Source organism: Thiohalorhabdus denitrificans (genome assembly GCF_001399755.1).
GTDB classification, from domain to species: domain Bacteria; phylum Pseudomonadota; class Gammaproteobacteria; order Thiohalorhabdales; family Thiohalorhabdaceae; genus Thiohalorhabdus; species Thiohalorhabdus denitrificans.
In genome coordinates this window covers 227,047-283,614 of sequence record NZ_LJCP01000011.1, presented here as the reverse complement: position 1 = coordinate 283,614, position 56,568 = coordinate 227,047, and the positions used below count along the sequence as shown (strand labels likewise).

Annotated in this window: 52 protein-coding genes (1 of these 52 only partly in view); 32 read left to right on the top strand and 20 right to left on the bottom strand. The window is 69.4% G+C overall.

Annotated elements, in window-relative coordinates; genetic code table 11:
- Positions 1-348, top strand: partial view of a hypothetical protein gene (locus AN478_RS10775; RefSeq protein WP_054966612.1) — the 3' portion only. The gene continues 267 nt to the left of window position 1, outside the view; 348 of the gene's 615 nt are visible here — the last part of the coding sequence; its start codon lies off the left edge, out of view; the stop codon is at positions 346-348.
- 98 nt (positions 349-446) lie between these two features.
- Positions 447-3,947 (top strand): hypothetical protein, encoded by a 3,501-nt coding sequence (locus AN478_RS10770; protein ID WP_054966611.1) that lies wholly within the window; start codon positions 447-449, stop codon positions 3,945-3,947.
- On the opposite strand, the gene AN478_RS10765 is transcribed toward AN478_RS10770, so the two are convergent.
- Positions 3,944-4,459 carry a hypothetical protein gene (locus tag AN478_RS10765; RefSeq protein ID WP_143004065.1) on the bottom strand — a complete coding sequence of 172 codons (516 nt, stop codon included), beginning with the start codon at positions 4,457-4,459 and terminating at the stop codon, positions 3,944-3,946. The two genes, AN478_RS10770 and AN478_RS10765, sit on opposite strands and share 4 nt — an antisense overlap.
- 170 nt (positions 4,460-4,629) lie before the next feature.
- Between AN478_RS10765 and AN478_RS10760 the strand changes: the two genes are divergently transcribed.
- The 3 genes from AN478_RS10760 to AN478_RS10750 are packed head-to-tail and all read left to right on the top strand — an operon-like array spanning position 4,630 to position 7,417.
- The gene (locus AN478_RS10760; protein ID WP_054966609.1) at positions 4,630-5,763 is read left to right on the top strand and encodes an NAD(P) transhydrogenase subunit alpha; all 1,134 of its coding nucleotides are present in this window, start codon (positions 4,630-4,632) and stop codon (positions 5,761-5,763) included.
- Positions 5,760-6,053: an NAD(P) transhydrogenase subunit alpha gene (locus tag AN478_RS10755; RefSeq protein ID WP_054966608.1), complete on the top strand. Its 294-nt coding sequence runs from the start codon at positions 5,760-5,762 to the stop codon at positions 6,051-6,053. Before AN478_RS10760 ends, AN478_RS10755 begins: the two co-directional genes overlap by 4 nt.
- Positions 6,050-7,417 carry an NAD(P)(+) transhydrogenase (Re/Si-specific) subunit beta gene (locus AN478_RS10750; protein ID WP_054966607.1) on the top strand — a complete coding sequence of 456 codons (1,368 nt, stop codon included), beginning with the start codon at positions 6,050-6,052 and terminating at the stop codon, positions 7,415-7,417. Before AN478_RS10755 ends, AN478_RS10750 begins: the two co-directional genes overlap by 4 nt.
- Positions 7,418-7,603: 186 nt before the next feature.
- Here AN478_RS10750 and AN478_RS10745 read toward each other — a convergent pair whose 3' ends face one another.
- The gene (locus AN478_RS10745) at positions 7,604-8,890 is read right to left on the bottom strand and encodes an aminopeptidase P N-terminal domain-containing protein (RefSeq protein WP_054966606.1); all 1,287 of its coding nucleotides are present in this window, start codon (positions 8,888-8,890) and stop codon (positions 7,604-7,606) included.
- A 91-nt stretch (positions 8,891-8,981) separates the two neighbouring features.
- Here AN478_RS10745 and AN478_RS14145 point away from each other — a divergent pair, with 91 nt between their 5' ends.
- The gene (locus AN478_RS14145) at positions 8,982-9,125 is read left to right on the top strand and encodes a DUF3096 domain-containing protein (RefSeq protein WP_176758723.1); all 144 of its coding nucleotides are present in this window, start codon (positions 8,982-8,984) and stop codon (positions 9,123-9,125) included.
- 30 nt (positions 9,126-9,155) lie between these two features.
- Here the strand turns inward: AN478_RS14145 and AN478_RS10740 are convergent, their stop codons facing one another.
- Genes AN478_RS10740 through AN478_RS10730 form a run of 3 tightly spaced genes read right to left on the bottom strand, consistent with a single transcriptional unit; the run spans position 9,156 to position 11,550 of the window.
- Positions 9,156-9,866, bottom strand: a complete 711-nt coding sequence (locus AN478_RS10740; RefSeq protein WP_054966605.1) for a hypothetical protein — start codon at positions 9,864-9,866, stop codon at positions 9,156-9,158.
- A gap of 59 nt (positions 9,867-9,925) precedes the next feature.
- Positions 9,926-10,786, bottom strand: coding sequence for a patatin-like phospholipase family protein (locus AN478_RS10735; RefSeq protein ID WP_054966604.1), 861 nt, complete (start codon positions 10,784-10,786; stop codon positions 9,926-9,928).
- A gap of 35 nt (positions 10,787-10,821) precedes the next feature.
- Positions 10,822-11,550, bottom strand: coding sequence for a TIGR04219 family outer membrane beta-barrel protein (locus AN478_RS10730; protein ID WP_054966603.1), 729 nt, complete (start codon positions 11,548-11,550; stop codon positions 10,822-10,824).
- A 131-nt stretch (positions 11,551-11,681) separates the two neighbouring features.
- On the opposite strand from AN478_RS10730, the gene AN478_RS10725 reads away from it, so the two are divergent.
- Complete coding sequence (locus AN478_RS10725; protein ID WP_054966602.1) at positions 11,682-12,344, top strand: class I SAM-dependent methyltransferase; 663 nt, start codon at positions 11,682-11,684, stop codon at positions 12,342-12,344.
- Positions 12,345-12,395: 51 nt separating this feature from the next.
- On the opposite strand, the gene rimI is transcribed toward AN478_RS10725, so the two are convergent.
- Together rimI and AN478_RS10715 are read right to left on the bottom strand one after the other, a co-directional pair.
- Positions 12,396-12,887 (bottom strand): ribosomal protein S18-alanine N-acetyltransferase, encoded by a 492-nt coding sequence (gene rimI, locus AN478_RS10720; RefSeq protein WP_054966601.1) that lies wholly within the window; start codon positions 12,885-12,887, stop codon positions 12,396-12,398.
- 22 nt (positions 12,888-12,909) lie between these two features.
- Positions 12,910-13,269, bottom strand: a complete 360-nt coding sequence (locus AN478_RS10715; protein ID WP_054966600.1) for a DUF488 domain-containing protein — start codon at positions 13,267-13,269, stop codon at positions 12,910-12,912.
- A 103-nt stretch (positions 13,270-13,372) separates the two neighbouring features.
- On the opposite strand from AN478_RS10715, the gene dinB reads away from it, so the two are divergent.
- The 4 genes from dinB to AN478_RS10695 all read left to right on the top strand — a co-directional run bounded on the left by dinB (position 13,373) and on the right by AN478_RS10695 (position 16,616).
- Positions 13,373-14,461, top strand: coding sequence for a DNA polymerase IV (gene dinB, locus AN478_RS10710; RefSeq protein ID WP_054966599.1), 1,089 nt, complete (start codon positions 13,373-13,375; stop codon positions 14,459-14,461).
- 47 nt (positions 14,462-14,508) lie between these two features.
- Positions 14,509-15,102, top strand: a complete 594-nt coding sequence (locus AN478_RS10705; RefSeq protein ID WP_054966598.1) for an NAD(P)H-dependent oxidoreductase — start codon at positions 14,509-14,511, stop codon at positions 15,100-15,102.
- Positions 15,103-15,419: 317 nt separating this feature from the next.
- Positions 15,420-15,896 (top strand): GNAT family N-acetyltransferase, encoded by a 477-nt coding sequence (locus tag AN478_RS10700; protein ID WP_054966597.1) that lies wholly within the window; start codon positions 15,420-15,422, stop codon positions 15,894-15,896.
- 36 nt (positions 15,897-15,932) lie between these two features.
- Positions 15,933-16,616: a hypothetical protein gene (locus AN478_RS10695; RefSeq protein ID WP_054966596.1), complete on the top strand. Its 684-nt coding sequence runs from the start codon at positions 15,933-15,935 to the stop codon at positions 16,614-16,616.
- A gap of 119 nt (positions 16,617-16,735) precedes the next feature.
- Here AN478_RS10695 and AN478_RS10690 read toward each other — a convergent pair whose 3' ends face one another.
- Positions 16,736-18,112, bottom strand: coding sequence for a glutamate--cysteine ligase (locus tag AN478_RS10690; RefSeq protein WP_231627396.1), 1,377 nt, complete (start codon positions 18,110-18,112; stop codon positions 16,736-16,738).
- Between the two features lie 97 nt (positions 18,113-18,209).
- The gene (locus tag AN478_RS10685) at positions 18,210-18,797 is read right to left on the bottom strand and encodes a DUF1054 family protein (protein WP_054966595.1); all 588 of its coding nucleotides are present in this window, start codon (positions 18,795-18,797) and stop codon (positions 18,210-18,212) included.
- Positions 18,798-18,870: 73 nt separating this feature from the next.
- Between AN478_RS10685 and AN478_RS10680 the strand changes: the two genes are divergently transcribed.
- The 7 genes from AN478_RS10680 (at position 18,871) to AN478_RS10650 (ending at position 27,933) form a co-directional block, all read left to right on the top strand.
- On the top strand, positions 18,871-21,117 hold the full coding sequence (locus AN478_RS10680; RefSeq protein ID WP_082433038.1) for a primosomal protein N': 2,247 nt from the start codon (positions 18,871-18,873) through the stop codon (positions 21,115-21,117).
- A 28-nt stretch (positions 21,118-21,145) separates the two neighbouring features.
- On the top strand, positions 21,146-22,096 hold the full coding sequence (locus tag AN478_RS10675) for a prenyltransferase (RefSeq protein ID WP_231627395.1): 951 nt from the start codon (positions 21,146-21,148) through the stop codon (positions 22,094-22,096).
- A 219-nt stretch (positions 22,097-22,315) separates the two neighbouring features.
- Positions 22,316-23,194, top strand: a complete 879-nt coding sequence (locus tag AN478_RS10670) for a glycine--tRNA ligase subunit alpha (RefSeq protein ID WP_054966594.1) — start codon at positions 22,316-22,318, stop codon at positions 23,192-23,194.
- Positions 23,191-25,377 carry a glycine--tRNA ligase subunit beta gene (glyS, locus tag AN478_RS10665; protein ID WP_054966593.1) on the top strand — a complete coding sequence of 729 codons (2,187 nt, stop codon included), beginning with the start codon at positions 23,191-23,193 and terminating at the stop codon, positions 25,375-25,377. Before AN478_RS10670 ends, glyS begins: the two co-directional genes overlap by 4 nt.
- A gap of 5 nt (positions 25,378-25,382) precedes the next feature.
- Positions 25,383-25,952 carry a D-glycero-beta-D-manno-heptose 1,7-bisphosphate 7-phosphatase gene (gene gmhB / locus AN478_RS10660; RefSeq protein ID WP_399354339.1) on the top strand — a complete coding sequence of 190 codons (570 nt, stop codon included), beginning with the start codon at positions 25,383-25,385 and terminating at the stop codon, positions 25,950-25,952.
- A complete protein-coding gene (locus AN478_RS10655) occupies positions 25,946-26,692 on the top strand; it encodes a lysophospholipid acyltransferase family protein (RefSeq protein ID WP_231627394.1) in 747 nt (248 codons plus the stop codon). Before gmhB ends, AN478_RS10655 begins: the two co-directional genes overlap by 7 nt.
- A 74-nt stretch (positions 26,693-26,766) precedes the next feature.
- On the top strand, positions 26,767-27,933 hold the full coding sequence (locus tag AN478_RS10650; RefSeq protein WP_054966592.1) for a GNAT family N-acetyltransferase: 1,167 nt from the start codon (positions 26,767-26,769) through the stop codon (positions 27,931-27,933).
- 195 nt (positions 27,934-28,128) lie between these two features.
- Here the strand turns inward: AN478_RS10650 and AN478_RS10645 are convergent, their stop codons facing one another.
- From AN478_RS10645 to AN478_RS10610, 8 genes are all read right to left on the bottom strand, one after another.
- Positions 28,129-29,361: a TraB/GumN family protein gene (locus tag AN478_RS10645; protein WP_082433036.1), complete on the bottom strand. Its 1,233-nt coding sequence runs from the start codon at positions 29,359-29,361 to the stop codon at positions 28,129-28,131.
- 137 nt (positions 29,362-29,498) lie between these two features.
- Positions 29,499-29,978: a peroxiredoxin gene (locus AN478_RS10640; protein WP_054966591.1), complete on the bottom strand. Its 480-nt coding sequence runs from the start codon at positions 29,976-29,978 to the stop codon at positions 29,499-29,501.
- 79 nt (positions 29,979-30,057) lie between these two features.
- Positions 30,058-31,581 carry a conjugal transfer protein TraF gene (traF, locus tag AN478_RS10635; protein ID WP_054966590.1) on the bottom strand — a complete coding sequence of 508 codons (1,524 nt, stop codon included), beginning with the start codon at positions 31,579-31,581 and terminating at the stop codon, positions 30,058-30,060.
- Positions 31,582-31,730: 149 nt separating this feature from the next.
- A complete protein-coding gene (locus AN478_RS10630; RefSeq protein ID WP_054966589.1) occupies positions 31,731-32,231 on the bottom strand; it encodes a Crp/Fnr family transcriptional regulator in 501 nt (166 codons plus the stop codon).
- 206 nt (positions 32,232-32,437) lie between these two features.
- Positions 32,438-35,113 carry an FAD-dependent oxidoreductase gene (locus AN478_RS10625; protein ID WP_054966588.1) on the bottom strand — a complete coding sequence of 892 codons (2,676 nt, stop codon included), beginning with the start codon at positions 35,111-35,113 and terminating at the stop codon, positions 32,438-32,440.
- A gap of 2 nt (positions 35,114-35,115) precedes the next feature.
- Positions 35,116-36,093, bottom strand: a complete 978-nt coding sequence (locus AN478_RS10620) for an alpha-ketoacid dehydrogenase subunit beta (protein ID WP_054966587.1) — start codon at positions 36,091-36,093, stop codon at positions 35,116-35,118.
- Between the two features lie 3 nt (positions 36,094-36,096).
- Complete coding sequence (pdhA, locus tag AN478_RS10615) at positions 36,097-37,104, bottom strand: pyruvate dehydrogenase (acetyl-transferring) E1 component subunit alpha (RefSeq protein WP_054966586.1); 1,008 nt, start codon at positions 37,102-37,104, stop codon at positions 36,097-36,099.
- Between the two features lie 192 nt (positions 37,105-37,296).
- Positions 37,297-37,914, bottom strand: a complete 618-nt coding sequence (locus AN478_RS10610) for a superoxide dismutase (RefSeq protein WP_054966585.1) — start codon at positions 37,912-37,914, stop codon at positions 37,297-37,299.
- 205 nt (positions 37,915-38,119) lie between these two features.
- Here AN478_RS10610 and AN478_RS10605 point away from each other — a divergent pair, with 205 nt between their 5' ends.
- Entirely contained in the window at positions 38,120-39,286 is a 1,167-nt protein-coding gene (locus tag AN478_RS10605; RefSeq protein WP_054966584.1) for an aspartate aminotransferase family protein, read from the top strand.
- Positions 39,283-40,185, top strand: coding sequence for an ornithine carbamoyltransferase (gene argF, locus AN478_RS10600; RefSeq protein WP_054966583.1), 903 nt, complete (start codon positions 39,283-39,285; stop codon positions 40,183-40,185). The genes AN478_RS10605 and argF overlap by 4 nt, the downstream gene beginning before the upstream one ends.
- An 81-nt stretch (positions 40,186-40,266) precedes the next feature.
- On the opposite strand, the gene mrtJ is transcribed toward argF, so the two are convergent.
- The 3 genes from mrtJ to msrB all read right to left on the bottom strand — a co-directional run bounded on the left by mrtJ (position 40,267) and on the right by msrB (position 41,633).
- On the bottom strand, positions 40,267-40,722 hold the full coding sequence (gene mrtJ / locus AN478_RS10595; RefSeq protein ID WP_054966582.1) for a JDVT-CTERM system glutamic-type intramembrane protease MrtJ: 456 nt from the start codon (positions 40,720-40,722) through the stop codon (positions 40,267-40,269).
- Between the two features lie 101 nt (positions 40,723-40,823).
- Positions 40,824-41,138 carry a BolA family protein gene (locus tag AN478_RS10590; protein ID WP_054966581.1) on the bottom strand — a complete coding sequence of 105 codons (315 nt, stop codon included), beginning with the start codon at positions 41,136-41,138 and terminating at the stop codon, positions 40,824-40,826.
- A 96-nt stretch (positions 41,139-41,234) separates the two neighbouring features.
- Positions 41,235-41,633, bottom strand: a complete 399-nt coding sequence (msrB, locus tag AN478_RS10585; RefSeq protein WP_054966580.1) for a peptide-methionine (R)-S-oxide reductase MsrB — start codon at positions 41,631-41,633, stop codon at positions 41,235-41,237.
- A gap of 153 nt (positions 41,634-41,786) precedes the next feature.
- Between msrB and AN478_RS10580 the strand changes: the two genes are divergently transcribed.
- The 12 genes from AN478_RS10580 (at position 41,787) to AN478_RS13645 (ending at position 56,297) form a co-directional block, all read left to right on the top strand.
- Positions 41,787-42,998 carry an argininosuccinate synthase gene (locus AN478_RS10580; protein WP_054966579.1) on the top strand — a complete coding sequence of 404 codons (1,212 nt, stop codon included), beginning with the start codon at positions 41,787-41,789 and terminating at the stop codon, positions 42,996-42,998.
- 299 nt (positions 42,999-43,297) lie between these two features.
- Positions 43,298-44,767: a capsule assembly Wzi family protein gene (locus AN478_RS10575; protein ID WP_054966578.1), complete on the top strand. Its 1,470-nt coding sequence runs from the start codon at positions 43,298-43,300 to the stop codon at positions 44,765-44,767.
- A gap of 7 nt (positions 44,768-44,774) precedes the next feature.
- Positions 44,775-45,224 (top strand): low molecular weight protein-tyrosine-phosphatase, encoded by a 450-nt coding sequence (locus tag AN478_RS10570; protein WP_054966577.1) that lies wholly within the window; start codon positions 44,775-44,777, stop codon positions 45,222-45,224.
- Between the two features lie 29 nt (positions 45,225-45,253).
- Positions 45,254-46,465, top strand: a complete 1,212-nt coding sequence (locus AN478_RS10565; protein ID WP_054966576.1) for a polysaccharide biosynthesis/export family protein — start codon at positions 45,254-45,256, stop codon at positions 46,463-46,465.
- Positions 46,458-48,662, top strand: coding sequence for a polysaccharide biosynthesis tyrosine autokinase (locus AN478_RS10560; protein WP_082433033.1), 2,205 nt, complete (start codon positions 46,458-46,460; stop codon positions 48,660-48,662). Before AN478_RS10565 ends, AN478_RS10560 begins: the two co-directional genes overlap by 8 nt.
- Positions 48,663-48,673: 11 nt before the next feature.
- Positions 48,674-49,975 carry a Vi polysaccharide biosynthesis UDP-N-acetylglucosamine C-6 dehydrogenase TviB gene (gene tviB, locus AN478_RS10555; RefSeq protein WP_054966574.1) on the top strand — a complete coding sequence of 434 codons (1,302 nt, stop codon included), beginning with the start codon at positions 48,674-48,676 and terminating at the stop codon, positions 49,973-49,975.
- A gap of 18 nt (positions 49,976-49,993) precedes the next feature.
- A complete protein-coding gene (locus AN478_RS10550; protein ID WP_054966573.1) occupies positions 49,994-51,022 on the top strand; it encodes an NAD-dependent epimerase in 1,029 nt (342 codons plus the stop codon).
- The gene (rfbB, locus tag AN478_RS10545) at positions 51,019-52,095 is read left to right on the top strand and encodes a dTDP-glucose 4,6-dehydratase (protein WP_054966572.1); all 1,077 of its coding nucleotides are present in this window, start codon (positions 51,019-51,021) and stop codon (positions 52,093-52,095) included. Before AN478_RS10550 ends, rfbB begins: the two co-directional genes overlap by 4 nt.
- On the top strand, positions 52,092-53,003 hold the full coding sequence (gene rfbD / locus AN478_RS10540) for a dTDP-4-dehydrorhamnose reductase (RefSeq protein ID WP_054966571.1): 912 nt from the start codon (positions 52,092-52,094) through the stop codon (positions 53,001-53,003). The genes rfbB and rfbD overlap by 4 nt, the downstream gene beginning before the upstream one ends.
- Positions 53,004-53,010: 7 nt before the next feature.
- The gene (gene rfbA / locus AN478_RS10535; protein WP_054966570.1) at positions 53,011-53,892 is read left to right on the top strand and encodes a glucose-1-phosphate thymidylyltransferase RfbA; all 882 of its coding nucleotides are present in this window, start codon (positions 53,011-53,013) and stop codon (positions 53,890-53,892) included.
- 3 nt (positions 53,893-53,895) lie between these two features.
- Positions 53,896-54,438: a dTDP-4-dehydrorhamnose 3,5-epimerase gene (gene rfbC / locus AN478_RS10530; RefSeq protein ID WP_054966569.1), complete on the top strand. Its 543-nt coding sequence runs from the start codon at positions 53,896-53,898 to the stop codon at positions 54,436-54,438.
- 416 nt (positions 54,439-54,854) lie between these two features.
- On the top strand, positions 54,855-56,297 hold the full coding sequence (locus AN478_RS13645) for a flippase (RefSeq protein ID WP_074471257.1): 1,443 nt from the start codon (positions 54,855-54,857) through the stop codon (positions 56,295-56,297).
- Positions 56,298-56,568: the final 271 nt, after the last annotated feature.

Genomic DNA, 56,568 nt, shown 5'->3' with positions numbered 1-56,568 from the left:
GCGGTTACCGGGTACCTGCGTCGGGTGCTCCTGCGTGTGAGCCTGGCGGCGGAGCGGGTGCCCTGGGAGCTGCGGTTGGTGCCGCGTCACCGGGCCGTCGGTGAGGCCCGTTTGGTAATCCCCGGCGAATCGCCCCTGCCGGTAGGTCTGTTGGATCATTCCGCCCTGGGCTACGGTCTGGAATGCCCGGGCCCCGTAGCCTCCGGCCGCGTGGGGCGCCTGGAGCTCCCCGCGCCGGGCTCCGGGCCGCCGCAGGTCTACGGCTGCCTGCCGGTTTACTGCCGGGAGGAGCCCGGGGGCGGCTGCCGGGTGGGCGTGGAGCTTATCGACCGCTCCGCGCTCCCCTGAGCCGGCCCCGGGCTAGCCCGGTCCGGGGCTCCCCTTCCCTGTCCCGCCATCCTGACCCAAAGTGGGAGACCTATCCCCAGCATCCGGGTAGGGCTTCCATGACCGAAGATCCCATCCGCTTCGACGGCCTCTCCTACGCCGACCTGCGCGACCCCGCCGGCCTTCGGCGCCTCGACGAGCGCTTCCGCCTCCACCTGGAGGAGCGCGACCCCGGCCTGGTGCGACGGCTGTTGGATTTCCGCGAGGCGGAAGACCTTCCCCCGGCCCAAGAGTACAGCCGGCTGCTCCTGGACCTTGCCCCCCATGTGGAGACCTTCGTCGCGGGGCTGTTCGGCATCGAGGAGGCCACCCGCCATAGGGGAGCCGCCGCCGCGGCCCATAACCCCGTCTTCGCTTTCCAGCAGGAGATCCTGCAGAAACGGGCCCGTCGCCTGTGGGGCCGGGTGGGCGAGGACTTCGCGGCGCTGGATGCCTGGCTGGACGAGCGGCTCGCGGCCCACGGCATCGACGCCACCGACCGCGAGCGGGCCGTGGGCGAGCTCACCGCGGCCCTGCTGGCGGATCGCCGGGCCAACCAGGAGGCCCTCGACCGCCTGGCGGCCTGGGCGGTGCGCGCCCGGGAGACCGAGGCGGGGCGGGCGGCCACCGCCGGCTGGGTGGGCTTCCGCACCCCGGAGCGCGTGGACCCCGACCACCTGGTGCCCGTGCAGCGGGCCGCGGACGGCTCCCCCGGCGCCATGGAGGCCCCGGGACGCTTCCGGGCCCGCGACGGCTTCGCCCTCACCGATCCGCGCATGTCCGCCCGCGAGGTCCAGGGCGAGGCCAGCTACTGCATCTACTGCCACGACCACGACGGCGACTTCTGCTCCAAGGGCTTCCCGGAGAAGAAGGGCCAGCCGGAGCTGGGCTTCAAGGTTAGCGCCCTGGAGAACACCCTCCACGGGTGCCCGCTGGACGAGAAGATCTCCGAGATGAACCTGCTCAAGCGGGAGGGCTACACCATCGCCCCGCTGGCCGCCGCCATGGTGGACAACCCCATGGTCCCCGCTACCGGCCACCGCATCTGCAACGACTGCATGAAGTCGTGCATCTACCAGAAGCAGGAGCCCGTGGACATCCCGCAGATCGAGACGCGGGTGCTCACCGACGTGCTGGACCTGCCCTGGGGGGTGGAGGTCTACGACCTGCTTACCCGCTGGAACCCGCTGCGCCACGAGCAGTACGTGGCCAAACCCTACAACGGTCGCAAGGTGCTGGTGACCGGGATGGGGCCGGCGGGCTTCACCGTGGCCCACCACCTGACCATGGAGGGCTGCGCGGTGGTGGGGGTGGACGGCCTGAAGATCGAGCCGTTGCCCGAGGCGCTCCGGAAGGGGCCCATCCGCGATTACGGCGAGCTGGAGGAGTCCCTGGACGAGCGGGTCAACTACGGCTTCGGCGGTGTGGCCGAGTACGGCATCACCGTGCGCTGGGACAAGAACTTCCTCAAGCTCATCTACCTGACCCTGGCGCGGCGGCCCACCTTCCAGGTGTTCGGCGGGGTGCGCCTGGGCGGCACCCTGACCCTGGAGGACGCCTGGGCCCTGGGCTTCCACCACGTCTGCAACGCCAGCGGCGCCGGCCTGCCGCGGGTCATCCCCATGGGAAACAGCCTGGCCCGCGGCATGCGCCAAGCCAACGACTTCCTCATGGCCCTGCAGCTCACCGGGGCGGCCAAGCAGGAGAGCCTGGCCAACCTCCAGGTGCGCCTGCCGGCGGTGGTGATCGGCGGCGGGCTCACCGCCATCGACACCGCCACCGAGCTGCAGGCCTACTACGTCCGGCAGGTGGAGAAGGCCCTGGACCGCCACGAGCGTCTCGTCGCCGTGCACGGCGAGGCGGCCCTGTGGGAGAAGCTGGACGCCGAGAACGCCGCCATCCTGGAGGAGTTTTTGGCCCACGGCCGCGCGGTGCGGGCCGAGCGCGAGCGGGCGGAGCGGGAGGGCCGCAAGCCCGACTTCCTGCCGCTGCTGCGGGAGTGGGGCGGGGTGACGGTGGCCTACCGGCGGCCCATGAACGAGTCCCCCGCCTATCGACGCAACCACGAGGAGGTGGGCAAGGCCCTGGAGGAGGGCATCTACTACGAGGAGCGCCTGGAGCCCATCCACGCCGTCCTCGACGACCACGGCCACGTGAAGTCCCTGGAATGCCGCCGGCGCCGCGACGCCGACGGCAAGCCGCTGTCGGTGCCGGAGGACCTCGAGCTGCCCGCCCGGGGCATCTTCGTGGCCGCCGGCACCGTGCCCAACACCATCTACGAGCGGGAGCACCCCGGCACCGCCGAGCTGGAGGACAACCACTACCGGCCCCACGTCCACCACCGCCGCGAGCTGCAGGCGGTGGATACCCCGGAGCACTGCAAGGAGGAGGAGTTCGGCCCCTTCACCTCCTACGCGGCGGACGGCCGCTTCATGACCTTCCTGGGGGATACCCACCCCGGCTTCGCCGGCAGCGTGGTCAAGGCGGTGGCCTCCGGGCTGCGCACCTATCCCCACGTCATGGCGGCCCTCGAGGACCAGGGCCCGGCGGAGGCGGACCGGCGGTCCCTCCAAGCCTTCCAGGAGCGCATGGCGTACCTCCTGGCCCCGGAGGTGGCCGCGGTGGACGACAGCCATCCGGCGGTGGTGGAGCTGCGGGTGCGCGCCCCCATGGCCGCTCGCAATTTCCGGCCGGGCCAGTTCTTCCGCATGCAGACCTACGAGCGCCACGCCCCGAGGGTGGCCGACACCCGCCTCCAGGTGCCCCTGCAGACGGTGAGCGGGGCCGGCGTGGAGGGGGACCTGATGCGGCTGTTCGTCCTGAAGGGTGGCGTCGGCGGGCGCCTATCGGCCCGCCTGGTGCCTGGGGACCCCCTGGTCCTCATGGGGCCCACCGGGGCGCCCACGGAGATGGGAAGCGGCAAGACCGTGATGGTGGTGGCGGGCCGCTGGGGGGCGGCGGTGATGCTGGCCCTGGGACCCGCGCTGCGCGCGGCGGGCAACCGCGTGCTGTATTTCGGCGCCTTCCGGCACCGGGACGAGCCCTACCACCGCGAGCAGCTGGAGGCGGCCACCGACCAGATCGTCTGGGCCGCCGCCGGGGGCGAGCCCATTGCGGCCGGCCGGCCCCAGGACCTCAGCGTGGCCACCGGCGACGCCGTGGACCTGATCCGGCGCTACGGCGACGGCGAATTCGGTGGGGCGGCCGCGCCCCACATGCCGCTGGGCGAGGTGGACGAGGTGCTGGTGATGGGCTCCACGGGCCTGCTTTACGGCATGCAGCAGGCCCTTTCCGCCGGCGGGACCCTGGCCCGGTACTTCCCCGAGGACGTGGAGGTGCAGGGCACTGCCGGCAGCCCCATGCAGTGCATGCTCAAGGGGGTGTGCTCCCAGTGCCTGCAGTGGCAGGTGGATCCGGAGACGGGGCGCCGCACCCAGACCGTGTTCTCCTGCGCCGAGCAGGACCAGCCCCTGCTGGCCCTGGACCTGGAGAACCTGTGGGCGCGCCAGACCCAGAACCGCCTGCCCGACCTCATGGCCGACCTGTGGCTGGCCTACCTGCTGGAGTCGGAAACGGCCTAGCGCGGGAGGTGCCGGCAGGGCGTCTCGGTGCGGGCGTTCCCGGGCCCCACGCGGGAGTGGACGGCCATGGGCACGGGCACGGGATCCCCGGAGTCGGAGACCCAATCGAACACCGCCAGCAGGGGCCGCTCGGCGTTCTCCACGAAGCGGGGGATCAGGTCGGCGTCCCCCAGCTCCTGGGTGCGGATGCGCACCGCCTGGCGGGGTCCGAGCACCCCGAACTCCACGTGGGTCGCGGCGGGCGGGGGCTCGCTGTTGCGGGAGTCGTACAGCCGCTCGCCGCCCGCGCTGTACAGGCGCATCCGCTCCAGGGTCAGGGCCCGGGAGGGGCTGAGGTTGTGGATGGTCCACACCGAGGAGGTGCCCGGGGAGCTGTAGTCCCCGCCGCAGGCCAGGCTCCCCGCCCCGGCGGTCCCCCGCCCCTGGGCCGGGCTGGGGGTGGCGGCCGGGAGGGCCGCGCCCGCCAGGGCCGCGGCAAGGAGGGCCTTCCGGAGGCTGGGGCTCTGAAACATGGTGCGCTCCACACGAGGGCCGGACCTCTTCCCTGTATATCCCGGCCGGGCGGGGCCTGGCCAGCGCGGCCTAGTGCGGCGGCGGACAGTTGCCCGCGCGGTTTGACCGGACAGGGGCATTGGTGTCCTAGTTGAGGAGAGGGACATCACTACCGAGCAGGGGAGACCAGATGGCGGTGAAGCTGGGAGTGCCCAAGGAGACCGCCGCGGGGGAGTGCCGCGTGGCGCTGGTGCCCGCGGTGGCGGCGCAGCTCATGGCCAAGGGCCTGGAGGTCCGCATGCAGCCGGGCGCCGGGGCGGGGGCCTTCTTCGCCGACGGGGACTATCACGACGTGCGCATGGTGGAGGAGCCGGCCGACCTGTACCGCGAGGCGGACGTGCTGCTGCGGGTGCAGCCGCCCACGCCGGAGGAGATCGACCTGCTGGGTCCGGAGACCGCCGTGCTCGGCTTCCTGGATCCCCTGGGCGATCCGGACCGGGTGGCCCGCCTGCGGGACCGCGGGGTCACCGCCTTCGCCATGGAGCTGGTGCCCCGCATCGCCCGGGCCCAGTCCATGGATGCCCTCTCCTCGCAGGCCAGCATCGCCGGCTACAAGGCGGCGCTGCTGGCCGCCGATCTGGCCCCCCGTTTCTTCCCCATGCTCACCACCGCCGCCGGCACCGTGCGCCCGGCCAAGGTGCTGGTCCTCGGCGCCGGGGTGGCGGGACTCCAGGCCATCGCCACCGCCCACCGCTTGGGGGCCTCGGTGTTCGCCTACGACGTTCGCCCCGAAACCCGCGAGCAGGCGGCCTCCCTGGGCGCCACCTTCCTGGACCTGGACGTGAGCGGCTCCGCCGAGGGGGGCTACGCCCGCGAGCTCACCGATGAGGAGAAGCGCAAGGAGCAGGAGCTGCTCGGCGAGCAGATCGCCGGCATGGACGTGGTCATCACCACCGCGGCGGTACCGGGCCGGCCCGCGCCGGTGCTGGTGCGCGAGGCGGAGGTGACCGCCATGCGCCCCGGCTCGGTGATCGTGGACCTCGCCGCCGAGACCGGCGGCAACTGCGAGTGCACCGTGCTCGACGAGACGGTGCGCCACGAGGGGGTGATGATCCACGGCCCCCGCAACGTGCCGGGCAAGCTGCCCGTGCACGCAAGCGAGATGTACGCCCGCAACCTGGCCAATTTCCTGGACCTGCTGGTGGACGGGGGGCACTGGGGGCCGGACTGGGAGGATGAGGTGGTGGCCAAGACCGTCCTCACCCGGAACGGTGAAATCGTGCCCGACGCCGTCCGCGAGCGGGTGGAAGGAGGCGCCTCGTGATCGAAGGCTTCGTCGCCCTCTACATCTTCATCCTCGCCGCCTTCACCGGCTACGAGATCATCAGCCGGGTCCCCGAGACCCTGCACACCCCCCTCATGTCCGGGGCCAACTTCGCCCACGGCATCGTCGTGGTGGGGGCCATGGTGGCCCTGAGCCACGCCCATACCCCCGCCGAGCAGGCGCTGGGCTTCGTGGCCGTGCTGCTTGCCGCCATGAACGCCGTGGGCGGCTACGTGGTCACCGAGCGCATGCTGCGCATGTTCAAGAGCAGCCAGGGGGGCGGCGAATGAGCTTTGTCCTGGAGACCGGCTACCTGGTGGCGGCGGTGCTGCTAATCCTCGGCCTGCGCGGCATGAGCTCGCCGCGCACCGCCCACCGGGGTCTCACCTGGGTGGGTATCGGGATGGTGGTGGCGGTGCTGGTCACCTTCATCCGCACCGGCGCCGGCAACATCGGCCTCATGCTCACCGCCCTGGTGATCGGCGGCGTGCTGGCGGCGGTCTACGGCCGTCAGGTGCCCATGACCGCCATGCCGCAGGGGGTGGCCCTGTTCAACGGCATGGGCGGCGGCGCGGCGGGAGCCATCGCCGCCGTGGAGCTGGTGGGCGGCGCGACGGTGGGCGGGGCGCCCCTGGTGCTGGGCGTGCTGGGGGCGCTCATCGGCACGGTGTCCTTCGCCGGCAGCGGCGTGGCCTTCACCAAGCTCCAGGGCTGGATGCGGCGGCCGGTGCGCTTCCCCGCCATGCCCATGGTGAACGGCGCGGTGGCGCTGGTGGCCGTGGCGCTGGGTATCGCGGTGATCGCCGGGGCGCAGATGGACCCGGTGCTCGGCGCCTACTTCGCCGCCGCGGTGGCCCTGGGGATCCTTGTGACCCTGCCCATCGGCGGGGCCGACATGCCGGTGGTGATCTCCCTATACAACGCCGCCACCGGCCTGGCGGTGGCCTTCGAGGGTTACCTGCTCAACAACCCGGCCATGGTCATCGCCGGCACCGTGGTGGGCGCCGCGGGCACCCTGCTCACGCTGCTCATGGCCCGGGCCATGCACCGTTCCGTGTTCCAGGTGGTGGGGGCGGGCTTCCGGGCCCCCGAGGCCGCCGCCGAGACCGGGGCGGAGGGCGGCCTGCTCAAGGGCATCGAGCCCGTGGATGCGGCCATCCAGCTGGGCTACGCGCGCAAGGTGGTGATCATCCCGGGCTACGGCATGGCGGTGGCCCAGGCCCAGCACAAGGTGTGGGAGCTGGTGCAGCGGCTGGAGGAACGGGGCGTGGAGGTGCGCTTCGCCATCCACCCGGTGGCCGGGCGCATGCCGGGTCACATGAACGTGCTGCTCGCCGAGGCGGGCGTGCCCTACGACATGGTGGCCGACCTGGAGACCATCAACCCCGAGCTGCCCCAGGCGGACGTGGCCCTGGTGATCGGCGCCAACGACGTGGTCAATCCCTCCGCCCGCAACGTCCCCGACAGCCCCATCTACGGCATGCCCATCATCAACGCCGACCAGGCCCGCAACGTGCTGGTCATCAAGCGGGGCGGCGGCCAGGGCTTCTCCGGGGTGGAGAACCCCCTGTTCACCGCCGACCACGCCCGCGTCCTGTTCCGCGACGCCCTGGACGGCGCCTCGGAGCTGGTGCAGGCCCTGAAGCAAGTGTGAGGCCGTCGCCGTGCGGGAGCGGTCCGTGACCGCGACCGCAAGGGCCGCTTGGGCCGGACCCGGGACGCGGGGCAAGCCCTCCAGGCTCCAAGGGGCCCTGCCCTGCGGGCATCCCTTCAGTCGCCTTTCGGGCGTACCCCGCATCCCGGGGAGCCCATTTGGGTTACGAATCTCTGTGACAGGAAGCTAGCCCGGCAGCTCCTTGGGCGCGGCGGCGGTGAGGTTCTCCGGCTCGCCGTCGGTGACGTGGATGTCGTCCTCCAGCCGCACGCCGATGCCGCGCAGCTCCGGGCGCACGTCCTCGGCGTCGGGCGGGATGTACATCCCCGGCTCCACGGTGAGCACCATGCCCGGCTCCAGGGTCCGCCAGTGGTCGGCGGCCACCTTGTAGCGGCCCACGTCGTGGACGTCGAGGCCCAGCCAGTGGCCGGTGCGGTGCATGTAGAAGTCGCGGAACTCGCCCCGCTCGATGAGGCCGTCCACCTCGCCCTCCAGCAGGCCCAGGTCCACCATGCCCTGCACCAGGACCCGCAGCGCCGCTTGGTGGTAGTCGTCGAAGGTATGGCCCGGACGCACCTGGTCGATGGCCGCCTTCTGGGCCTCGAGCACGATGTCCCACACCTGCCGCTGGGCGCCGGTGACCGTGTCGCCCACCGGGAAGGTGCGGGTGATGTCGGCGGCGTAGCCTTCCACCTCGCAGCCGGCGTCGATGAGCAGCAGGTCGCCGTCGTTGAGCGGCGCGCGGTTCTCCGTGTAGTGGAGCACGCAGGCGTTGGCGCCCCCCGCCACGATGGAAGGGTAGGCGGGGCGCTCGGCGCCGCTGTAATGGAAGACGTACTCCATCTCCGCCTGGATCTGGTACTCGTGCATGCCCGGGCGGCACACCTCCTGGGCGCGCCGGTGGGCCTCGGCGGAGATGCGGGCCGCCTCCCGCATGCGCTCCAGCTCCTCCGGTCCCTTGATCAGGCGCATCTCGTGGATCAGGTCCTCCACGTCCACCAGCACCTCGGGGGCGCGCACGCCGGCGCGCTCCTTGGCGCGGGTGGCGTTGAGCCAGCCGGTGACCTTGCGGTCGAACTCCGGCTCACGGCCGAAATGCACGTACAGCCGCTCGCGATCGGCGAGCAGCTCGGGGAGCACGTCGTCCAGCTCGTCGAGGGAGTAGGCCTTGTCGGCGCCGTAGTCCCGCTCGGCGCCTTCCACCCCGGCGCGGATGCCCGTCCACACCTCCTTGGCGGGGTCTTTGGGGGGGACGAACAGCAGGTAGCGGTGCTCGGGGTGGTCGGGCACCAGCACCGCCACCGCCTCCGGCTCGGTGAAGCCGGTGAGGTAGAGGAAGTCCGAGTTGGGGCGGAAGGGGTATTCCACGTCGCGGTTGCGCAAGCTCACGGCGGCGTTCGGCAGGATGGCCACGCCGCCCTCCATGCGCTCCATGAGGCGCTCCCGCCGCTGGGCGAACACCTGTCTGTCCATGTCGGCATCCTTGCTGTCCGGGGGCTGTGGCCCGTCCCAGGTGGGTGACGTAGAATCGGGCGCGCCATTCACAGCCCGAAGGGACAAAAAAGTGGGGATCTACATCCAGCTCGAGCCGCTGCTGGCCCTCATCGCCGGTATCGCGGCCCTCGTCGTCCCCCCCAAGCTGGGGACCCGCATCATCGCCGTCTACCTGGTGACCATCGCCGTCCTGCAGCTGCTGGACATCAACTGACGCCCCGGGCAGGTCCGCCCGGGGCGGGCCCTAGCCCGTGTAGCTGCGCACCGTCTCCGCCACCTCGGGGGGGAAGCCCCCCTGCTCCACCTGCTTGGCCGCCTCGGCGAAGAAGGCCTCGGCGTCGTCGGGCAGGCGCGCGCGGAGCTGGTCGAAGGCCTCGCGGATGCCCTCCGGGTCGTGGCCGCGCACGGCCACGATGCCCTCGTTCAGCAGCAGGATCCGCCAGGCCCGGTGGGGGTTGGAGGTCTCCAGGTCGGCCTTGATGTCGGGACTGGCGTGGTCCACCACCCGCTGCATCATGGAGCGGATGCGGCGCAGCTCCTCCACGTCGCTGCTCTTGTTGGCTAGCTGGCCGAGGCCGTTGACCACCATATCGATGTGCTGGATGGGCACCTCCCAGGAGGCCATCCACATGGCCACGGCGATGGCCACCTGCTGCAGCTCGCCGGTGGTCTCCGGCAGCTCCAGGCGGTCGCTATAGACCCCCAGGTCGTGCAGGAAGTTCATGGCGTGGTTGCCGATCTTATCGGCCTCGCCCTCCTCCTGCATGGCCGGGGTGGGGTCGTCCACCGGGTTGCGCTCCAGGATCTCCAGGAGCTGGGCGATGGCGTCCACCAGGTCCGGCGGCGTCACCTGCTCGCCGGTGGCCAGGTCGGATTCCTCGAAGGCCTTGGAAATGGTCGTCCCCGCCTGCGCGAAGCGGTTGCGGGCGGTGGCCATACTGCTATCGAAAACCATGGGGACGCTCCCGTGGGTCGAGGGGTCGCAAGGGGGTTCTCAGGAAAGCCTAGTGCAGGTCAGGCGGGCTCCGCCAGGGCGCGAATGCGGTCCAGGTTCTCTATGGCGGCCTTCCGGCCCGCCTCCAGGGCCTCCCCGCCGCGGTAGAACTCGAGGGTGCTCATGCCCGGAACCACGGGCTTGAGGGTCAGGTCGGGCGGGCTGGCCTCGAGGCGCAGGCGCACCAGCTGGGCCTGGGTGATCTGCACCGCGCGCTGCAGGTTGGCGATGAGGGCGGGCCCCGCCGACTCCTCCTCGGATTCCTGGAAGGGGTCGGGCTCTTCCGCGCGCTCGCCCGCGCCGCGGGCCCCGGGATGGACGGCCACCGCCACCACCGGGCCGCCGAATCGCCGCCGGGCCACATCCACGGGCAGGGGATTCACCAGACCGCCGTCGCCCAGCAGGCGACCGTCCACCTTGAAGGGCTTGATGAGCCCGGGCAGGGCGATGCTCGCGCGCACCCCCTCCACCAGGCCCCCGTCGTCCAGGACCACCTGCTGGCCCGTCCGCATGTCCGTGGCCACCGCCCGGAAGGGCGGGTCGCAGCCCTCGAAGGTCCCGTTGCCCAGGCGCTCGCGCAGGTAGGCCTCGATGTTGCGCCCGGAGGTGAGGGCGCCCCCCTCCAGGCTCGGCCAGAAGAGCCGGAAGGTGGCCATCCAGTCCATCTCGCGGACCATGTCCTCGATGCGGTCGGGACCGAGGCCCACGCAGTAGAAGGCGCCGATCTCGGCGCCGATGCTGGTGCCCACCACGGCCCGCACCGGGATGCCGGCGTCCACGAGGGTGGCCAGGACACCGGCGTGAGCGAGGCCCCGGGCGCCCCCGCCGCCGAGGGCGAGGGTGACCCCGGGTGCCTCGGCGGGATGGCTCCCCTCGACCATGCGGCCTCCTTTGCGGCGCGGGCCGGCCCCGGCGTCTAGAAGGCCAGGTGCAGCCCGGCGAACGGTCCGCTGAAGTCCGAATCCACCTTGAGGTCGTCGCCGCCGTCGTAGTCCACCGCGATCTGGCGGTAGCCGGCACGGACCTGCAGCAGGCCCATCTCGAAGCCCACCTCCGCGGTCACGTCGCGGAAGCTGTCGCCGTCGTAGCCGATGCCGTTGGCGCGGACGCCGGCGTTCAGCGGCAGGGCGGGCAGGTCGACCCGGACCTCGGCCTTGGCCACGGGCATGGTGAAGTTGGCGCTGCCCGTTTCCTTGCCGGCATCGGTCTGCAGTTCGGCCTCGGCGTCCACGTTGGTGGCCCCGAGGCCCAGGCCTATGTCCACGAACGGCACCGGCAGGCTGAACATGGCGCCGGCGTGCAGGAGGCGGGCGTCGAAGCTGGAGCTGCCGTTGGCAACGATGTCCTGTCCGCCCCATTGGCCGACGGAGCGTTGGATCTCGCCGTCGTAGGACAGGTCGGTGTACTCGGCGTCCAGGGTGACGAAGGGGATGGCGGCCCGGGCGTACAGGTTGGGGGTGCCTTCCTTGTCGAAGTCCAGGTCGTCCTCGACGTCGAAGCCGCCCCCATCGTAGGTCACGTCCCCGCTGGGATCGGCCTGCCAGTAGCGGGCGCCGATTTCCACGTCCGCGAGCGGCAGGGCGTGGGCGGAGCCGGCGGACAGGAGCAGGGCGCCGGCGGTGGAGATGGTGCGAATGCGCGGCATGCTGGGTTCCCCTTTTGCGACGCGATATAGTGGGACCAAGCCTACCAGATGGAAAGGCTATTGCGCATGAAACCGTTTACATTCATTCCGGTCCGGGCGCCGGTACCGGGCGGACAGGGAGGCCGAAGGCCATGGAACGGATTCCCGAGCCGGAGCTGATGGACGACCCCGGACAGGCGCGGGCCTACGCCGAGGCGGACTTCGCCGAGGTGAACGCGGGGTTCGTGGAGGGCTTCCAGCAGAGCTTTCCCTGGCTGGGGGGCAGCCCCTTTGTCCTGGACCTCGGCTGCGGCCCCGGGGACATCCCCCTGCGCCTGGCCCGGGCCATGCCCGGGGCGCTGGTGCAGGCGGTGGACGGCTCCCCGGCCATGATCGAGCTGGCCCGGGAGGCCGTCGCCGGCACCGAGGAGGAGCCGCGGGTGATGCTGGTGCAGAGCGGCCTGCGCGAGCTGGAGCCGCCGCCCATGCCCTTCCACGCGGTGGTCTCCAACAGCCTGCTGCACCACCTTCACCACGGCGCCGACCTGTGGCGGACCATCCAGCGCGTGGCCGGCGAGGGCACCGCCATCTACGTCATGGACCTGCAGCGCCCCGATTCCGAGGAGCGGGCCGCGGCCATCGTGGACCAGTACGCCGCCGACGAGCCCGAGCAGCTGCGCACCGACTTCTACAATTCGCTGCTCGCCGCCTTCACCCCCGAGGAGGTGGGCGACCAGCTCCGGGCGGCCGGCCTGGAGGGGCTGGAGGTGGAGACGGTGAGCGATCGCCATCTGCTGGTGACGGGAACCCTCTGACCCTGCCGTCGGTCCCTCCAGGAGTGGAACGGGCCACGCCCCGCCTGGGGTTCAGGCCCCGCAGGGGTCGGAGAACAGGGCCTCGCCGATGTGGCGGCCCAGGATCAGGCCGTCCTCGCGGCCGTTGGGCCCCGGGTAGTAGGCGGGCCGCTTCCCCATGCGCAGGAAACCTTCCTCCTCATAGAGGCGGCGGGCCCGCTCGTTGGAGACCCGGACTTCCAGGAAGACGTCCTCGGCGCCCGCCTCCCGGGCTGCCGCCAGCAGGTGGCGCAGGAGGGTCCGCCCCAGGCCCCGACCCCGGAAGCGGTTTCCGATGCACAGGTTCAGGATCTCCGCCTCCGGGCCGGTGACGCTCAGGACGCCGTGGCCGGCGATGGCGCCGTCCAGCTCCACCACCCGGCACCGCTGACCGGAGGTCAGGCTGGTCCGGAACAGGTCCGCGGTCCAGGCGGAGTAGTGGCAGCTGCCTTCGTTGTCTACTACCCCCGGCAGATCGGCGAGCGCCATGGGGCGAAGGCGGCAGCGGTCGAGGTCCGGCTGCACCGGGGCGGGGCCTTGAGGCTGTTCAGCGGGAATTGGCTTCCTCCAGGGTCTCGCGCAGGGCCACGGCGCTATTGTGCTCGCGGTCCCGGGCGGCGTAGAGCAGGGTGACCGGACCGGAACGGGCCCGCTGCCGCAGATCCTCCAGCAGGTCGGGGCGCTGCGAGAGCTCGTCCCGATAGCGGCGCTTGAACTCCGGCCACTTCTCCGGGTCGTGGCCGAACCAATTGCGCAGCTCCGGGCTCGGGGCCACCTCCTTGAGCCAGAGGTCGAGCCGGGCGTCCTCCTTGCGCATGCCGCGGGGCCACATACGCTCCACCAGGATGCGCTCGCCGTCCGCGGGCTCGGCGTCGTCGTAGACGCGCTTCAACCGGACCTCGCCCATGGGCATCCTCCGGCCGGCAAACCGGCAATCGTCGCGCTAAAAGGATACCCTAGCCCGACGGGGGCCGGGCAAGGAACCGGGGCGAGTCCCCACGGGTAGGAACATGGAGACCGAGCGCCGCATCCTCCACTGCGACATGGACAGCTTCTTCGCCGCGGTGCACATGCGCGACGAGCCGCACCTACGCGAGGTGCCCCTGGTAATCGGCGGCGACCCCGAGGGGCGCGGGGTGGTCTCCACCGCCAACTACGCCGCCCGCGAATACGGCATCCACTCCGCCCAGCCCGCCGCCACTGCCAAGCGGCTCTGCCCCCATGCCGTCTTTTTGCGCCCGGAGCTGGAGCGCTACCGGCGCGAGTCCCGACGCATCATGGCCATCTTCCGCGATTTCACCGAGGTGGTGGAGCCCGCCTCCCTGGACGAGGCCTACCTGGAGGTCACCAACCGCCTGGAGCCCTACGGCTCCGCCACCGCGGTGGCCGAGGCCATCCGCGCGCGGGTGCGGGAGGAGACGGGACTGACCGTCAGCATCGGGGTCTCCAGCTCCCGCCTCGTGGCCAAGATCGCCAGTGACTGGGACAAGCCGGACGGCCTCACCGTGGTACGGCCCGAGCGGGTCCAGGACTTCCTGGCGCCGCTGCCGGTGCGCAAGCTGCACGGCGTGGGCCCCGCCACCGAGGAGGTGCTGGCCGGCATGGGCATCGCCACCGTGGCGGATCTGCGCGACCGGTCCCGGGAGCAGCTCGCCGAGGCCCTGGGCCAGTTCGGTCTGACCCTGCACGATTTCGCCCGCGGCATCGATCCCCGCCCGGTGGGCGTGCCCCGCGAGCGCAAGAGCCTGGGGGTGGAGGACACCTTCCAGCAGGACATCAATGAGCTGGAGGAGATGGACCGCCGCCTCACCACCATGGCCGGCCACGTGGCGGAGCAGCTTGCCGCCCGGGGCCTGTCCGGGCGGACGGTGACCGCCAAGGTGCGCTTCCCCGACTTCCGGACACTGACCCGCAGCCAGACCCTGGAGCGGGCCACCGCCGACCCCGGGGAGATCGCCGCCTGGGCCCGGCGCCTCCTGCGCAGGACGGAGGCCGGACAGCGGCCGGTGCGCCTGCTGGGCGTGACGGTGAGCAACCTGGAGGAGGCGGGGGCCGAGGCGGAACAGTTCAGCCTCTTCGGTTCCCAGACAAAAGACTGAAAGGTATTGTGGACAATCCCCGAAGGCTACGGACAAGGGGGACGTCCATGAGCCGGATCCTGATCATTTACGGGCATCCCAGCCCGGAAAGCTTCAACGCCGCCATGGCCGAGGCCGCCAAGGAGGCCATCCGGGAGGCGGGCGGCGACTTCGCGGTCCATGACCCGTACGGCGACGGGCTCGATCCCGTCCTGTCCTTCCGCAAGAGCGCCGATCCGCACACCAAGCGCTACGTCCGCGACCTGCAGGAGGCGGATGGCTACATCGTCATCCATCCCGACTGGTGGGGCCAGCCGCCCGCCATGCTCAAGGGCTACCTGGACCTGGTGTTCCAGGAAGGGGTGGCCTACCAGCGACCGCCGGGGGGCGGCTGGCCCCCGCAGGGGCTGCTCCAAGGCGAGGCCGCTCTGGTGCTGAACACCGCCGATGCCCCCGGGGAGGGGGAGCCCGCGAACGATCCCCTGGAGGGCATCTGGCGGGACGGCGTGTTCCGGCCCTGCGGGGTGGCGGATGTCCGACGCCGCGTCTTCGCGCCGGTGGCCGGCAGCACCCCGGAGCAGCGAGATGAGTGGCTCCGCGAGGTGCGGGAGCTGGCGGGTGGCTACGTCCGGGAGAACGGGCTGGTGAGCGCCGCCACCTGAAGGCACCGGCTTCTGCCGGTGAAAAGGCCATTAGATCAGGATCCTTTCTGGTCCTTGCCAAGGCATGGGCCGGGACGTATTTTGTCTGTTTGTACCTTCCGGAAAGCATAAGACACGGAAAAAACATGCAACCGGTCGTCCACGTTTCCATTCGACGCCGCTGGTGGCGCCTAGCCGAGCTGGGCGGGACCCTGTGCGTCGTTGGAAAGGAGCGTGTGACGGCCGGCTGACAGCCTGACCCGCATACCATCCGCGAAGCCGCAGGTTCCCACGCGAGGACCTGCGGCTTTTTTTGTGCCTTTGGAACGGAGAGCGCCATGGACTGGGAGATCAGGGAGGCGGTGCCGGAGGACGCCCCGTGCATCGCCGCGGGTGTGGAAGAGCTGTTGGGGGAGATCATGACCGCCACCGGCCAGCCCCATTTCCACTTCGACCGGGAGGCCACCCGGGCCCGCACGGCCGATTGGCTGCGCGCGGGGACCTACCGCTCCTTTCTGGCGCGGAAGGAGAGGGAGGTGGGGCCCCTGGGCCTGATCAACGTGACCGAGGCCCACGCCCTGTACGCCGGGGGCGCCTTTGGGCTGGTCCCGGAATTCTACGTGCGCCCGGAGTGGCGCTCGCAGGGCGTCGGCCGGGAGCTACTGAATGCGGTTCGCCGGTTGGGGCGAGAGCGGGAATGGGGGCGACTGGAGCTCACCACCCCGCCGCTGCCGGCCTTCGAGCGGACCTACGCCTTCTACGAGCGCGAGGGGCTCACCGTAGCGGGCGGCCGCAAAATGAAGCTGGCCCTGTAGTTACCGAGATAAACGGGCACCAGGAGACGAATCCCCGTGGCCTTCGACCTGCAAGACATTGTTCCCTTCGGCCGCTCCTACCGGGAGTACGTGGACATGTTCGCCCTGGATGAGGCGGACCGGTCCTGCCCAATCCTGGATTGCGGCGGCGGACCGGCCGTCTTCAACGCCGAGCTGACCCGGCAAGGCGGGCGGGTAATCTCCGCGGATCCCGTCTACGCCTTCACGGCGGGGGCCATCCGCGCACGCATCGACGAGGTGGTGCCGGAGATGGTGGTCCAGCTCCGGCGCAACCGGGAGAAGTTCCGCTGGGACCGCAGCGGTAGCCCGGAGGAGCTGGTGGCCCTGCGGCGGACCGCCATGGAGGCCTTCCTGGCCGACTATCCGGCCGGCCTGCGGGAGGGCCGCTACGTGGCCGCCAGCCTGCCGGGGCTGCCCTTCGCGGCGAGGCGGTTCGACCTCGCTCTGGTCTCGCATCTGCTATTCCTCTACAGCGACCACCTGGAGGAGGCCTTCCACGCCGGGGCGCTAAAAGAGCTGGCCGGCTTGGCCCGGGAGGTGCGGGTCTTTCCCCTGGCGGACCTGAACGCCCGCCGGTCGCGCCACCTGGAACCGGTGCGGCGGGCATTGGACAAGGCTGGAAATCCCAGCGAGGTGGTGCAGGTGGACTACGAGTCGCAGAAGGGCGTCAACCAGATGCTGCGCATCGTGGGGGCCTGATCCCGATGGCAGAAGGTTTCCCGTGGGAGCCCGGCTCCGCCGGGCGATGGAGGGCTCCGGGAGGAACGGATCACCCGCTGAAGCGGGCTCCTACAAGGAAACCCAGCCCTGGAAATCCTTTAGTAGGCATGCTCCCGGAAGAGGGGGTCGATATCGCCGTGCCACTTGTTGTGGTACTCGTCGAGCAGCAGTTCGGCGGGGGTGCGGCCCTGGTCCACCACCTCGAACAGGTCGGCGAGGAAGACGCGCTCGTCCTGGTTGCTGTCGTTGCGCCGGTCGATGCGGCGCAGGCCGTCCTCGGCGATGGTCAGCACCTCGCGGGCGATCTCGCGCACCGTGCGCCCGCCGATCTCGGCGTTCAGGGCCTTCTCCGGCACCTCGGCGCGCAGGCGCCAGCGCTGCTCGGCGGTCCAGTCCTTCACCAGGTCCCAGGCGGCGTCCTGGGCCGCCGTGTCGTAGAGCAGGCCCTTCCACAGGGCGGGCAGGGCGCACAGCCGGCTCCAGGGGCCGCCGTCAGCCCCGCGCATCTCCAGGAAGTGCTTGAGCCGCACCTCCGGGAACAGGGTGGTGAGGTGGGTCTCCCAGTCTTCCAGGGTGGGGTGCTCCCCCGGCAGGGCCGGCAGCTTGCCGGCCATGAAATCGCGGAAGGACTGCCCGGAGGCGTCCACCGCCTCGCCGTTGCGCAGCACCAGCAGCATGGGCACGTCCAGGGCGTAGTCCACGTAGCGCTCGAAGCTCATGCCGGACTCGAAGACGAAGGGCAGGTCGCCGCAGCGGTCCGGGTCGGTGTCCATCCATATCTGGGAGCGGTAGCTCAGGTAGCCGTTGGGCCGGCCCTCGGTGAACGGCGAGTTGGCGAACAGGGCGGTGGCGACAGGCTGCAGGGCCAGGCCCACCCGGAACTTCTGGATCATGTCCGCCTCGGAGCCGAAGTCCAGGTTGGCCTGCACGGTGGCGGTGCGGTACATCATCTCCAGCGCGTGGCCGCCCCGGGTGGGCATGTACTCGGTCATAATGCGGTAGCGCTTCTTGGGCATCCGCGGGATGTCGGCAAGCGCCCACTTGGGCTGGAAGCCCACGCCCAGGAAGGCCACATCCAGGGGGTCGGCCACCTCCTTGACCTCCTTGAGGTGCTCGTTCACCTCCCGGCAGGTGTCGTGGAGGGAGTCCAGGGGCTCGCCGGAGAGCTCCACCTGACCGCCCGGCTCCAGGGTGACCGAGCCCTTCCCCAGCTTCAGGCCGATGACCCGGCCGTCCTCCTCCGTGGGCTGCCAGCCGAAGCGGGTCAGCCCCCGCAGCACCTTCTCGATCCCCCGTTCGCCGTCGAAGTCGAGGGGGCGTAGGGTATCCACCTCGAAGGCGAACTTCTCGTGCTCGGTGCCGATGCGCCATTCGGTGCGCGGCTTGGAGCCGGCCTCCAGGTAGCGGACCAGCTGGTCGCGGCTGGTGACGATCTCGTCGAGGGCCGGGGCAGGGGGGCCGGAGGAGTGGGACAAGACGGTTCTTCCTTGTTCGGGGACGGGACGGGGCGGGGGAGGCGGGTTTACCGAATGGTTATTCTGCCGCCTCCCGGGCCCCTCTTCAATGCGGCGCCTATTCCATGCCGCGCAGAACGCGGTAGAGATGGGTAAAATCCGCCAGCTCCCCGAGGAGGGCGTCCGGGCTCGACCGCTCCGGATGGATGGTGCGGCCGAGGTCCAGGCCGCCCGTCTTCAGCCGCATCTTGTGCAGGCGCGCATCCCAGAAGGCGTCGTCGGCCACCTGCTCCTCGGGGGCGTCGGCGAACTTCCAGTCCTGGAAGTTGCCCAGGCGCAAAGCCGGACGGCGGGCATCCAGGCGGTCCGCCATGGTGGGCCGGTTCTCCCAGGACTCCTGCTTGCACACCACCTGGGGGTGGACGCCGAACCGGCTGATGGCCACCCCCACGTAGGGGTATTTTTTGTAGCCGCGCTTTTCGGGACCGAAGGCCACCCAGGTATCCTCGGGAGGGTTCACGCTGCGACGGGCGTGCTTGGCCACGTGCGGGAACATGGGCTCCCCGGTGTGCGCAGCCAGGGGCTCCGCCAGCTCCTCGCCCAGCTCCTGGAGGCGCGGGTGGATGTGCTCCCGGATGGCCCCCATGCGCTCCTCGAATCCGGGAATGGCGAATATCTCAAGGTCCTCGGGAGAAAATTTGGGCATGCCAGACGCTCCTGCGCTCAAGCGGTACGGTCGCCCGGTCGGCAGCCGGGCCCGGGGTGCCCGGTAGCCTACCATGAATACCCTGCCGATCCAGTCGGATGAAGCGGCCACCGGCACGGCCCCCGAAGGCGGGGGCGTGGTGCGGGTGGCCGTGCCCGTGCCGTTGCGCCGTCTGTTCGACTACCTGCCCCCGGAATCCGGTTCCCCGCCGCGGCCCGGCACCCGGGTACGGGTGCCCTTTCGCGGCGGGGAGCGCATCGGCGTGGTGGTGGCCGTGGAGGAGCGGTCGGCGGTGGATCCGGCTCGCCTCAAGCGCGTCGCCGAGGTTCTGGACACCGATCCCCTGTGGCCGGACCCTCTGTTCGGCCTGCTGCGCTGGGCGGCGGGCTACTACCACCACCCCGAGGGCGAGGTCTTCGACGCCGCCCTGCCCGGCGCCCTGGGCCGCGGGGGCCAGCCGCCGGAGCCGCCCCGACTGTGGACCCTCACTTCGGAAGGCCGGGAGGTGGAGCCCGCCTCCCTGGGCCGCGCCCCCCGCCAGCGGGCCCTGCTGGAGGCCCTGCAGGACGGGCCGCTGTCGGAGGCCGAGCTGCGCACCATCGCCCCCAACCTGCGCGGTCCCCTGGACCGCTTGGCCGAGCGGGGCTGGATCGAGGCCCGCGCGGGGTCCCGGGTGGCGGCCCCGGCGGTGGAGCCCGAGCCGGGGCCGGACCTCAACCCGCACCAGGCGGCGGCCGTGGAGCGGATCACGGCCGCGGAGGGCTTCGACGCCTTCCTGCTGGAAGGGGTGACCGGCAGCGGCAAGACGGAGGTCTACTTCCACGCCATCGCCCCGGTTCTGGAGCGGGGCGGGCAGGTGCTGGTGCTGGTTCCGGAGATCGCCCTCACGCCGCAGCTCCTGGCCCGTTTCCGGCGCCGGCTGACGCCCCGCCTGGCGGTGCTGCACTCCGGGCTGGCGGAGGGCGAGCGCCTGGCCGGCTGGGAGGCGGCCCGCTCCGGTGAGGCCCAGGTGGTGATCGGCACCCGCTCCGCCGTGTTCACCCCCCTGGCGCGGCCGGGGCTGATCATCCTCGACGAGGAGCACGACCCCAGCTTCAAGCAGCAGGAAGGGTTCCGCTACCACGGCCGGGATCTGGCCCTGGCGCGGGGCGCGCGGGAGGGGGTGCCGGTGGTCCTGGGCACGGCCACCCCCAGCCTGGAGAGCCTGTACAACGCCGAGCGGGGCCGCTATCGGCGGCTGCACCTGCCGGAGCGGGCCGGGGGCGCGGATCTGCCCCAGGTCGGCCTGATCGACATGCGCGGGGTGGCCGAGGACGGCGGCCTCGCCCCGGCCCTGCTGCGGGAGGTGGCCGCCACCGTGGAGCGCGGCGAGCAGGCCCTGCTGTTCCTCAACCGGCGCGGCTTCGCCCCGGTGCTGCTGTGCCCGGGCTGCGGCTGGACCCGGGAATGCCCTCACTGCGACCGGCCCATGACCTTCCACCGCGGCCGGCGGCTGCTGCTCTGCCACCTGTGCGGCCACCACGCCCCGGTGCCCCTTCAGTGCCCGGAGGCCCACTGCGGCAACCCGGACCTGCAGACGGTGGGCCAGGGGGTGGAGCAGGTGGAACAGGCCCTGGCTCGCCATCTGCCCGAGGCCCGGGTGGTGCGGGTGGACCGCGACACCACCCAGCGCAAGGGCAGCCTGGAGGCCAAGCTGGACGCCATCCAGTCCGGCCAGGCGCAGGTCATCGTCGGCACGCAGATGGTGGTCAAGGGGCACCATTTCCCCGGTGTGACCCTGGTGGGGGTGGTGGCGGCCGACGGCGGGCTGTACTCCGCAGACTTCCGCGCCCGGGAGCGCCTGTTCCAGCAGGTCCTGCAGGTGGCGGGCCGCGCCGGGCGGGCCGAGCGCCCGGGCCGGGTGTGGGTGCAGACCCACCACCCCGAGCACGCCCTGTTCGGCCCCCTGCGCGCCCACGACTACGCCGCCTTCGCCGAGATGGAGCTGGCCGAGCGCCGGGCCGCCCTGCTGCCGCCTTTCGCCCCCCTGGCGCTGCTGCGCGCCGAGGCCGGCACCGCCGAAGCCGCGCAGGCCTTCCTGGAGGCCGCCCGGGACCTGGGACGGGAACAGGCCGGGCCGGACGGGACCCGCTTCCTCGGGCCGGCCCCCGCGCCGGTGGAGCGCCTGGAGGGGCGCTACCGCGCCCAGCTCCTGATCACCGCCGGCGACCGCAAGGCCCTCCACCGGGCCTTGGCGCCCTGGGCGCCGGCCCTGGAGGGCCTTCGCGCCGGTCGGGACGTGCGCTGGTCCCTGGACGTGGACCCGGCGGACCTGTTCTGAACCCCTCGCCTGCCCGTAGGAGACCGCCGTGGCCACAGCCGAGCCCCGCCCCGAGATGCTGAGCAGCCCGCTGCCCCGCTACCTGCTGGCCACCCGGCCGGCCTTCCTGACGGCGAGCGCCCTGGCGGTACTGGTGGGCCTCGCGGCCGCCGGGCTGCGCGGGCCGATTGCTCCCGTCCCGGCCCTGTTGACCCTCCTCGGCGCCGTGCTGGCGCACGCCGGGGCCAACGCGTTGAACGACTACTACGACGCCCTGGCGGGCACGGACGGCCGCAACACGGACCGCCTGTTCCCCTACACCGGGGGCAGTCGCTTCATCCAGAACGGGGTGATGTCGCCGGTGGCCATGGCCCGTTACGGCTGGATCCTGCTCGCGGCGGCCGCGGTGCTGGGGGTCCTCCTGCTGCCCCGGGCGGGCGCGGGGCTGCTGGCGGTGGGGGCGGCCGGCCTGCTGGTGGGCTGGGCCTATTCGGCGCGCGGCCTGCGCCTGAGCGGGCGCGGCCTGGGCGAGCCCATGGTGCTGCTGGGCTTCGGCGTGCTCATCCCCCTGGGGGCGGGCTGGGTGCAGCGCGGCGGCTTCGTGCCCGAGACCCTGCTGACCGGGATCCCCTACGGGCTGCTGGCCCTGAACCTGCTGTTCATCAACCAGTTCCCGGACCACCGGGCGGACGCGGCCACCGGCAAGCGGCACTGGGTGGTGCGCCTGGGGCCCCGCCGGGCCCGCTGGCTTTACGGCGGCTTCGCCCTGCTGGCGTACGCCGCGCTGGCGGCGGCGGTGGTCCGGGGCGTGCTCCCCCGCGCGGCCCTGGTGGCCCTGCTGCCCGCGCTGCTCAGCATGCGCGCCTGGCGGGACCTGCTGCGCTGGGCCGAGACCCCCGTCTTGCTGGAGCCCGCCGTGCGGCGCACCATCAACGCCCTGCTCGCCTTCGGCGTCCTGCTGGCGGCGGGCTTGTGGTGGGCCGGGCGGGCGGTGGGGTAGCGTCGCCCGCCCGGCCCGTCGCAACGCGCCGAAAGGGCGCCATGTGGGCCCGGGCCCGCGTTGACGCGGGACGGGGCAGGGGGCAAACTTTTCCCTCCCGGGAAGGGGCGCAATGCCCCCGTTCGCCGTTGGTTTCCCGATGGCGGTCCCGGCATGGGCGTCCGAACGAATTTCCGGAATCCACCATCCCCCGCTGCAAGCGAGCAAGGAAATAGCCGGGTGAACTTCCAGCAGCTGATCTTCGCCCTGGAGCGGTACTGGTCCGAACAGGGCTGCGTCATCCAGCAGCCCTACGATGTGGAGGTGGGGGCGGGGACCTTCCATCCCGCCACCTTCCTGCGCTCCCTCGGGCCGGAGCCGTGGCGGGCCGCCTACGTCCAGCCCAGCCGCCGGCCCACGGACGGCCGCTACGGGGACAACCCCAACCGCCTCCAGTACTACTACCAGTTCCAGGTGGTGCTGAAGCCCTCGCCGCTGGAGATCCAGGAGCTGTTCCTGGGGTCGCTGCGGCGCATGGGCGTGGATCCGCTGGTCCACGACATCCGCTTCGTGGAGGACGACTGGGAGTCGCCCACCCTGGGCGCCTGGGGGCTGGGCTGGGAGGTGTGGCTGAACGGCATGGAGATCGCCCAGTTCACCTACTTCCAGCAGGCCGGGGGCTTTGATTGCTCCCCGGTGACCGGCGAGCTCACCTACGGGCTGGAGCGCATCGCCATGTACCTGCAGGGGGTGGAGTCGGTGTACGACCTGGCCTGGGACGACCACCTCTCCTACGGCGAGATCGCCCACCAGAACGAGGTGGAGTTCTCGCGCTACAACTTCGAGCTGGCGGACACCGATCTGCTCTTCCACCAGTTCACCGCCCACGAGGCGGAGTCCAAGCGGCTGGTGGAGGCGGGGGCGCCCCTGCCCGCCTACGACCAGTGCCTGAAGTGCTCGCACGTGTTCAACATGCTCGACGCCCGCCACGCCATCAGCGTCACCGAGCGGGCCCGCTACATCGGTCGGGTGCGCGACCTAGCCAAGGCGTGCGCCGAGGGCTACCTCAACCGGCGGGAGGAGCTGGGCTATCCGCTCCTGAAGGAGGCGCGGGCATGAGTGAGGGAGTGAGCACCCGTCCCCTGCTGCTGGAGATCGGCGTCGAGGAGCTGCCGGCCGGCATGCAGCCCCGCCTGGCGGCGGAGCTGGAGAGCGCCCTGCAGGCGGCCCTGCGCGAGCACGACCTGCTGGGGGAGGGCCCCGCGCGCACCTACTCCACGCCGCGCCGGCTGGCGGTGTTCTGCCCGGCGGTTGCCGAGCGCCAGCCGGACCGGGAGGTGGAGCACCGCGGTCCGCCCGTGTCCGCGGCCTTCGACGATTCCGGCAACCCCACCAAGGCGGCCACCGGCTTCGCCGGCCGCTTCGGCGTGGGGCCGGAGGACCTGGAGCGCCGCGCCACCGACGGCGGGGAGTACCTGTTCTTCACCGAGCAGCAGACCGGCCGCGGCGCCATGGAGGTGCTGGGCGAGATCCTGCCGCAGGTGATCGAGGGCCTACCGGTGCCCAAGCGCATGCGCTGGGGCGACCAGGAGTGGGGCTTCGCCCGGCCCATCCACTGGTTGCTGGCCCTGTTCGGCGAGGACGTGGTGCCCTTCGAGGTGGGCGGCATCAGCAGCGACCGTTTCACCCGGGGCCACCGCTACCACGCCCCCGATCCGGTGCACCTGGACGCCGCCGACGACGGGGAGTACCGGGGCCTCCTGCACGAGGCCTTCGTGGAGGCGGACCCCACCGAGCGGCGCCGTCAGATCGAGGCGGAGATCCGCAACCAGGCCGAGCGGGCCGGCGGCCGTATTCCCCAGGGGGACCTGATCGAAGGCCTGCTGGAGGAGGTGAGCGGCCTGGTGGAGTGGCCGGTGCCCTTCACCGGCGGCTTCGACGAGAAATTCCTGGAGCTGCCCAAGGAGGTGCTGGTGACCTCCATGGAGAAGCACCAGAAGTTCTTCCCGGTGGAGGACGGCGACGGCGGGCTGCTGCCGACCTTCGTGGGCGTGGCCAACATCGACTCCAAGGACCCGGAGGCCCTGCGGGCCGGCCACGACCGGGTGCTGCGGGCCCGTCTGGAGGACGCCCGCTTCTTCTGGGCGGAGGACCGCAAGCGGCCCCTGGCCGAGCGGGTGGACGCCCTCAAGCACGTGGTCTTCCAGGCCAAGCTCGGCACCCTGTTCGACAAGGCGGAGCGCCTGGCGGTGCTGGCCCCGGCGGTGACGGAGGCCTTCGACCCCTCCGTGGCGTCCCTGGCCGAGCGCGCCGGCTGGCTGGCCAAGGCCGACCTGCTCACCGACATGGTGGACGAGTTCGACAACCTCCAGGGGATCATGGGCGGGTACTACGCCACCGCCGACGGCGAGGATCCCCAGGTGGCCGCAGCCCTGGCCGAGCAGTACCGCCCCGGGCACGCCAAGGACCGCCTCCCCGAGACGGCCACCGGCACCGCCCTGGCCATCGCGGACCGCCTGGACACCATGGTGGGGTGCTTCGGCATCGGCCTGGAGCCCACCGGCACCAAGGATCCCTTCGCCCTGCGCCGGGCCGCCATCGGCGTCCAGCGCATGGCCATCGAGAAGGGCATCCATCTGGATCTCCCGGACCTGCTGGGGCGGGCCTTCGGGGCCTTCGGCGACCGGCTGGAGCGGAGCCGGGAGGAGACGGTGAATGCGGTCATCGACTTCCTCAATGACCGCCTGGAGCCCATGTACACCGAGGCGGTGGGACAGCCCGTTTACCGGGACGTGGTGGCCGGGGCGGAACAGGTGACCGCGGAGCAGGGCGCCGGGGCCGTAGCCGGGCCCGATAAGAACCAGGTGGCCGCCATCCTCAGCCTGCGTCCCACCGACCCCTTTGATGCCCACCTGCGGCTCAAGGGCCTGCTGGCCCTGCTGGCCCACCCCAATGCCGAGGCCCTCATCGCCGCCAACAAGCGCATCGGCAACATCCTGCGCAAGGCGGAGGAGGAGGTGCCGGAGGGCTACGACGCCGAGGCCCTCACCGAGGCCGAGGAGCGGGCCCTGGCCGAGGCCTTCGAGGGGGTGCGCCCGCGCTTCCAGGCCGCCGTGGAGGCCGGCGACTACACCACGGCCCTCCTGGCGCTGGCGGAGCTGCGCGAGCCCGCCGACCGGTTCTTCGACGCCGTGCTGGTGATGGCCGAGGACGACGCCGTGCGGCGCAACCGTCTGGCGCTGCTGGGGACCATCCACGCCGCCTTCCTGCGGGTGGCCGACCTGTCCAAGCTGCCGGGGTAGCGGGCATGGCGATGGAGACCCCGCCGGTGATCCTGCTCGATCGCGACGGCGTGCTCAACGAGGACCGCACCGACTACGTGAAATCCCTGGCGGAGTGGGTCTGGCTGCCCGGGGTCCGGGAGGCCCTGGCGCGGCTGCACGGGGCCGGCGTGCGGGTGGGCGTGCTCACCAACCAGTCCTGCGTGAACAAGGGCATCCTGGCCCCGGAGACCCTGGAGGCCATCCATGGGCGGATGCGCGAGGAGGCGGCGGCCGCCGGCGGCCGCATCGACGCCGTCTTCCACTGCCCGCACGTGGACGCGAACCGCTGCGACTGCCGCAAGCCGCTGCCCGGCCTGATCCGGCAGGCGGCGGTCCATTTCGGCCGCGATCCGGGGGAGATGCCCTTCGTGGGCGACGCCGCCCGGGACCTGGAGGCGGCCGCCGCCGCCGGCGCACCCCCGGTGCTGGTACGCACCGGCAAGGGCGGTGCCACCGAGGCCGGTGCGCTGCCGGCGGGCACCGTCGTCCACGACGATCTGGCGGCCTTCGTGGCGGCCCTGCTGGGCCCGGCCCGGGAGGAGGCGGCGTGCTGACCGCCGTGCGCACGGTGCTGTTCTACCTGGGTCTGGGGGTGGTGACGCCGTTGTTCGCCATCCCCCTGCTGGCGGCCTGGCCGCTGCCCTTCGCCGTGCGCGAAGCCATCGCCCGCGGCTGGTGCCGGACCGTGCTCTTCTGGCTGCGCCTGACCTGCGGCATCCGCCACCGCGTGGAGGGCCTGGAGAACCTCCCCGACTATCCGGCGGTGATCCTCTCCAAGCACCAGTCCGCCTGGGAGACCATCGCCTACCGCACCTTCTTCCCGGCCCACCTCTCCTGGGTGCTGAAGCGGGACCTGTTCCGCATCCCCTTCTACGGCTGGTCCCTGGTGGCCCTGGAGGAGATCGGTATCGACCGCGGCTCGGGCCGGGAGGCCCTGCGCCAGGTGGAGGAGAAGGGCCAGGCCCATCTCGCCTCGGGGCGCTGGGTGGTGGTGTTCCCCGAGGGCACCCGGGTGGCGCCCGGCGAGACCGGCAAGTACGCCCAGGGCGGGGCGCGGCTGGCGGTGGCGGCGGGGGCGCCGGTGGTGCCCGTGGCCCTGAACTCCGGCCGCCTTTGGGGGCGCGGGGACTGGCGGAAGCACCCTGGAACCATCACCGTGCGCATCGGTCCGACGTTCGAGCCCGAGGGCTACACCGCCGCGGGGCTGAACCGGGCCGTGCGTGACTGGATCGAGGAGCAGATGGTGGAGCTGGAGGACCGTCCGGAGCCCATTCGGGAGGCCGTGCACACCTAGTTCCGGGCCTCCCTGCCTCCTCCCCGCCATCCCAGACCCCGCCCACGGTCACCCCCACCATCCGGTGCCAGCCCATGTACGAATCCGAGCACCGCGACGACATCGCTTCCTTTCCCGCGGCCGAATGGGACGCCCTGGCCGGGGACGATCCCTTCCTCTCCCATGCCTTCCTGTCCGCCCTGGAGCGCACCGGCTGCGTGGGCCCGGGTACCGGCTGGCACCCCGCGCCGATCGGGGTCCGCGACGAGGCGGGCACGCTGGTGGGCGCCGCGCCCCTCTACCTCAAGGACCACTCCTTCGGCGAGTACGTCTTCGACTGGGGCTGGGCGGGGGGCGCGGAGCGCGCCGGGGTGCCCTACTACCCCAAGCTGGTGGCGGCGGTGCCCTTCTCCCCGGTCACCGGAGCCCGCCTGTTGGTGGCGGAGGGGAGGGACGGCGAGGCCGTGCGCGAGCGCTTGCTTACAACCGCCACGGAGCTCGCCGACCGCTTCCGCTGCGGGGCGGTGCAATGGCTGTTTCCGCGGCCGGCGGACCAGCGGGCCCTGGAGGCCGCCGGCTACCTGGGCCGGCGGGACGTGCAGTTCCACTGGTACAACCGGGGATACACCGATTTCGAGGGTTTCCTGGCCGATTTCTCCTCGGCCAAGCGCAAGCAGGCGCGCAAGGAGCGCCGCCGGGCGGCGGAGACGGGCCTGGAGATCGCCGTCCACCACGGCCACGAGGTTTCCCCGGAGCTGTGGGCGGCCTTCCACGAGGGCTACGCCATCACCACCGAGATGCGCGGCGCCCCCGCCTACCTGAACCGGGCCTTCTTCGAAAAACTGGGGCGAACCCTGGGCGACCGGGTCGTGCTGGTGACCGCCCATCGGGACGGGGAGTACGTGGCCGGGGCCCTCAACCTGCGATCGGACACCGCCCTGTACGGCCGCTACTGGAGCGCCCTGGAAGAGCACGATTTCCTCCACTTCGAGGTGTGCTTCTACCGCGGCATCGACTACGCCATCGCCCACGGGCTGGAGCGTTTCGAGGGAGGCGCCCAGGGCGAGCACAAGCTCAAGCGCGGCTTCGTCCCCACCATCACCAGCAGCGCCCACTGGATCCGCCATCCCGGGCTGCGCCAGGCGGTGGGGGACTTCCTGGAACGGGAGACGCCGCAGATCCGGGCCTACGCCGAGGAGGCGGCCGGACATTTGCCGTTCAGGGATGGTTTGGAGGTGGGAGTGCGGGAAGCGGGGGATTGACCGCGGAGACGCAGAGGCCGCGGAGAACGACGGAATGATTCCGGATGGTGGCCATTCGTAGGAGCGGCGTCCACGCCGCGATTCCGGCCGGCTCGGGCACCGGTCGCGGCGAGGACGCCGCTCCTACAACTGCGCTCTTAGCCCCGGGGCATGTTTTTCTCCGCGCCCTCCGCGCCTCTGCGGTTCCCTTTTCCTTTAAACCAGCTTGCCGATGATGCGGAAACCGGCCAGGTAGGTGCCCACCGCCGAGCCGAGGGTGGAGAGCACGAACACCAGCAGGATGCGGGCCACGCGATTTTTCCACCAGCCCTGCAGGTGGGTGACCTGGTTGCGGAGGGTGGTGAAGTCGGCCACTCGGGGCCGGCGCAGGCCGGCCTCGATGGCCGCCACCACCATGCCGGCCCCCACGGTGGGGTTCAGGGAGGTGAGCGGCGCGGCCAGGAAGGCGCCCAGGATCGTCAGGATATGGGCCCCGGCGAGGGCGGCGCCCAGGGCGCTGAGCCCGCCGTTGATGAGCACCCACTCGCCGACCATCTGCAGTCCCAGCTCCGGGCTGCGCTGGAAGCCGATGACGAAGCCGACCACCACCGCCGCCACCACCACCCAGGGGATGGCGCGCAGCCAGCGCTTCTTGGGGGGAAGCCGATCCAGCTCGGCGAGCTCCGCGGCGGGCTCGGTCTCCGGGGGATGCTCCAGGCGCTCCGCCATGCCGGCGAGGTGGCCGGCGCCGATCACCACCAGCACGTGGCGGGGGCCGTCCCCCTCCAGCTCCTGGCGCAGACGGCCCACCATGTAGCGGTCCCGCTCCTGGACCAGGTGCTCGTAGAGCAGCGGCGAGCGCTCGGCGAACTCGCCGAAGGTGCTCTCCAGCCAGTCGCCCTCCTTGAGGCGCTCGATCTCCTCCTCGGTAACCCGGTCCCGACTGAGGAAGCTGGTCAGGAGGCCGCCCATCAGGGACAGGCGCTGGGTCCAGGGGACGCCCCACAGGAGCCGCTTGAGGGTGGTGCCCACCTCGCGGTCCACGCACCACAGCGGCAGGTCCGCCTCCTCGGCGGCGTCGATGGCCGAGCGCATCTCGGCGCCGGGGTCGACGCCGAGCTGGTCCGCCAGCCGCTGCTGATAGGCGGTGAGGGCGAGGTGGGAGGCGAGCATGCCGGCGCGCCCCTCGCGGATGACCCGGAACAGGTCCATTTCCCCCCACGCCTCGGGCTGGGTGAGGGTGCGGTAGCGGGAGGGGCACAGCTCCACGGCCACCGCGTCGTAGCGGCCGCTGCGGATCTGCTCGGTCACCTCCTCGGCACTGGCCCGGGAAACGTGGGCCGTGCCGAGAAGGGTGATCCGGGTCTCTCCCAGCTGGATGGTTCGGGTGGGTCCTTCGGTGGGAATGGGTGCCGCCTCCTGGCCGGCCGGTCGGGCTGCCTGATCCATGGGATGCGTTTCTTTTTGCGGGGGTCTCCGCGTAATGGTACCGGAGGGCGGGGAGTTCGCCTAACCATCTGGCGCCTGGAAGCCCTTGCAGGGCTCCGGGCGCGTCGCGGCGTGCGGGCTCGCCGGTTGGTTACCGCTCACCCGGCGAGGGCCTTCACCTCCTCCAGCACCTGCTCGGCGTGGCCGGCCACCTTCACCTTGCGATGGGCGTGGCGGATCATCCCCTCGGCGTCGATGACGAAGGTGGAGCGCTCGATGCCCCAGACCTTCTTGCCGTACATGTTCTTTTCCTTCATGACCCCGTAGGCGCCGCAGGCCTCCTCCTCGGGATCGGCGAGCAGGGGGAACGGAAACTCCTGCTTGGCGGCGAATTTCTCGTGGCTGGCCAGGCTGTCGCGGGACACCCCGAGGACCTCGGCGCCGAGCTCCTGGAATTGCGGGTACAGGTCCCGGAACTCCTGGCCTTCCTGCGTGCAGCCCGGGGTGTTATCGCGGGGATAGAAGTACAGCACCACCGGCCGGCCGCGCAGATCCGACAGCCGCACCTTGCCGTCGCGGGTGGCCTCCAGCTCGAAATCGGGGGCGGTCACGCCCTCCGTGACGTTCTCCTCGCTCATGCATTCCCTCCCGGTGGCGACGGAAAAAGGCCCACCCCGAAGGGCGGGCCCGCGATTCTACCGCACAGCGGCCGGCCCTTCAGAAGTCCACGGTCACCTCGGCGGTGGCGCGCACCTCCCGGGGGATCTCGTCGCCGTCGACGGTGGTTTCCTCGGGGGACATGGCGGCGGCCACGTCGGCGCGGACCGCCCACAGGTTCAGCCCCAGGCCGGCGGTGTAGACCACGCCGATGTCGTCCTCCGCTAGGTTCTTGTAGGCCCCGGCGCGCAGCGCCAGAACCCGCAGGATGTCCCACTCGAAGCCGCCCGACAGGAACTGGGTGTCGTAGTCCCGCAGGACCGTCTCGTTGGCGGTGATGTCGTAGTCCACGGCGAGGGTCACGGTTTCGTGGGGGATGAAGGCGACGCCGGCGCGCACCTGCGGATCCAGGGTGACGTCCTCGTACTTCTGGTTGTTATCGGAGTCGCGGAAGCCCTCGAAGGTGGGGCTGTTCAGGTTGCGGGCCATGAGGCCGACATTGACCATCTCGTAGCGCCCCATGAGGCCGAGGTCGGCGCCGACGGTGGTGGTCTCCTTGTACTCCTCGTCGGTCTTGGCGATGGTGTCGCCGGAATCGTTGTCGAAGACCCGCACCTGGTTGCCGTAGACCCGTCCGCGCATGATCTTCAGGTTGCCGCCCACGGACCAGTGATCGTTGATGGCGTGACCGTAGCTCAGCGGAACTTCCGCGACGCCGAAGCCTTGCAGGGTGACCACGGTCTGGTTGTTTGAAACCGAGGTCCCGGTCCCGCTCCCCGAGGATTGGGCCACGTCGGCAAGCACCTGGGTGGTTCCCTCCGTGTCCTCGCTGGTCAGGCCCTGCTCCTCCGCCAGGTAGTCCAGGTCGGCGATGGTCTGATCCTCCAGGCCGGCGTCCGATAGGTCCTGATGCTGGCTGTCGGTGAAGACCTGGAGCTGATCCACGGTGCGGGTGTTGTCGGTAATGTTGCCCTGGATCTCGTTATTAAGTTCAGCCGTGTCGATTCCGAGGTTCTGGGTGTCCAGCTCGGTGACCCGCCCCGAAGACTGCCCCAGGACCCGCACCCCCAGGCCCCAGCTGCCCACCCGGGTCCCCACCCCGCCGTTCACATCGGCCAGGAAGGCGTTGTCCTTGTCGTCGATGCCGCCGAGGCTGGTGGTGAGATCCAGGAGGGCCTGGGCCTCCTGCTGGTCGTCGATGCCGTTGGTCAGGTCGTCCAGGTTGGCGTCGGCGAGGGTGTCCAGGTAGTGGGCCATCTCCCCGTGCATGCGGATGCCGGCCCCGGCGTCCACGCCGAGGCCGAAGTCCTTGCGGGCGAGGTGATTGTTGTCGTTAGGGGAACGGTAGCCCCCGGGCGTGCGCTGGCCGAAGAAGCCGAAGGCCGCGGGGTTGTAGTACTGGGCGTCGGTGTCGTCCACAGCGGCGGTGAGCGAGCCGGCCATGCCCTGGCCGCGCGCCCCGACAAAGAAAGTGTCCATGGCGCTGGCGGTGCCGGTGCCCAGGGTGAGGGTGATGGCGCCGGCCAGGGCGGCCAGGGCGCGCGCGGCGGGGAGGTTGCGGTGGTGGCGATCCCGGGTGGGCATGGCGCTTGATCCCCCTAGTATGAGCCCGTTTGGTAAGGGTATTCCCCAATTTACTCAAGGAAACACCGTACGGTACCAAAAACGCGCCCACAAAGCAGCGGCCCCGGCCGAAGGGCCGGGGCCGCCAGGGGATCACGGCGGGTTGGGCGTCAGCCCTTCTGGGTGCCGCCCCCGCTGATGTACTCGGTCACCTGGCTGTACTCGGTGCTGATGCGCCGGAACAGGTGGTCGAGGCTGATGAGGGCGTGCTCCAGGAGGTTCACGGCCAGGTAGGGGTGCTCGACGCGGAGGCGCTTGTACATCTCCCGGGACAGGCGCAGGACCCCCGTCTTCTCGGTGCCGGCGCCCATCCGAACGCTGCGGGGCTGGCGGTCAAAGAAGGACATCTCCCCGGCCAGCTCGCCCTCGAACAGGCGGCCCGCTTCCACCTCAGATCCGGTGGCGTCGCGGTGCTCCAGCTTCACCTCCCCGGAGACCACCAGGTAGAGGTTCTCGCCCACCTGCCCGATGTCGGCGATGACCTCGTCGCGGTCGAACTCCTCGTAGGAGAGGAAGTCCAGGAGCTTGTCGATCTCCTGGAGGGTCATGGACCGGCACAGGTGCTGGTGCTTGAGGAAGTCGGCCAGCTCGAACTTCTGGTTGTCGGTCATCGCGCTGCACTCCAACAGGTAGGTCCGTCGGAACAGGGTATCAAAACGGCCTGGATGATACGGCGCCAGAAAGGCCCTGTAGGAGCGGCCGTCCCGGCCGCGACCATCAGGCTCGGACGGCCATCGCGGCCGCCTCCTACAGCAGGACCACTGCGGCCGGCCCCGGTCGCGGCGAGGACGCCGCTCCTACAGGCTCCGAGTACCGTTCAGGACTTGGCCTTCTTCTTCGCCGCCCGCTTGAGGCGGGACAGCAGCCGCCGGGCCAGGTCGCCGAACATCTCCGTCTGCGTCGGGTGGGGATGGATGGCCTCGGCCACCTGCTCCACCGTCATGCGCCCGGAGACCATCATGACCGCCTCGCCGATGAGGTTGTCGGCGTGGTCGGCGAGGATGTGGACGCCCAGGATGCGGTGGGTGGTCTTGTCCACCACCATCTTGATGAGGCCGTCCTCCTCGCCCTCGATCATGGCCATGGCGTCGATCTTCACCAGGGTCTTGGCGGCGACCGGGTCGTAGCCGGCCTCCTTGGCCTGCTCCTCGGTGAGGCCGGCGAAGGCGGCCTCGGGACGGGTGAAGATCACGCCGCAGTCCAGGGCCTGGTCGTAGCGGGCGCGCTCGCCGAGCAGGTTGGAGGCGGCCACGCGGCCCTGGGTGGCGGCGGTGTGCGCCAGCATGAGGCCCGGGATGACGTCGCCCACGGCGAAGATGTGCGGCACGCTGGTGCGGCAGCGGTCGTCCACCTTGATGAAGCCGTTGTCGGTCTCCACCCCGGCGGCCTCCAGGCCGAAGCCCTCGAAGTTGGGCCGCTTGCCGGTGGCCACCAGCACCCGGTCCACCTGCACGGTGCCGGCGTTGCCCTCGGCGTCGGTGTAGTGGACGGTCATGTCGCCCACGGCGCCGTCGATCTGGTCCACCTTGGCGCCCAGGTGCAGGGTCAAGCGCTCCTCGCCCTCCAGGACCTGGGTGAGGGTCTTGGCCACCTCGCCCTCCACCTCGGGCAGCACGCGGTCCTGCACCTCGAAGGTGGTCACCTCCGCGCCGAAATCGCGGAAGATCTGCGCCATCTCCAGGCCGATGGCGCCGGCGCCGATGACGGCCAGGCGCTTCGGCGGTTCGGGCAGGTACCAGATGGAGTTGGAGGTCTCCACGCCTTCCTTGTCGGCGCCCGGGATGGGCGGCACGAAGGGCGGCGCCCCGGTGGCGATAATGGCGGCGCCGAAGGTGAGCTCCTGCTCGTTGCCGTCGGCGTCCGTGTAGGCGAGGCTGTGGTCGCCGGTGAGCCGCCCCCGGCCCTGGCGGTAATCGATCTTCAGGCCCTTGTCCGCCTTGTAGGCCATCTCGCCGCGGGTCTGGAGCACGTTCTTGCGGTGCTCCTCCAGGGCGTTCCAGTTGAGCGTGCCCTGGTCGGTGCCCTCCACGCCGAGCAGGCTGTCGCCCTCGCGGTCGCGCAGGCGGTTGGCGCTCGCCCGCCACGCCTTGGAGGGGATACAGCCGCGCCACAGGCATTCGCCGCCGGGCAGTTCGCCGTCGTTGATCAGGGCCACCTTGTGGCCGTTCTCGGCCAGCTCGCGGGCGGCGTCCTCGCCGCCGGTGCCGCCGCCGATGACCGCCACCTCCACGTCCCAGTCCCCCTCGGGGATGAGCGGGAAGCCGCCCTCCAGCCAGGCGTCCGGGTTCTCGATGAGGGCCTTGAGGTCCCCCAGGTAGCGGGCGGCGTCGGCGCCGTTGATGACGCGGTGGTCGCAGGACAGGGTCAGGCCCATGCCCTGCTCGGTCACCGAGCCCACCGCCAGGATGCCGCTGGCGCCCGGCACCGGGATGGCGTCGAAGTGTTCCACGCCGAACATGCCCAGGTTGGAGAGCATGAAGGTGGGGTGCTCGTACTCGGCCGGGGTGAGGCGGCGCTGACGGGCGCGACTCACCAGGTCCTTCCAGCCGGTGGCCAGGTCGGACAGCTCGCGGTTGTTCACGTCGCGCAGCACGGGCACCACCAGGCCGCCCTTGTCCGCCTCCACGGCGATGCCCACGTCCACGTTGGAGCGCTCGACGATCTTGTCGCCGAACTGGTAGGCGTTGTTCATGGCGGGGTGCTGCTTGATGGCCTCGCCGCAGGCCCGGGCCAGCAGGATGGTGAAGCTGATGCCCATGGACTTGGCGGCCTGCTGCAGGCGCTCCGGATGGGCGTGCATGCTCACCCGGAACAGCGGCATGGTGAGCGCGTCCTGCATGTTGTGCGCCACCGCCCGCTCCAGGGAGGTCATGTCCCGCTCGTGGCCGGGGATGGAGCGCCGCGGCGCCACCGCCCCGCTGGCGGGCTCACCGCCGGCGGCGGCCCCCGCCGGGGCGGCGGCCTCCACGTCCTTGGCGGTGATCTCGCCTTCGGGGCCGGTGCCGGTCAGGCGCTCCAGGTCCACACCCAGCAGCCGCGCCAGGACGCGGGAGTAGGGGGTGGCCTTCTTGCCCTTGGGCCGGGGCGCGGGGGCCTGCGGCCCGGCCGCCTGCTGCGGGGCCTCGGCGGCCGGCTGCTCGGTGGCGGGGGTCTGCGGCTCGGCAGGCTTTTCCTCGCCGGCCGGAGCGGATTCCTCGGCCTGGGCCGCCGGGGCGCCGCCCTCGGCCTCCTCGTGGACCACCTCCTCAGGGGACTCCACCAGGTAGGCCAGGGGATCGCCCACGGGCACGGTGGCGTCCACGGGGGCGATGGGCCCGGAAAGGTAGCCCTCGCGGAAGACCTCCACGTCCATGATGGCCTTGTCGGTCTCCACCTGGGCCACCACGTCGCCGCGCGCCACGTGGTCCCCGGGCTGCTTCTCCCACTCCACCAGCACGCCCTCGGTCATGGTGTCCGAGAGCTGCGGCATCTTGATGGTGTAGCTGCTCGCCATGGTCAGTGCCCCAGCAGTTTCTGCGTGGCCGTCGCGATCTTGTCCGCGTCGGGCAGCGCGGCCTTCTCGAGGGTGTGGTTGTACGGGATCGGCACGTCCTCGGCGGTGACCCGCACCGGCGGGGCGTCCAGCTCGAAGAAGCACTGCTCGTTGAGGACGGCCATGATCTCGGCGCTCATGCCCACCGGGGCCTCGTCCTCGGTGCAGATCACCGCCTTGTGCGTCTTGGCCAGGGAGGTCCGCAGGGTGTCGGCGTCGATGGGCTTGAGGCTGCGCAGGTCGATGACCTCCGCGGAGATGCCCTGCTCCGCCAGCTTGTCGGCGGCGGCCAGGTTCCAGTGGGTGCTCATGAGGTAGCCGATCAGGGTGACGTCGGTGCCCTCGCGCACCACCCGGGCGCCCTCCAGCGGCGCGAAGTACTCCTCGTCCGGCACCTCGCCCTTGAGGTTGTAGATGGCCTCGTGCTCCAGGATCACCACCGGATCGTCGCAGCGGACGGCGGTCTTGAGCATGCCGTAGGCGTCCACGGGAAAGGCCGGGGTTACCACGCGCAGGCCGGAGGTGCCGGCGAACAGCTTCTCCAGGCGGCCGGAGTGCTGGGCGCCGAGCTGGTGGGCCACGCCGCCCGGGCTGCGGACCACCACCGGGCAGCCCACCTGCCCGCCGGACATGTAGCGGATCTTGGCCGCGGCGTTGATGATCTGGTCGGTGGCCAGCAGGGCGAAGTTCACCGACATGATCTCGACGATGGGGCGGGCCCCGATCATGGAGGCGCCCACGCCGATGCCGGTGTAGCTGTTCTCCGAGATCGGGGTGTCCATCACCCGCTCTTCGCCATACTTGTCGAACAGGCCCTGCGTGGCCTTGTAGGTGCCGCCGGGAAGGCCGATGTCCTCGCCCATGGCGAATACCAGGGGATCGTTGGCCATCTCCTCGTCATGGGCCCGGCGCACGGCGTCCCAGTAGAAAATCTCCGCCATCGCTTACTTCCCTCCGCCCGCGATTTGGCCCATGGCGCAGCTGTCGTCGTCGCTGAGCACGTACTTGTGGAGGTCGCCCACGTCCGGCTCGGGGCTGTTCTCGGCGAACGGGATCACCTCGTCGTCCACGTGCTGCTGGGCGTCCTTGTCCATCTGCTCGAACTCGTCGGCGGTGAGGACGCCTTCCTCCACCAGCCGGTCCCGGAACAGGTAGATGGGGTCGCGCTCCATCCACTGCTTGATTTCGTCCTCGGAACGGTAGCCGCGCCCGGAATCGGACATGGAGTGGCCCCGCAGGCGGTAGGTCATCAGCTCCAGGAAGTACGGGCCCTTGCCGGAGCGAACGAAGTCCACCGCCTTCTCGGCGGCCTCCATGACCGTGTCGATGTCCTGGCCGTCCACCTGATCCGCCTCCATCTTGTAGGACTGGGCCCGCAGGTACTGGTCGTGGGCCGGGGTGGAGCGCTCCAGGGAGGTGCCGATGGCGTAGAGGTTGTTCTCGCAGACGAACAGCACGGGCAGCTCCCAGAGCTGGGCCATGTTCAGGGTCTCGTGGAAGGTGCCCTGGTTGTTGGCGCCGTCGCCCAGGAAGCAGATGGCGATCTGGTCGGTGCCCTTCATCTTGATGCCCTTGGCCAGGCCCGCCGCCAGGGGGTAGGGCTCGCCCACCAGGGCGTAGCCGCCCATGAAGTGGTTCTTCACATCGAAGATGTGCATGGAGCCGCCGCGGCCCCGGGAGGACCCGGTCTCCTTGCCGTACAGCTCGGCCATGACTTCCTTGGGGTCCGCGCCGCACTTCAGGGCGTGGACGTGGTCCCGGTAGCCGGTGATCACGTAGTCGTGCCCCATGCGCGCCTGTTCAAGGACCCCGAAAGCGCAAGCTTCCTGACCCGGATACAGGTGCAGGAACCCCCCTATGTCCCGGTGATGGTAGGCCTCGGCGGTGCGTTCCTCGAAACGCCGCGCGAATACCATTTCCTGGAGCAACCGCTTGCGGTCTGCGGCTTCCATGGCACGTCCTTTCTTTGCAATGCGGGCTTATGCGTACGGCGAGCACCGGTTGCCGTGGCGACAGCGCATTTTCGCCGGCAGCGTATGATTCCCGGAAGGCCTTCCCAGGTCAAGTCACCCGGTTTCGTTCCCCATTCGTAAAAATGGCGCCCCGCAAGGGGCGCCCGGAATGCGAACGAAAAACCGTCCGGCCTAGAAGCGCTTCCAGATCTTGCCTTCCTGGGCCGCCTGGGTCCGCTCGTCGAGCACGTCCCAGTTGAGGTTCTCCACCACGGCGTCGATGTAGGCGCCGCGGCCGCCGGCCCCGTGGTCGACCATCCAGGCGTGCTCGAAGCAGTCCATGATGGCGAGCGGGGCGAAGCCGGCGATGTGGCCGTCCTCGTGGTGCTGGATGAAGTGGTTGTTGATCTGGCCGGTGGCCGGATCAAAGTAGGCCACGGCCCAGCCGATGCCGCGGGACTTGCCGCAGGTCTTGAAGTCCTCGATCCAGGCCTCCACGGAGCCGAACTGCTCGGCCACGGCCTTGGAGAAGGCGCCGCTGTCGTTGCGGCTCACGCCGGCCTTGAGGTTGCCGAAGTAGTACTCGTGCAGCACCATGCCGTCGTACTCGAAGCCGAAGCGGCGCCGACGGTCGGTGTAGGCGGCGGTGCCGCCCTGCCCGTTGGCCCGCATGTCGGCGAGCTCCTTGTGCAGGGCGTTGGCGTTGTTCACGTAGCCGACGTACAGATTCCAGTGATCATTGATCTGCTCGTCCGAAATGCCGTTGAGGCCGGACGGCTTCAGCTCTTCGCGGACAGAATATACGGACATTCTGGCCCCTCCTGGTTTTCCTGGGCGAAACGTAGGTAACTTCCCAAGGGGTCGGTCAAAATCGTTCCGGCTCGATGAAAAGGGGGATTATAGACGTGCTGCGCGGAAATCGACAATGGCGCGGGGTCATAAAAATCCCCGCGGGGATGTTGGCGAGCCCGGCACGCCGGGGTAGACTCTCCCATTTTTCCCGGAGCTTCTGCCCATGCCGAGCTCGCATGTGATGGAAACCTACAAGCGCCTGCCCGTGGCCTTCGCCAGCGGCAGCGGGGCGACCCTCGTGGACACCGACGGCCGGGAGTACCTGGACGCGGTGAGCGGGATCGCCGTCTGCAACCTCGGCCACGCCCACCCGGCGGTAACCGAGGCGCTGTGCAGCCAGGCCGGCCGCCTCGTGCACACCTCCAACCTGTACGGCGTGCCGCTGCAGGAGGAGGTGGGCGCGGAGCTGGGCCGTCTCTCCGGGCTGGACCGGGTGTTTTTCGCCAACTCGGGGGCCGAGGCCAACGAGGCGGCCATCAAGCTGGCGCGGCGCCTGGGGCACGCCCGGGAGATCGAGCGCCCCGAGATCGTGGTCATGCAGGGCAGCTTCCACGGCCGCACCATGGCCACCCTCACCGCCACCGGTAACCGCCGGGTGCAGGCGGGCTTCGAGCCGCTGGTGCCGGGCTTCAAGCGCATCCCCTACAACGATCTGGAGGCCGTCGAGCGCGTGGCCTCGGAGAGCACCGTGGCGGTGCTGGTGGAGCCCATCCAGGGCGAGGGCGGCGTGACCGTCCCCGATGCGGAATACCTGGCCGGCCTCCGGCGCCTGTGCGACGACCGCGGCTGGCTGCTCATGCTCGACGAGGTGCAGACCGGCATGGGCCGCACCGGGGCGTGGTTCGCCTACCAGCACGCCGGCATCCGGCCGGACGTGGTGACCGTGGCCAAGGCCCTGGGCAACGGCTTCCCCGTGGGGGCCATGCTGGCCACCGAGTCGGCGGCCGAGCTGCTGGGCCCGGGGACGCACGCCACCACCTTCGGCGGCAGCCCCCTGGCCATGGCCGCCGTGGGGGCCGTGCTGCGCGCCATGGAAGAGGAGGGCCTGGTGGCGCGCGCGGCGGAGACCGGCGACTACCTCAAGGCCCGCCTGGAGGAGACCGTGGGCCGGCGTCCCGAGGTGCGCGAGATCCGGGGCAAGGGGTTGATGCTCGGCATCGAGGTGGACGCCGACCTGTCCGGGCTCATGCCCAAGGCCCTGGAGCACGGTCTGCTGGTGAACGTCACCGCCGAGCGGGTGATCCGCCTGCTGCCGCCGCTGATCCTCACCCGCGAGCAGGCCGACCGCATCGCCGAGGGCCTGGACTACCTCCTGGGGGAGCTGCTGTGAGCCCCCGGCATTTCCTGCGGCTGGACGACCTCGGCGCCGCCGAGCTGGAGGCGCTGCTCGCCCGCGCCGCAGAGCTGAAGGCCGAGCGGCGCGCCGGGCAGGGCCATCCCACCCTCGCCGGCAAGGTCATGGGGCTGCTGTTCGAGAAGCCCTCCACCCGCACGCGGGTCTCCTTCGAGTCCGGCATCTACCAGCTCGGCGGCTACGGGATGTTCCTGTCCCAGCACGACCTCCAGCTCGGCCGGGGCGAGCCCATCGCCGACACCGCCGAGGTGGTGTCGCGCATGGTGGACGGCATCATGATCCGCACCTTCGGGCACGAGCGGATCGCCGAGTTCGCGGCGGCCAGCCACGTGCCGGTAATCAACGGCCTCACCGACCGCTTCCATCCCTGTCAGGTGCTCACCGACCTGTTCACCTGGTACGAGCGGCGCGGCTCCATCGCCGGGCGCACCGTGGCCTGGATCGGCGACGGCAACAACATGGCCCACTCCTGGATCAACGCCGCCCGCCTGCTGGGCTTCGAGCTGCGGATCGCCAGTCCGGAGGGCTTCGACCCGGAGCCGGACCTGGTGGCCGCCGCCGGCGACCGGGTCACCGTCCTCCGCGACCCCAAGCAGGCCGCCGCGGGGGCGGACATCGTCACCACCGACGTCTGGGCGAGCATGGGGCAGGAAGAGGAGCAGGCCGAGCGGGAGCGGGCCTTCGGCGGCTACCGAGTGGACGCCGCCCTCATGGAAGAGGCCAAGCCCGACGCCCTGTTCATGCACTGCCTGCCGGCCCACCGCGGCGAGGAGGTCACCGCCGAGGTGCTGGAGGGGCCGCAGAGCGTGGTGTGGGAGGAGGCGGAGAACCGCCTCCACGCCCAGAAGGCGCTTATGGAGCTGCTGCTCGGCTGACCCGCCTCGCCAATCGCCGAATCACGCCCCGCCCTATTCCAATGGGCGGGGCGTTTTGCTTGCCGGGGAGGGGGCTGGGCCCTAACCGGGCGGGAAGAGCAGGAAATAGCCGCCGTTGTAGAAGGCGTGGAGGGCGATGGGGGTGGTCAGGGTGTCGTGACGCTCGCGGAACAGGCCGAACACCAGGCCGGGCACCACCACGGCGGCGGCCCAGCCCGCGGGATGGCCGGGCAGGTGGAGCAGGCCGAACAGGCCGGCCTGGCCCAGGTTGGCGGCCGTCAATGGTCCCCACCGCCGTCGCCACAGGCGCCCCAGGCCTTCCTGGACCAGGCCGCGGAAGGCCACCTCTTCCAGAACGGGCAGGGCGAGGGCGACGTAGAGGAAGGTGGCGGGGGCCGCCACGGCTCCGGTAAAGGCGGACTCGGGGCGGTACCACCAGGCGAGCCAGGCCCACACCGGAAAGGCCGCGCCGAGGGCGAGCCCCAGCAGGGGATCCTCCCAGCGTGACCGGCCGCTGAAAACCGGGGGCGGCCCCATCTCAACCGTACCGGGCCGCGCACCGCAGGGCGGAGGCAACGGTGGCCGGGGCGCTGGCCCGGCCGCCGTAGCCCGGCTTGGCAACGGTCATGGCGTGGGTCCTACTTGCCGAAGCCGCCCTTGCAGTTGGGGGAGGCCAGCTCCTCGGGGTTCTGGGCCCGCCACTCCTCGGGGGTCATGGTGTGCATGGACAGGGCGTGGACCCCGCCCGCCAGCTCCTCGGCGAGCGCCTTGTTCACGGCGCGCTGCCGGGCCACCTTCTTCTCGCCGTCGAAGGCCTCCGAGACGATGTAGACCTTGAAGTGGGATTCGGATCCCGGGGGCACGTTGTGCATGTAGCTCTCGTTGATCACCTCCAGGTGCTCGGGGTCGAAGGCGGTGCGCAGCTTGTCCTCGATGGCCGACTGTATGGTCATGGCGCTATGCTCTCTCCAGATGGTTAGTGCAATCGTCTCACGGCTACCTCGGTCCCGGGCCATTGTAGCCCGGGCCTTACGGCGGCGGCCAAAGGCCTACTCCTCCGGCTCCAGGGTCAAACAGACCGAGTTGATGCAGTAGCGCAGGCCGGTGGGCGCCGGGCCGTCCTCGAAGACATGGCCCAGGTGGGCGTCGCAGCGGGCGCAGCGCGCCTCCGTGCGGACCATGCCCAGGCTGTGGTCGGATTCCGTGACCAGGTTCTCGTCCACCACCGGGGTCCAGAAGCTCGGCCAACCGGTCCCGGAGTCGAACTTGTGGTCGGAGTGGAACAGGGGCGCCTCGCAGCACACGCAGCGATACGTGCCCGGCTCCTTGGTGTGGACGTGCTCGCCGCTGAAGGGCGGCTCCGTGCCGCCCTGGCGGCATACCCGGTACTGCTCGGGGGTGAGCCGCTCCTGCCAGTCCTTCTCGGTCATGCGGGTCGGGTCGTTCATGGTCAGTCTCCCATGGGGTAGAGGGCTGCCATCCCTTGGATTCCGAAATGCCCCCCGGGTTTACCGCCCTGGACGCCGGGACCCGGGAGTGGAAAAATTGCGCGCTCCGGCGGCGCTGCCCGCCGCCAACGGCGAACAAGGAAGGGCTCGAAGATGGCGGACGTGAACAAGGTCGTGCTCGCCTACTCCGGCGGGCTGGATACCTCCATTATCCTGAAATGGCTCCAGGATACCTACGGCTGCGAGGTGGTGACCTTCACCGCCGACATCGGCCAGGGCGAGGAGGTGGAGCCGGCCCGGGAGAAGGCCAAGCAGTTCGGGGTCTCGGAGATCTACATCGACGACCTGCGCGAGGAGTTCGCCCGCGACTTCGTCTTCCCCATGTTCCGGGCCAACACCGTCTACGAGGGCAAGTACCTCCTCGGCACCTCCATCGCCCGGCCCCTGATCGCCAAGCGCCAGGTGGAGATCGCCCGGGAGACCGGCGCCGACGCGGTGGCCCACGGGGCCACTGGCAAGGGCAACGACCAGGTCCGCTTCGAGCTGGGCTACTACGGCCTGGAGCCGGGCGTCCAGGTGATCGCCCCGTGGCGGGAATGGGACCTGGACTCCCGCGAGAAGCTGCTCGCCTACGCCGAGAGCCACGGCATCCCCATCGAGGGCAAGAAGGAGGGCGGCGGCTCGCCCTACTCCATGGACGCCAACCTCCTGCACATCTCCTACGAGGGCGGCATCCTGGAGGACCCCTGGGCGGAGCCCGAGGAGGGCATGTTCCTGTGGTCCGTGCCCCCGGAGCAGGCCCCCGACCGGCCCACCTACATCGAGGTGGACTTCGAGGGTGGCGACCCGGTGGCCATCGACGGCGAGCGCCTGGCCCCGGGTGAGCTGCTGTCCAAGCTCAATCGGCTGGGCATGGACAACGGCATCGGCCGCCTGGACATCGTCGAGAACCGCTACGTGGGCATGAAGTCCCGCGGCGTCTACGAGACCCCGGGCGGCACCATCCTGCTGGAGGCCCACCGCGCCATCGAGTCCCTCACCGTGGACCGCGAGGCCGCCCACCTCAAGGACGAGCTCATGCCCCGCTACGCCGAGCTTATCTACAACGGCTACTGGTGGTCGCCGGAGCGGCGCATGCTGCAGGCCGCCATCGACGAGAGCCAGCGCGACGTCACCGGCACGGTGCGGCTCAAGCTCTACAAGGGCAGTGTCACCACCGTGGGCCGGCGCTCCGACCGGAGCCTGTACAACCCGGAGCTGGCCACCTTCGAGGAGGACACGGTCTACGACCAGGCCGACGCCGAGGGCTTCATCAAGCTCAACGCCCTGCGGCTGCGGGTGGGGCAGTCGGTGCAGGGGAAATAGAGGCAAGGTGTCCCTCCCGGGCGTCGCGGTTGCGGCGTTCGGGGGCGTCCCCGCCAATCCATTGCTTGTATCCGGACGTACTCTCTACCCTTCCCCGTTTGTAATCCCCCCGAATCCGATCCCCAACCGGGCATCCGATAGCGTTCGGGTGCCCGGTTTTGTGTGATAGCCCTACGTAGGTTCAGGGAACGGTTTTCTCGGGCAGCGGATGACCGTATTATTGGGTGCCTGTAGCGAGGTACGGAAACGGCTCTATGGTAGGTAGCTTGCCGCGAAGGCATTTGCCCCAGAGGATCTGCATGGCGGTCTGCCTGGGTGCGGTTCTCCTCGGAGGGGCGCTTCCGGGACTGGCGCAGGCAGGGCCGTTCGCCTATCCCGGGGACATCCGGTTCCGGCATCAGGTCCAGTACCTCAAGGACACCGGCCGCACGGATGCGCTGACCACCACCTGGCCCATGTCGCTGCCCGACGTGGCCAAGGACTTCGCCGGGCGGTCCGCCCCGCAGGGGATCTCCGCCTACGACCTGCACAACACGCTCGCCGACCGGCTGCGCAGGGAAGCGCGGACCGGCATGGGCGATGCCCGGGTCAGCCTCGCGGTCCTGGAGGACCCCATCCTCCTGCGCACCTTCGAGGACACGCCCCGCGGCCGCGGGGAGCTCGAGGCCAGGGTGGAGTGGATGGGCGACCGCTTCGCCGCCCGCCTCCAGGCCCAGGCGGTGCGCGACGCCCCGGACGACAAGGACTACCGCCTGGACGGCAGCTACCTCGGTGCCGTGGTGGGCAACTGGACCCTGACGGCCGGGGCCATCCCGCGCTGGTGGGGGCCGGGCTGGAGCGGCAGCCTGATCCTGTCCAATAACGCCCGGCCCGTGCCGGGCGTAGCCATCGAGCGCAACTACACGGACCCCTTCGACCTGCCGGTGCTGCGCTGGCTGGGGCCCTGGGACCTGTCCGTGTTCATGGGTCGGCTGGAGAGCGATCGCAGCGTGCCCCGGGCCAACCTGGTGGGCATGCGCCTGGCCTTCCAGCCGGCCCCCGTGCTGGAGATCGGCCTCTCCCGCACCATCCAGTGGGGCGGCAAAGGCCGGCCGGAGGACCTGGAGACCTTCGGCCGCGCCCTGGCGGGCCAGGACAACCCCGGCAGCGAGGGGGTGGACGCCGACAACGAGCCGGGCAACCAGCTCGCCGGGTTCGACTTCCGGCTGGCCTCGCCCTACGCCGGCTTTCCCGTGGCCCTCTACGGCCAGGCCATCGGCGAGGACGAGGCGGGCGGCCTGCCCACCAAATGGATGGCCCAGGCGGGCCTGGAGACCTGGGGGGCCATGCCGGTGCTCTCCGGGACCTTCCGGCTATACGCCGAGGCCGTGGAGACCTCCCTGTACGACAGCGACCAACCGAACAACGTGCTGTTCAACACCGGCTACGAGCACCACGTCTACCAGGACGGCTACCGCTACCGGGGCCGCAGCCTGGGGCATTCCGCGGACAACGATACCACCCTGACGAGCCTGGGCGGCGTGTTCGCGCTGTCCAGCGGCATGACTTGGCACACCGTCCTGCGATGGGGCAAGATCAACCGGGACGGCGCCGGCGGCAATCCGCTCTTCCCGGAAGGCGCCGATCTCTACGGCGGCTCCCTCTCCGGGGAGGTGCCCACCGGATATGGCGCCTTCAAGGCGGGCGTGGAGGTCCACCGCGTAGACCCGCACCAGGATTCCGCGGACACGGACCGTACCGTATTCTTCCGCTGGCGCTGGTCCGGATGAGGGAGCCATGTTCGGCAGCGTCCTGATCGTCTGCACCGGCAACATCTGCCGCAGCCCCATGGCCGAGGCCCTGCTACGGGCGCACGCCGGCGACCGCCTGCGGGTGGAATCGGCCGGGGTGGGGGCCCTGCAGGATCGGGAAGCGGACCCGGTTGCCGTGGCCCTGATGGCCGAGCGCGGCCTGGACCTCGGTGGCCACCAGGCCCGCCAGATCGACCTGGAGCTGGCCCAGCAGTTCGACCTGCTCCTGGCCATGGAGCAGGAGCAGGTGGACTGGCTGAACGCCCAGTTTCCGGTGGTGCGCGGGCGGGTCCACCGGCTGGGACGCTGGCGGGAAGCGGACATCCCGGACCCCTACCGGGGCACCCGCGAGGACTTCGAGCATGCCCTGGCGGAGATCGAGGCCTGCCTCGGGGACTGGCAGGCCAAAGGCTTGCTGCCCGCCGAAGCCGGTTAAAACCCATTGCCCATGAACCCAGGCCAACCGTGACCCAGACGACCCGAACACCCATTGCCCGCCTGGCCCTGGCCCTCATGCCGCTCCTGATCAGCGGCTGCGCGTACACCACGGGCATCCAGAGCGTTGCCCAGGACGAGAGCCAATGGTACGGCGAGGGCGGTCCGGAAGGGGAGGGCGGGGCGCCCCCCGAGATCATCCCCATCAACCCCGAAACCCTGCTGGAGATGCGGCGCAAGCAGGTCCAGGAAGGCGATGACGGGGAGCGCACCTTCCAGGAGCGGATGGAGGAGTACCAATACCGGGTGGGGCCGGACGACGTCCTGAACATCGTGGTCTGGAACCACCCGGAGCTGTCCAACCCCATGGGGCAGTTCCAGGACATCGAGCAGATGGGCCAGCAGGTCAGCAAGGATGGCACCATCTTCTTCCCGTTCGTCGGCGAGGTGCGCGTCGCCGGGCGCACCACCGGCGAGATCCGCGAGACCATCGCCGAGGGCCTCGCGCCCTACATCGAATCGCCGCAGGTGGGCGTGCGGGTGGTGGCCTTCCGCAGCAAGAAGGTCTACGTCACGGGCAAGGTCAACGAGCCGGGCATCCAGCCCATCACCAACGTCCCCCTGACGGTAATGGACGCCATCAACCAGGCGGGCGGCATGCAGACCGCCGGCCAGGGAGGCGGCGGTTCCGGCGGAGGTGGCGGTAGCCAGAGCTACGGCGCCGACCAGCGCACCGCCATCCTGACACGGGACGGCCAACAGCACCGCATCGACCTGCTCGAGCTGTACTCCACCGGGGAAGGCAACCGCCTCCTGCGCGACGGCGACGTCCTGTACGTGCCCGACAACAGCGACAACAAGGTCTTCGTCCTGGGCGAATTCAACGAGCAGTCCTCCGTGCTCATGCACCAGGGCGAGATGACCCTGGCAGAGGCCGTCGCCCAGGCGAAGGGCTTCGATTCCGAAGCCGCCTACGCCTACGGGCTCTACGTCATTCGCGGCGTGCCCCAGGAGACCGAGGAAGGGGGGGCGCCGCGGATCAAGCCCAAGGTGTTCCATCTCGATGCCCGGGCGGCTGCCTCCATGGTGCTTGCCGACCAGTTCCAACTGCAGCCCCGGGACGTGGTCTACGTGGCCACCTCCGGCCTGGTGCGCTGGAACCGCCTGATCGGCCAGATCCTGCCCACCGTGCGGGCGGCCTACCAGCTGCGCATCCTGTCCGAGGGTTTCGATATTGAGTAATGCCCCGACCCCGCCCAGGGATGACGAGTTCGATCTCCAGCAGGTGGTGGCCACCCTTCTGGAGGGCAAGTGGCTGATCGTTGGGGTAACGGCGCTCGCCCTGGCGGTCGGGCTGGTCATGGCCCAGCTGCCGGCGCCGGTCTACAAGTCCAACGCCATGATCCAGGTGGAGACCGAGGACGGTGGCGTACAGAGCCTGCTCTCCGACTCCCCGCAGGGCATGATGGTCAATGACCGGGGCCCGACGGCCACTCAGATCCAGATCCTCAAGTCGCGAAACGTCCTATCCAAGGCCGTGGAGGACCTGGATCTGGACATCCTGGCCGAGCCCAATCATTTCCCCTATGTCGGCGGGTACCTGGCCAGAGAGGCGAACCCACAGAATGGATTGGCCGAGCCCTGGTTCGGCCTGGACAGTTACGCCTGGGGCGGGGAAGAGATCGAGGTCAAGCGCCTGGAGGTGGACGACGCCCTCAAGGGCCGCGACCTTACCCTTGTTGCAGGGGAAGAAGGCCGCTACCGCTTACGCCAGGGACCGGACAGGGTCCTCCTGGAGGGCCGTGTGGGCCAGCCCGCCCAGTCCGAGTCTCCCCGGATCGACCTCTTCGTTTCCCGCCTCAAGGCCCGGCCCGGGACCACCTTCACCATTCGGCAGCGGAGCTGGCTGGCCGCCGTATCCGGCCTCCAGGACCGCTTGCAGGTCCAGGAGAAGGGCCAGGACACGGGCATCCTCCAGCTCTCCATGGAGGGCGAGGACCCGGAGCGCATCGGTCAGATCCTCGACTCCGTAGCCCGCTTTTACCAGCAGCAGAATGTGGAGCGCCGCTCCGCCGAGGCGGAGGAGAGCCTCAACTTCCTGCAGGAGCAGCTCCCCCGGCTCAAGGAGAAGCTCCGCACCGCCGAGAACAAGCTGAATACCTTCCGCCAGGAAAACAGCGCCGTGGACATCACGGCCGAGACCCAGACCATCCTCGACCGCGTGGTGGAAGTGGAAAACCGCATCTCCGAGCTGGAGATGGAGCGCGCCGAGGTAGGCCAGAAGCTCGGGGAGCAGCACCCCACCATGCAGTCCATGGAGCGCAAGCGCCGGGAGCTGGAGCAGAACAAGGAACAGCTGCAGAGCCGGATCCAAGGGCTGCCGGACACCCAGCAGGAGCTGCTGCGCCTGAAGCGGGACGTGGAGGTCCAGCAGGAGCTCTACACCAGCCTGCTCAACAAGTCCCAGGAGCTGCGCCTCTCCAAGGCGGGCACCATCGGCAACGTGCGCATCGTGGACGAGGCGATACTACCCGAGCGGCCCTCCGGGCCCAATCGACCCTTGATATTCCTGGCCGCGGGGGTGGTGGGCCTTATAGGCGGTAGCGCCCTGGTCTTCCTGCGCAAGGCCCTGCGCACGGGCATCCAGGACCCCGACTCCCTGTCCCAGAAGCTGGGCCTGCCGATTTTCGCCGTGGTGCCGCACAACCGTGACCAGGAGCGCGCCGCCAAGCGCCTCAAGCGCGGCAAGAAGTTCCTGCCCATTCTGGCGGTAAAGGACCCCACGGACCCCACCGTGGAGGCCCTGCGCAGCCTGCGCACCAGCCTGGCCTTCGCCCTGCTGGAGTCGGACCGGAAGGTGGTGACCATTACCAGCCCCATTCCCTCCTCCGGCAAGACCTTCATCACCATTAACCTCGCCAGCCTGGTGGCGGAAACCGGACAGAAGGTCCTGGTGATCGACGCCGACCTCCGCAAGGGGCACCTGCACTACTACCTGGACCGGGAGCGCAGCCCCGGCCTGACGGATTTCCTCGCCGGCGAGGCCACCGAGGACCAGATCAAGACCCCCCTTACGGACAACCTGACGGTCGTGTCCTCCGGGACCCTGCCGCCGAACCCCACCGAGCTACTCATCAGCCAGGGCTTCATCGATTTCCTGGCCCGGGCCCAGCAGGAATATGACCTGGTTCTCGTGGATACCGCGCCGCTGATCCCGGTAACCGACGCCACCCTGGTGGGCGCCCAGGGTGGGGCCATGTTCATGGTGGTGCGCGGCGGGGTTACCAACCTGGCGGAAGTGGAGGCCGCGGAGAGGCGCGCCAGCCAGCACGGCGTCAGCATCAGCGGCCTGGTCTACAACGACCTGCGGCCCCAGGAAGGCTACGGCAAGTACGGCGCCTACGGCGGCTACCGCTACTACAACTACAAATACGAGTAAGCCGGCAAGAAATGGCCCATTCAGAAGACCTGTTCGAAAAACCGCAGCAGCCAGTGATCGGCGTGATCGGGCTGGGCTACGTGGGCCTGCCCCTGGCCGCGGCGCTCGGCCGCCTGTATCGAACCGTGGGCTTCGACGTCAGCCCCGAGCGCATCGAGGAGCTGCAAGCGGGCCACGACCGGACACGGGAGGTGCCTTCCGAGGACCTGGCGGCCGCCGAGAGCCTTACCTTCTCCGCCGACGAGGCGGCCCTGGACGCCTGCAACGTCCATATCGTCACCGTCCCGACCCCGGTGGACGCCCACAAGAACCCGGACCTGGGTCCCCTGCGCAAGGCCAGCGAGACGGTGGGCCGCCACCTCCAGGCCGGCGACGTGGTGGTCTTTGAGTCCACGGTCTACCCGGGGGCCACGGAGGAGGTGTGCGTCCCCGTGCTGGAGGAAGCCTCGGGGCTTGCCTTCAATCGGGACTTCTTCGTGGGCTACAGCCCGGAGCGCATCAATCCGGGCGACAAGAACCACCGGCTCACCTCCATCCCCAAGGTCACCGCCGGCTCCACCCCCAAGACGGCGGAGTTCGTGGACGAGCTGTATGGCCGGGTGGTCACCGCCGGCACCCACCAGGCCTCCTCCATCCAGGTGGCCGAGGCCGCCAAGGTCATCGAAAACACCCAGCGCGACGTGAACATCGCCCTGGTGAACGAGCTGGCCCTGTTGTTCAACCGCCTCGGTATTGATACGGAGGAAGTCCTGGCCGCCGCCGGCACCAAATGGAACTTCCTGCCGTTCCGCCCGGGCCTGGTGGGCGGCCACTGCATCGGCGTGGACCCCTACTACCTAACGCACAAGGCCCAAGAGATCGGCCACCACCCGGAGATGATCCTCGCCGGGCGGCGCATCAACGACGGCATGGGCCCCTACATCGCCGACGCCACCATCAAGTGCATGATCAAGCGGGGCTTCCCCGTGGTGGGTTCGCGCATCCTGGTCATGGGCCTGACCTTCAAGGAGAACTGCCCGGACCTGCGCAACACCCGGGTGGTGGACATCGTCGACAACCTGGCCGACTACCACGCCAAGGTGGACGTATGGGACCCCTGGGTTGATACCCGGGAGGCTGAGGAAGAGTACGGCCTGACCCCCCTGGCCGAGCCGCCCGGGAGGGGGCAGTACGACGCCCTGATCCTAGCCGTTCCTCACCAGGAATTCCTGGAGATGGGCCCGGAAGGCGTCCGCGAGCTGGGCATGCCGGAAGCCGTCCTGTTCGACGTGAAATCCGCCTTCCCCCGCGAGGCCTCGGACCTCCGTCTGTAATTTCCCAAGGGGCATAGTTTGAAGATTCTGGTCACCGGAACCGCTGGTTTTATCGGCAACGCCCTCGCCCTGCGCCTGCTCGAGCGCGGCGACGAAGTGGTGGGTGTGGACAACGTCAACGACTACTACGACCCCACCCTCAAGGAAGACCGCCTGCGGCGCATCCAGGACTACGCCGGCTTCACCGAGGAGCGCGTCAGCCTGGAGGACCGCGAGGCCATGGCGCGGGTGTTCCGGCAGCACCAGCCCCAGCGGGCGGTGAACCTGGCCGCCCAGGCCGGAGTGCGCTACTCCCTGGAGAACCCCCACGCCTACGTGGACACCAATCTGGTCGGATTCACCAACGTCCTGGAAGGCTGCCGCCACAACGGCGTGGAGCACCTGGTGTTCGCCAGCTCCTCGTCCGTCTACGGCGCCAACACGGAGATGCCCTTCTCCATCCACGACAACGTGGACCATCCGCTGTCCCTGTACGCGGCCAGCAAGAAGGCCAACGAGCTGATGGCCCACACCTACAGCCACCTCTACGGCCTGCCCACCACCGGTCTGCGCTTCTTCACCGTCTACGGCCCCTGGGGCCGGCCGGACATGGCGCTGTTCCTGTTCACCAAGAAGATCCTGGCCGGGGAGCCCATCGAGGTCTTCAACTACGGCAACCACCGTCGGGACTTCACCTACATCGACGACATCGTCGAGGGCGTGATCCGCACCCTGGACAACCCGGCCGAGCCCAACCCGGAATGGAGCGGCGCCGACCCGGATCCGGGCACCAGCGCCGCGCCTTACCGCGTCTACAACATCGGCGCCCATCGCCCCGTGGAACTCATGCGCTACATCGAGGTGCTGGAGGAAAACCTGGGCCGGGAGGCGGGGAAGAACCTCCTGCCCCTGCAGCCCGGCGACGTCCCCGACACCTACGCCGATGTCGCCGACCTCAAGGCGGATGTGGGGTACGAGCCAACTACCCCCGTGGAAGAGGGGGTGGCGCGGTTCGTGGAGTGGTATCTGGGGTACTACGGGGAAACGGCGGGGAAGGTGGCCCAATGAAGCGGATCCTTGTTACCGGCGGCGCTGGCTTCATCGGCTCGGCGGTGGTCCGCCAGCTCATCGACGAGACCGAGGCCACGGTTATCAACGCCGACGCACTGACCTACGCCGGCAACCTGGAATCCCTCGGACCGGCCCGGGACCATCCCCGCCACCGCTTCGAGCAGGTGGACATCCGCGACCGGGCCGCCGTGGAGCGGCTGTTCCGTGACCATCGGCCGGATGCGGTCATGCACCTGGCCGCCGAGTCCCATGTGGACCGCTCCATCGAAGGCCCGGCCGCGTTTGTGGAGACCAACGTCACCGGTACCCAGAACCTGCTGGAGGCCGCCCGGGCCCACTGGGAGGGTTTTGAAGGCGCGGCCAGGGACCGCTTCCGGTTCCACCACGTCTCTACCGACGAGGTCTACGGCGACCTCGGCCCGGATGAGCCTCCTTTTAGCGAGCAGACCCCGTACGCCCCCAGCTCCCCTTACTCGGCCAGCAAGGCCGCCAGCGACCATCTGGTGCGCGCCTGGCACCAGACCTACGGGCTGCCTATCCTTATCACCAACTGCTCCAACAATTACGGGCCCTACCAGTTCCCCGAGAAGCTCATTCCGCTAATGATCCTCAACGCAGTGGAGGGACGGTCCCTGCCCGTATACGGCAACGGGGAGAACATCCGGGATTGGCTCTACGTGGAGGACCATGCCAGGGCGCTACGGTTGGTTCTGGAGAATGGGCGAGTAGGTCGAACCTACAACATCGGGGGGCGCTGCGAGCGGGCCAATCTGAAGGTGGTCCAGACCGTCTGCCAGATCCTGAACAGGCTATGTCCTCATCCCGATTATGCCTACGAGCGCCTGATCGAGTTCGTCCCCGACCGTCCCGGCCACGACCGGCGCTATGCAATAGATGATTCCCGGATCGCTAGGGAGCTTGGCTGGGCCCCCAAAGAGTCCTTCGAGTCCGGCCTGGAGAAAACCGTGCAATGGTACCTGGATAACCAACAATGGTTGGACCGGGTTCGCACAGGCGAGTATCGGGCCTGGATGGAAACCAACTACCGGCATCGAGTCATGGAAAAATGAAAATCCTCTTGTTTGGCCGCACTGGGCAAATCGGCTGGGAGCTCGAGCGGGCGCTTGCCCCTATTGGCCAGCTTGTATCGTTGGACGAGGAAGGCAGTGAAGGCCTTTGCGGGGACTTCACGCGACCGGAGGCTCTGGCGGAAACCATCCAGGCCGTCAGCCCGGACGTGGTGGTCAACGCCGCTGCCTATACGGCGGTGGACGACGCGGAAAGTGAGCCCGAAACGGTGATGGCCGTTAACGGCGAGGCCCCGGGCGTGCTGGCCCGCGAGGCCAGGGAATGTGGAGCCTGGCTGGTGCACTATTCCACCGAGTACGTCTACGACGGCTCCGGGGACCGGCCCTGGCGGGAAGGCGATGCGCCCGAGCCTCTGAACGCCTACGGACGGGCAAAGCGGGAAGGCGACCGGGCCATCCAGGCCAGTGGTTGCAAGCACCTGATCTTGCGCACCAGCTGGGTCTATGCCCCGCGGGGGAAGAATTTCCTACGGACCATGCTCCGGCTTGCCTGCTCCCGGGAGGCCTTACAGGTCATCGATGACCAGTACGGGGCCCCCACCCCTGCCGAGCTGGTTGCGGACATCACCGCCCAAGTGCTCCCCACCGCCCTGGGAGATTCCGGAAAATCCGGGATCTACCACTGCACGGCTGCCGGGGAGACCACCTGGCACGACTACGCCTGCTACCTTATCGAGCAAGCCCGGGAAATGGGATGGCCGATCAAGGTGAGCAACGACGCCATTGCCCCGATCAGCACCGAAGGCTTCCCCACTGCCGCCCAGCGCCCGAAGAACTGCCGACTCGACTGCGAGCGGCTGGAACGGACCTTCGGCATCGCCCGGCCCGACTGGCGCGTTGGGGTGGAACGGGCGCTCAAGGAGCTTGGTAACCGGGAATCAGGGCAATAGGGCTGGTATGAAACGCAAGGGCATCATCCTCGCTGGCGGCAGCGGAACCCGGTTGTACCCGATCACCCACGCGGTGTCGAAGCAGCTGCTGCCGGTATTCGACAAGCCCATGATCTACTACCCCCTGTGCACCCTGATGATGGCGGGAATCCGGGAGATCCTGGTCATCTCCACGCCGGAGGACACGCCCCTGTTCAAAAGGCTTCTCTGTGATGGCAGCCAGTGGGGACTGGAGCTGAGCTATGCCGTGCAGCCGGAGCCCAATGGCTTGGCCGAGGCATTCCGGATCGGCGAGGATTTCATCGATGGTCATCCCTGTGCCCTGGTGTTGGGGGATAACATCTTCCACGGCCACGACCTTCGTGGGCTGCTGAAGTCGGCCTCGGGACGTGAAGAGGGCGCCACGGTACTCGCCTACCCGGTCAACGACCCTGAGCGCTATGGTGTGGTGGGCTTCGACGAAAACGGCCAAGCCACCCGCCTGGAGGAGAAGCCCGCCCACCCACAGTCCCGTTATGCCGTTACAGGGCTGTATTTCTACGACGAGCAGGTCACGGAGATCGCCAGGGAAATCCAGCCCTCGGAACGGGGTGAGCTGGAGATCACCGACGTGAACCGGGCCTACCTGGAGCGCGGGCAGCTAAGGGTGGAGGTCATGGGCCGGGGCATGGCCTGGCTGGACACCGGCACCCACGAATCTCTGATCGAGGCAGCAACCTTCATCGAGACCATGGAGAAGCGCCAGGGCCTCAAGGTTGCCTCCCCGGAGGAGACGGCCTACCGCATGGGGTTCATCGACGCCGACCAAGTCCGCGAGCTCGCCGCGCCGCTAGCCAAGAACGGGTACGGCGAGTACCTGTTGAACATCCTCGAAGAACGGATCTTTTGAACGATGCAAATCACCCCCACAGAGATACCGGACGTCTTGCGGATCGACCCCGACGTATTCGGCGACGAGCGCGGCTTTTTCATGGAGACCTGGCAGCGCCAGAAGTTCGCTGAGGCTGGCATCGACTACGATTTCGTCCAGGACAACCACAGCCGCTCGGTACAGGGCACCCTCCGTGGCCTGCACTACCAGATCCGGCAGCCCCAGGGGAAGCTGGTCCGGGTAACGGTGGGAGAGGTCTTCGACGTGGCCGTGGATATCCGAAAGTCCTCGCCCACCTTTGGCCAATGGGTAGGAGACCACCTCTCCGCCGAGAACAAGCGCATGCTCTGGGTGCCGCCGGGATTCGCCCATGGCTTCTATGTAACCAGCGGGGTGGCGGAGTTCCAGTACAAGTGCACCGACTACTACGCCCCGGAGCACGAGCGCAGCATCCGGTGGGATGATCCTACTCTGTCTATCGAATGGCCGCTGGAGGGCGATCCGTTGGTTTCCGGTAAGGATCAGGAAGCCAGCATACTGGAAAAAGCCGAGCTCTTTGGCTGAGCTTTCCAGCCCACCCTACCTGCCACCGATCTTAGGGGTAATCAGGCAGCTTATGGCGACCTTCACCGGAATCGACCTCGCCAGTCGCATGGGCTTCATCGATGAAGAAGGCGTGGGATGCTTGGGCCACCTCTTGGCCAAGATGAGTTATGGGCAGTATCTGTGCAAAGGCTAGAAGAGCGAATTCTGAAGAGGCGCACAGAGGCTAGCCGAAAGGAAGAACGTCGAGTGCTCGCGAATTAGTCGATAGAACGAGCGATCCGTAGGACAGCGACGTACTACGTGAAGTCAATGAGAGTATCAAGGGCGAAGGGAAGATGAAGGTGCTCACTCTCGGAGAAGTAAAGCATTTCTGGCGTTTCGCATCTCAATAACTCGCAGTATTGAAAGCAATTCCAAACCCGTGGTCACTTTTCATGAGCATACGCCGTAACACCCTGTATAACCTCGCTGGAGCGGGTGTCCCGGCGGTTGTGACTTTGGTTACAGTCCCGCTCTACCTCGGTCTAATTGGGGAGGCTCGGTACGGAATACTGGCAATTGTATGGCTTTTACTGGGCTATTTCGGGCTGTTCGACCTCGGCTTAGGCCGGGCTACCGCCCAAAGAATCGCCCAGCTTTCCGAGGCTCCGCCGGAGCGCCGGACAGAGACCTTCTGGACAGCCCTAGTACTTAATTGCGGGATGGGGGTGGTCGGGGCGCTGGTTGTATTACCACTGGCCTATCTTTTCTTCGGGACGTACTTCGATTTGTCTGCCGATCTCAAGGAGGAGGCAATGGCCGTTGTACCGTGGATCGCCGCGGCGGTCCCGGTGGCGACTTTGACCGGAGTACTCTCCGGCGCTCTGCAAGGACGTGAATGCTTTCTTGCCTTGAATTCCATCAATGTCTCGGGAACCATCCTATTTCAGCTGCTTCCGTTGCTGGCAGCGTGGTACGTGGCCCCGGACCTTCGTTGGCTGGTTCCCGCTGCTCTAGTCGGCCGTGTGGTTACATTGGCCGCGTTATCGGAACGATGTGCCAGGCATGTACCCCTTACTTTCCCTCCGCGACCAGTTCGCGCCCTAGTAAAACCCTTGTTCAGGTACGGGGGGTGGATTTCCGTCACCGCGATCGTCGGGCCACTGATGGTGACGTTCGATCGATTCTTCATTGGCGCGATTGCCGGACCAAAGGCGGTTACTTGGTACACTGTGCCATACAATCTGGTACAGCGGGGGGAAATGTTGCCTCAAAGCCTCATGACATCATTATTCCCCCGCTTTGCGGCGGCAGACAACGTTGCAGAACGCGAGAAGCTTACCAGGCAAGCAGTCATGGTTGTGCTCTCGGTAATGACGCCCGTGGTGGTGGCAGGTATTATTATTACGGAGCCCTTCATAATGTGGTGGATTAATACCAAGTTTGCCACGGAATCGGCTAACATAGGGCATATTCTCGCTATCGGGCTTTGGGCAAATGCGCTCGCTCGCATTCCAATTACTTTATTGCAAAGTCGCGGGCGCCCTGACTTGCCGGCGAAGGCTCACCTGTTCGAATTGATACCCTACCTTGCCGGACTAATATTTGCCCTACAGTGGTGGGGGATTGTCGGCGCCGCGGTCGTCTGGAGCCTGCGCGTGACAATCGACGCTATCATTCTCTTTTACTTAAGTGACCATCGGGTCGAGTTAGCGCGTTTGGCACTGCCGGCGCTTACACTGGGTTCAGCAGCTGTAGTTGGGGTTGTTTTTCCGGTTTCCGAACCGTTGCGCTGGCTGGTGGGGGGAGCCGCGTTAAGTGCATCTGTAGTTTCCGCATGGCGTGGGGCCCCTCCCTCGTTGCGGGCCATGATTCCATTTCGCCTCTCGTATACCTGAGCTCAACCCGCGATTCAAAGCGGAGTACCACAGGGAGTCCGCAGTGAACCCAGCAGAGAAAAGGGCAACCGCCCGGACGGAATCATGGACGGAGGAGGGGTTGGAGGTTGTTGACGCATGTCCAGTCTGCGGCAGCGGATCTAGAAGCTTGCTTCATGATGGCTTGGAAGACCGGATATTCTTTTGCGCGCCCGGCCAGTGGAACTTGTACCGGTGCACCAACTGTGGTTCCGGATACCTAGATCCCAGGCCTACACCTGAAACAATTGGA

Coding starts and splice junctions, on each gene's coding strand:
- AN478_RS10705 (WP_054966598.1), top strand. CDS start 14,509: ATGAGCCGGATCCTGATCATTTACGGGCATCCCAGCCCGGAAAGCTTC.
- AN478_RS10610 (WP_054966585.1), bottom strand. CDS start 37,914: ATGTCCGTATATTCTGTCCGCGAAGAGCTGAAGCCGTCCGGCCTCAAC.
- AN478_RS10570 (WP_054966577.1), top strand. CDS start 44,775: ATGTTCGGCAGCGTCCTGATCGTCTGCACCGGCAACATCTGCCGCAGC.
- AN478_RS10740 (WP_054966605.1), bottom strand. CDS start 9,866: ATGGTTTTCGATAGCAGTATGGCCACCGCCCGCAACCGCTTCGCGCAG.
- glyS (WP_054966593.1), top strand. CDS start 23,191: ATGAGTGAGGGAGTGAGCACCCGTCCCCTGCTGCTGGAGATCGGCGTC.
- AN478_RS10580 (WP_054966579.1), top strand. CDS start 41,787: ATGGCGGACGTGAACAAGGTCGTGCTCGCCTACTCCGGCGGGCTGGAT.
- AN478_RS10625 (WP_054966588.1), bottom strand. CDS start 35,113: ATGGCGAGCAGCTACACCATCAAGATGCCGCAGCTCTCGGACACCATG.
- AN478_RS10750 (WP_054966607.1), top strand. CDS start 6,050: ATGAGCTTTGTCCTGGAGACCGGCTACCTGGTGGCGGCGGTGCTGCTA.
- traF (WP_054966590.1), bottom strand. CDS start 31,581: ATGCCCACCCGGGATCGCCACCACCGCAACCTCCCCGCCGCGCGCGCC.
- AN478_RS10770 (WP_054966611.1), top strand. CDS start 447: ATGACCGAAGATCCCATCCGCTTCGACGGCCTCTCCTACGCCGACCTG.
- AN478_RS10745 (WP_054966606.1), bottom strand. CDS start 8,890: ATGGACAGACAGGTGTTCGCCCAGCGGCGGGAGCGCCTCATGGAGCGC.
- tviB (WP_054966574.1), top strand. CDS start 48,674: ATGGCCCATTCAGAAGACCTGTTCGAAAAACCGCAGCAGCCAGTGATC.
- AN478_RS10575 (WP_054966578.1), top strand. CDS start 43,298: ATGGCGGTCTGCCTGGGTGCGGTTCTCCTCGGAGGGGCGCTTCCGGGA.
- pdhA (WP_054966586.1), bottom strand. CDS start 37,104: ATGGAAGCCGCAGACCGCAAGCGGTTGCTCCAGGAAATGGTATTCGCG.
- AN478_RS10640 (WP_054966591.1), bottom strand. CDS start 29,978: ATGAGCGAGGAGAACGTCACGGAGGGCGTGACCGCCCCCGATTTCGAG.
- AN478_RS10620 (WP_054966587.1), bottom strand. CDS start 36,093: ATGGCGGAGATTTTCTACTGGGACGCCGTGCGCCGGGCCCATGACGAG.
- AN478_RS10730 (WP_054966603.1), bottom strand. CDS start 11,550: ATGCCGCGCATTCGCACCATCTCCACCGCCGGCGCCCTGCTCCTGTCC.
- dinB (WP_054966599.1), top strand. CDS start 13,373: ATGGAGACCGAGCGCCGCATCCTCCACTGCGACATGGACAGCTTCTTC.
- rfbB (WP_054966572.1), top strand. CDS start 51,019: ATGAAGCGGATCCTTGTTACCGGCGGCGCTGGCTTCATCGGCTCGGCG.
- AN478_RS10645 (WP_082433036.1), bottom strand. CDS start 29,361: ATGGATCAGGCAGCCCGACCGGCCGGCCAGGAGGCGGCACCCATTCCC.
- AN478_RS10715 (WP_054966600.1), bottom strand. CDS start 13,269: ATGGGCGAGGTCCGGTTGAAGCGCGTCTACGACGACGCCGAGCCCGCG.
- msrB (WP_054966580.1), bottom strand. CDS start 41,633: ATGAACGACCCGACCCGCATGACCGAGAAGGACTGGCAGGAGCGGCTC.
- AN478_RS10735 (WP_054966604.1), bottom strand. CDS start 10,786: ATGGTCGAGGGGAGCCATCCCGCCGAGGCACCCGGGGTCACCCTCGCC.
- AN478_RS10680 (WP_082433038.1), top strand. CDS start 18,871: ATGAATACCCTGCCGATCCAGTCGGATGAAGCGGCCACCGGCACGGCC.
- AN478_RS10605 (WP_054966584.1), top strand. CDS start 38,120: ATGCCGAGCTCGCATGTGATGGAAACCTACAAGCGCCTGCCCGTGGCC.
- AN478_RS10700 (WP_054966597.1), top strand. CDS start 15,420: ATGGACTGGGAGATCAGGGAGGCGGTGCCGGAGGACGCCCCGTGCATC.
- AN478_RS10725 (WP_054966602.1), top strand. CDS start 11,682: ATGGAACGGATTCCCGAGCCGGAGCTGATGGACGACCCCGGACAGGCG.
- rfbA (WP_054966570.1), top strand. CDS start 53,011: ATGAAACGCAAGGGCATCATCCTCGCTGGCGGCAGCGGAACCCGGTTG.
- AN478_RS10760 (WP_054966609.1), top strand. CDS start 4,630: ATGGCGGTGAAGCTGGGAGTGCCCAAGGAGACCGCCGCGGGGGAGTGC.
- AN478_RS10650 (WP_054966592.1), top strand. CDS start 26,767: ATGTACGAATCCGAGCACCGCGACGACATCGCTTCCTTTCCCGCGGCC.
- AN478_RS10630 (WP_054966589.1), bottom strand. CDS start 32,231: ATGACCGACAACCAGAAGTTCGAGCTGGCCGACTTCCTCAAGCACCAG.
- AN478_RS10685 (WP_054966595.1), bottom strand. CDS start 18,797: ATGCCCAAATTTTCTCCCGAGGACCTTGAGATATTCGCCATTCCCGGA.
- rfbC (WP_054966569.1), top strand. CDS start 53,896: ATGCAAATCACCCCCACAGAGATACCGGACGTCTTGCGGATCGACCCC.
- AN478_RS10765 (WP_143004065.1), bottom strand. CDS start 4,459: ATGTTTCAGAGCCCCAGCCTCCGGAAGGCCCTCCTTGCCGCGGCCCTG.
- rfbD (WP_054966571.1), top strand. CDS start 52,092: ATGAAAATCCTCTTGTTTGGCCGCACTGGGCAAATCGGCTGGGAGCTC.
- mrtJ (WP_054966582.1), bottom strand. CDS start 40,722: ATGGGGCCGCCCCCGGTTTTCAGCGGCCGGTCACGCTGGGAGGATCCC.
- AN478_RS10590 (WP_054966581.1), bottom strand. CDS start 41,138: ATGACCATACAGTCGGCCATCGAGGACAAGCTGCGCACCGCCTTCGAC.
- gmhB (WP_399354339.1), top strand. CDS start 25,383: ATGGCGATGGAGACCCCGCCGGTGATCCTGCTCGATCGCGACGGCGTG.
- AN478_RS13645 (WP_074471257.1), top strand. CDS start 54,855: ATGAGCATACGCCGTAACACCCTGTATAACCTCGCTGGAGCGGGTGTC.